Source organism: Paenibacillus sp. J22P218 (assembly GCF_056269195.1).
The window spans coordinates 230,685-288,355 of the sequence record NZ_JBWDNL010000005.1 but is presented as its reverse complement, the minus strand read 5'-3'; the positions used below and the strand labels follow the sequence as shown (position 1 = coordinate 288,355).

The window sequence follows — 57,671 nt, the reverse complement described above, 5'->3', positions numbered from 1 at the left end:
TTTTGGAAACGGGAACGATCGAGAGGCATGTGCAGGATCAGCACTTGACTCCTTTTCCTACGTTGTATAATACGGAGCGGCCGGATGATGTCGTAGGGCATCTAATGGATGGGCGAATCGCCGTACTGGTCGACGGGACTCCGTTTGCGCTGATCGGGCCGATCACTTTTTTTCACTTTTTTCAATCCGTGGAGGACTTTTATCAGCGCGCTGACATTGGCCTGTTAATAAGGGTACTTCGTTATATGGGCTATTTTCTATCGATGCTGCTGCCTGCGCTGTACATAGCGGCGATGACCTTTCATCAGGAGATGATTCCGACGCCGCTGCTTATCTCCCTTGTTGCGCAGCGCGAAGGCGTGCCTTTTCCCGTCATCGTCGAGGCGCTTCTGATGGAGCTAAGCTTCGAGCTGATGCGGGAGGCAGGAGTAAGAATGCCGCGAGCTGTCGGGCAAGCGGTATCCATTGTCGGCGCATTGATATTGGGACAAGCGGCTGTGCAGGCGGGCATCGTATCGGCGGCTATGGTAATCGTCGTCGCTGCGACCGGGATTGCGAGCTTTACGGCTCCAGCGTTCAGTATCGCGATATCGGTGCGTATTTTGCGTTTTGGCTTTATGATGCTGGCTTCGATGTTCGGTTTATTTGGCATCGTAATCGGCTTATTTATTTTGACGGCGCATCTATCGAGTCTTCAGTCACTGGGCAGCCCGTATTTCTCCATTCAAAGGAAGGGAAGGAGCAAGTAGAGCATGTTCAAACGCGCTATACTCCTAACTGCACTAATTGCCTTATGCCTGCCCATGCTAACTGGCTGTTGGAACAGCCGTGAGCCGAAGGAACTCGCTATCGTGATGGCGCTGGGCATCGACAAAGCGGAGAATAATAAGTATAAGGTTACGTTTCAGATTGCGAACTCCGGCGTCGTCGCTCCCGGTATCGTAGCGGGCGGGAGCTCCTACGCGGTGCCGATCATGGTGTACTCCGGCACGGGGAACTCCATTTATGAGGCGATTCGCAAGACGTCGCGCAAAGTGCCACGGCAATTGTTTTTTGCGCATATCAGGCTGATCGTAATCGGCGAGTCGCTGGCGAAGCAAGGAATCGAGGAGCTGTTCGATTTCTTCGATCGTTCGCGAGAGACGAGGCTAACGTCCATGGTGCTCATCTCGCGAGATGTCGATGCGGCTCAGATCGTGCAGACGCTCACGCCGATGGAGAAGCTGCCCGCCAACTCGATTATCGGGACGATGGGCTTCACCTCGAAGCTATGGTCGAATAGCATTACGGTTTACATCGACGATATAATCCGCATGTTGGTGTCAGAAGAGCGAACGCTTCTCGTCAGCGGCATCCGTCTTGTTGGCCTTATCGAGGCGGCGCAGAAGCGCGAGAACGTGGAACAGGTAAAGCCCAAGGCTATCATTACAATCCAAGGCATGGCGGTATTCGAGAAAGGCAAGCTTAAGGAATGGATCGACGGAGAGCTTGCAAGAGGCGTCATCTGGACGCGCAACGAGATGAAAAGCTCTGTTATGCTGATTGCCGCGGGCGATAAGAAAGATGCAATCAGCATCGAGGTGGCGCGCGGCAATACGAAGGTTAAGGCGCGGCTCGTTCAAGGGAAACCGGTCTTCCATGTGAGCATCTGGGCGGAGGGCTTCATTACGGAGAATGAATCGGAGCTTGATCTGAACAAGCCGGAAGTGCTGGATACGCTCGAGCAGGAATGGGAGAACGCCATTAAAGCTGAGGCGGAGACAGCGGTAAAGCATATGCAGACGGACAAGCTTGACGTGCTGGGGTTCAGCCATGTGATGAAGCGTGCCTATCCAAAGAAATGGCGAGAAGGGCTGAAGGACGATTGGAACGAAACGTTCGCAAGCAGCGAGGTTCAAGTAACGGTTCATACCGAGCTTCGAAACCAAGGTCTTAGGGGCAAATCGTATATTAACAGCATTAAGAAATAGCATTAGACAGCAGTTTGGTAGGGCGGGGGGACAGTAGATGGAAGCGGCGAAAATGAGCAAGTTCCAGTTCTTTTGCCTAGTTGTCCTGTTCGAGCTGGGCGGCGTTATTGCGCTTGGCGTCGGTCAGTCGTCGGCGCGGCAGGACGTGTGGCTTGCTGTGCTCCTAGGCATGATCCCGGGCATCGTCATCTATTTTGTGTTCAGCGGTCTCTACAAGCTGTATCCGACTATGCCCTTGACGAGCTATGTTCCGAAGATCATCGGCCCATTCCTGGGCAAGCCCATCGCCTTTCTGTACAGCGTACACTTTGTTTACCAGTGTGTGCGCAACTTCCGCGGCTGTGCCAATACGATACAAGTATCGGTATTTGACGAAACTCCGCTTGTTGCGCTGCTTGCCTTAATGGCTGTGGCGATGATCTATATCGTTTATTTAGGGATCGATGCGATGCTGCGGACGATTGTCACCTTTCTTCTTGTGCTGTTTGCTTTAGGTTTGCTAGGCAATATATTTATTTTCTTCTCCGGAATCATCCGAATCGATTATCTGCTTCCTGTTCTGGAGAACGGATGGAAACCGGTCATTAATACCGTACCTTTGACTTACTTTTTGCCTTTTGGCGAGCTATTTGTATGCACCATGTTCTTTCATTATTTGGGAGTCGACACCCGAAAGTCGGGCATCAAGGTGGGATTTGCCGCAATGATTCTGTCCGGTCTTATTATCAGCTATACGATGGCGCTGAATGCAGCCGTCCTAGGACCGGATTTGCTCAGCCGATCGACTTTTCCGCTGTTCGCCGTTACATCGATGATTAATATCGGCGACTTCATTCAGAAGATGGATGGAATCTCGGTATCCTCGCTCATGATCAGCTATTTCTTCAAGGCGACCATCTATTTCTACGCGGCGGTGCTGGCCGTTACCGATGTATTTAAGCTGAAGAGCATCAAGTCGTTCGCGATTCCGCTTGGAGGCATCGTGATGTTTTCCTCCATTATGGTTGCGGAGAATTCCGTGGAAAATTACATCGAGGGATATATAATTAATCCTTATGTGGCGTTTGGGTTCCAGTCGGCCTTTCCGATTGTTCTGCTTGCTGTGGGCTGGATGAGGCGACAGCGCCGAACCGCTTCTTGAGCGAAGGAGCGGCGCAACTGCCAATGAAAATGACGCCGCTGACGAGTAAGATCAGCCATTCATCGACGGGTATCCGGACGAAATACGTGAATAGGCTGCGCAGCGCCTCTTCGTAAGTCATGCCTTCCAGTAGGTTCATTGTGTAATCGTAAGCCATATTAGAAGCGCAGTATAACAAAAATAATAGGAAAAGCTTCATAGATGGTCATCCTTTCATTGGCTATGATTATAGTTAACTTGCCGCATAGGACAAGCTATTATGCGGTTTTGTCGTATCAACGGCTGAATCCGTTTTTGAATAAATACCATTTTTGTGCTACAGTTTTAATAAGAAACTCTTATGTTGGAGGTTGGACTATTGGCGAAAGTACATAAAGGATTATCGTTTGGCGAGATCCTGAAGCGTTTTATTTTTATTACGATCGGTTCGATCATGATGGGCGTTGCGCTGGAGATGTTCCTCGTGCCGAACCAAGTGATTGACGGCGGGATTGCGGGTATATCGATCATGCTCGCAGCGAAGACGCCACTGCCTATCGGGCTTTATTTATTCGTTGTCAACGTTCCATTCCTAATCCTTGGCTACAAGCAAATCGGCAAGACGTTCGCGATCTCCACGTTATATGGTATCGCGCTCATGTCTGTAACGACGGCAATGCTGCATCATGTTGAAGCGTTCACGGACGAGAAGCTGCTTGCAGTGCTGTTCGGCGGTCTTATTCTCGGTGCAGGCGTCGGTCTCGTTATTCGTTACGGGGGCTCGCTTGACGGGGTGGAGATCGTATCGATTCTGATCTCGAAGAAGATGCGGGTGCCTGTCGGACAGATCATCATGATCTTCAATGTTATCGTGTTCATTATTGCTGGCTTCATATTCGGCTGGGATTCGGCCATGTATTCAATCTTCACCTACTATATCGCGATTAAGGTCATCGATATTGTTGTAGAAGGCCTTGAGGAATCGAAGTCGGTAACGATCATCTCCAGCGAGCATGATGAAATATCGACTGCGATTATGGATCGTCTTGGACGGAGCACGACGCTGATCCAAGCGCGCGGCGGCTACTCCAAGGAAGAGACGCAGATGATTTATTGCGTCGTGACGAGGCTGGAGCTCGCGAAGCTCAAATCAATCGTGCAATCGATTGACGCGAAGGCGTTCATTGCCATCGAGTCTGTATCGGACGTTATGGGCGGCGGCTTCACTAAAGGCAGCATCCACTAAATAGAAAAAAATCCGAACCACGGTCGAGAGACGCGGGTTCGGATTTTTTTGATTTAAGGGACTAAGCCGTCGTCGAGTGCCCAGTCGTTGTTGCATCCCGGGCGAGCCCTTTGTCACTGACGCCGAATAGAAAGGCGAGCGCGATGAGCATGCTGCCGGACGCCACGTAGAACAGGATTTGGTAGCCGAACAGATCGATCAGTCCGCCCATAAGCGGCGGCGAGGCGATCGCGGCAAGCGACGAGAACACATAGTAGATGCCCGTACGTCTGCCAATGCTTTGCTCCTTGCCAAGTCCGATAATGAAAGGATACGAGTTGATGTTAATCATCGCCCAGCATATACCCCCCGCCAGCATAAGCAGCCGCAGCGGAAGCAACGTATCGATGAACGTGATCGCAGCGAATATAATAATGAGGCCGGTAACGCCGATCATGATGATCTTTTTCTTGCCGAACCTGCGGCCTAGCAGTCCGCTCGGGATGGCGGCAAGCACGAGCGCCAGGGAGAAGAAGCCGAGCGAGAAGGCGGACTCCCCTTCCTCTAAGCCGAGATGCTTCTCTCCGTATAAAGTGAACAAGGCTTCAACGCCCTGGTAGGAGAGAAACCAGAAGAAGATGGCGCCAAGCAGGAACACCGTCGGGCGGTTGAGCTCGCTTTTGAACGACAGCTTCTCTCTATGTTCGGCAGGGATATAGGCGATCGTATCGCGTTTTTCCTTAATGACCGCCATAAGGATGAATAAGCATATGATCGTTACGACTGCCGAAGAAATAAACGGCAAGGAATGATCCGCGTCATACAGCTTCGAGCCTACGAAGAAGGCAAGCAGCGCGCCGATGCCGCCCATGAAGTTAATAATTCCGTTCGCCTGCGAGCGCTTGCCGTCCAGCGTAATGTCCGGCATCAGCGCCACAGTCGGCGACCGGTACAGACTCATAGATAAGTTCAAGAGCACCATGAAGGTAACTAACGTTATGAGGCTGACGTGGAACGGAACAAGCGCCGCGAACAAGGCGGCCATCGGCATGCCGATCATAAGGTAAGGCATTCGCTTGCCGAATCTTGTGTATGTCTTGTCGCTTCGATTGCCGATCCATGGCTGCAGGAAGAGCGCAAAGTAGTTGTCTATCGTCATCATGAAGCCAATCAGCGCCACGCTCGACAGGAAATTGTCCAGGAAGAAAGGGACAAATGCGTTGTAAAGCGCCCATGTAAGGCTAATACTAAAAAAACCAAAGCCGAGCAGCCACGTTTTTTTCATGACGGTTACTCTCCTCTCGATTGCAGCACCTGTGCGAGTCGATCCGGATAATCGGTAATGATGCCTGCGACGCCAGCCTCAGCCAAGCTGACCATCTCGGCAGTCTCGTTGACCGTCCATGGGTGATAGGCAATGCCGTTATCGGCCGCCGCTTCTACCCACTCCGGCAATACGGCATATTTACTGGCATGCAGCGCCGACGCCTGCAGCGTCTTCGCATACGCCCACGGTTCATACAGCCCTTCGACATACAAGATGCCGGTACGGATCTCCGGAGCAAGCTGCGAGCATAGGGCAAGCGAATAATGATTGAAGCTGGAAATAATAACACGATCGGTTAATCCGTAGGTACGCACCGTGTCGATGACTTGCTGCTCCATGCCTTCATAAAGAAAGACGCCGTTCTTAAGCTCCAAGTTCACTATAGTATCCGTGTCTTTCACAAGCTCTAGCAATTGCTCCAATAGAGGTACTTTCTCCTCGGCGAAGTCAGGATTGAACCAGCTTCCGGCATCCAGCAGTGCTACATCGTCATAATCGGTATCCTTGACGAATTGGTTCAGACCTGCCGTACGCGCGAGCGATTCGTCATGGATCAGGACGAGTCTTCCGTCCCTTGTTCGTTGTACATCGGTTTCGATCCCTGTCGCGCCAAGCGCAAGTGCTTTGACGAATGCCGCCATCGTATTTTCCGGACAATAGGCGCTCGCCCCGCGGTGGGCAAAGTTAATGAGCTGCGTTGTAATCGTGATTCACCCTTTCTGATTGTTGTGTACGTTTTGTTTCAACTATAACCGACTTTTGTTACCGCAATATTAGAAGTGCTGACGGAACGGAAGAATACGTTTTCACAATAATAGTAACCCAATTGAGGCAAATAGCAAGACTTATGTATCGGTTCTTTTACACCCTATTTTGCGGAAAAGAAATCAGGCTTTACATACCCCCGCAGGGTATGATAAGATGCAATTATCAAATATACCCCATGGAGGTATGTGTATGGCGAAGGAAGAAGCGACAGACGCGAATCATAATCATCAGCATGCGCACGCTACTGACTGCGCCGCGCCGGAAGCGGGAGGCGAGCACTGCGGCTCTAAGACGGAGCGCAAGAGCCACCACTCGGACAAGATGAAGGCGAATCTGACGACCCGGCTGAACCGGATCGAAGGGCAAATCCGTGGCGTTAAGGCGATGATTGATAAGGATACGTATTGCGATGACGTGCTTAATCAGATAGCGGCAGTGCAATCGGCGCTTAACAGCGTCGGCAAGCTCTTGCTTGAAGGACATATGAAGAGCTGCATCGTTGAACGTATTCAGGCGGGCGAGAATGAAGTGATTGACGAGCTTCTGACAACGGTTCAGAAATTAATGAAATAATTTGGGAGGTAATGATAATGACAAACGTAACGTTGAAGGTTGAGGGCATGACTTGCGGACACTGTGTTAGCGCGGTTGAGAAGGCGGTCGGCAACGCCGGAGCTGCAGGCAAGGTCGATCTGGCAAGCAAGAAGGTTTCGGTGGAATACGATGAGGCGAAAGTGTCGCTGGACGCGATCAAAGCGGCTATCGAGGACCAAGGCTACGACGTTGTATAAGAAGAATCAAGACTAGTTCAATAGTATAGACGGAGGCTGCCTAGGCCTCCCTATTTTTACTTTAAAATATACCCCATATGGGTATGTGAAATGGCGGTGCAAACCAATGAGCAAGGTGCAGGAAAGCATTCAAATTACGGGTATGACTTGCGCGGCATGCGCGAATCGGATTGAGAAGGGGCTTAATCGGATGGACGGGGTTGAGGCTACCGTCAATCTGGCGTTAGAGCGCGCTTCCGTCGTTTATGAATCGGGCAAACAGGACAGCGCCAGACTGGAGCAGAAAATAATCGATCTCGGTTATGGCGTCGTGAAGCAGGCGCAGGCTGAGAAAGGTGACTATAAGAAACGCGAAATTCGCAAGCAGCAGCTAAGGCTGGGCGTGTCCATCCTCTTATCGCTGCCGCTATTATGGGCGATGGCCGGTCATTTCGCCATGACGTCGTTCGTACCCGTGCCGGAGCTGTTCATGAACGCATGGTTCCAGCTCGCGCTTGCCGCGCCGGTGCAGTTCATTATCGGCTGGCCTTTCTATGTCGGGGCATACAAGGCTCTACGCAACGGCAGCGCAAATATGGACGTCCTCGTATCGTTAGGGACATCGGCGGCTTTTTTCTACAGCTTATACCGTACGCTTGAGACATTGAATCCGGCGATGGCTGACCACGGAGCGCATAATATCGAGCTTTACTACGAGACGAGCGCGGTTCTGATCACGCTCATCGTGCTTGGCAAGCTTCTGGAAAGCTTGGCGAAGGGCCGGTCTTCAGAGGCGATCAAGACGCTAATGGGGTTGCAGGCGAAAGAAGCAACCGTTATACGCGAAGGTCTTGAGCAGAAAATCGCTATTACCGATGTTGCGTTAGACGATGTACTTGTTATTAAACCGGGCGAGAAAGTGCCGGTTGACGGTATTGTGATATCGGGTGAATCGACAGTCAATGAATCGATGCTGACCGGCGAGAGCATGCCCGTCGAGAAACGCGAAGGCGATGCGCTCATCGGAGCAACGATCAACAATAACGGCGCGCTGCGCATGAAGGCGACGAGAATCGGCAAGGATACTGCGCTTGCTCAGATCATTAGAGTAGTTGAGGAGGCGCAAGGGTCGAAAGCGCCGATACAGCGGGTAGCCGATCGTATATCGGGCATATTCGTCCCGATCGTAGTGGGTCTTGCCGTGCTGACGTTCATCATTTGGTTCGCATTCATTGAACCTGGTAACTTCGCGCATGCGCTGGAGAAGTCGATTGCCGTACTCGTTATTGCTTGCCCATGCGCATTGGGTCTTGCGACGCCTACGTCGATTATGGCCGGCTCCGGCCGCGCCGCCGAGCTTGGCATATTGTTCAAGGGCGGCGAGCATCTAGAGAGCGCCCATCGCATAGACACGGTTGTTCTCGATAAAACGGGAACGATTACGAAGGGCAAGCCCGAGCTGACAGATATTATTATCGCGAGTTCGAGTTCGTATGAAGAGAAAGAACTGCTGCGGCTTGTAGGCGCAGCGGAGCGTCAGTCGGAGCATCCTGTAGCCGAGGCGCTTGTGTCGGGCATTACGTCCCGCGGGATCGAACTTCCGCAAACGGAGCAGTTCGAAGCGATACCCGGTCATGGTATCGCAGCCAGTGTAGATGGGCAACAATTGTTAATAGGAAATCGCAAGCTGATGCAGATGCGGAACATAGATGCGTCAGCGGCATACATGGAGCAAGAGATCCTGGAGGCATCAGGCAAGACCGTCATGCTCATAAGCGTTAACGGCAGCTATTCTGGCATGGTCGCCGTAGCCGATACGGTGAAGGACACTTCGGCTGCGGCTATTGCAAGGCTTAAGCAATTAGGATTGGAAGTATGGATGCTGACCGGAGACAATGAGCGAACAGCGAAGGCGATAGCCGAGCGGGTCGGCATCGACCATGTTAGAGCCGATGTGCTGCCCGAGCAGAAGGCCAAGGCGGTGCAGCGACTGCAGGCCGAGGGCAAGAAGGTTGCCATGGCGGGAGACGGAATTAATGACGCTCCGGCACTCGCAGCGGCAGACATTGGCATGGCGATAGGCGGTGGCACGGACGTTGCGATGGAAGCCGCGGACATTACGTTAATGCGCGGCGACTTGAACAGCATAGCCGATGCGATTAAGATGAGCAGGCTGACGATGGCGAATATTAAGCAGAACCTGTTCTGGGCGCTCGCTTACAACGTGATCGGCATACCGATTGCCGCTGCCGGCTTCCTCGCACCTTGGCTTGCAGGGGCGGCAATGGCGCTTAGCTCGGTATCGGTCGTATTGAATGCGTTAAGACTGCAGCGAATGAATGGAATCGATAGATAGATGAGAGGGAGTACGCGTACGATGAATAATACAGCAGGCATAAGCCTGGCCAAACGGATAGCGTGGACTTCGATATTCAGTGCCAGCCTAATCCTTGCAGGCTGCGGTCAAGCAGAGAACCATGTCGGTCATAATAAGGGCGAACATGAGGAAGCAGGCGCCATGAATGCGGAAGGCGGTGAACAGTCGTCCGGGGGCCATGAAGGTCACGGAGCTTCGAGCGAAGGGGAGCGGCAGACCGAGAGCGAAGCAGCATCAGATGACGCCGCTGTAAAGTGGAACTTCCCGTCAACCGGGATTGCTGCTGGCGAGAAGGTGAAGGCCGAGATATCTGTCATCGACAAAAAGGGGCAGCCGATCGATAGCTTCGACATGAACCATGAGAAGCTGATGCATCTAATCGTCGTAAGCGAAGATCTGTCTTACTTCGACCATGTTCATCCCGAATATAAGGAGAAAGGAAAGTTCGACGTCGAGCTTGTCTTTCCGTCGGGAGGTGCGTATAAGCTGTATGCGGATTTCATACCGGCGGGAGGCTCGGGAGAAGTCATTGCTGCGAATGTGAATGCTGCGGGCGACGAAGCGGCGGCAAGCAAGTTGACGCCAGATGAGCAGCTTACGAAGACGGTGGAAGGGATTGAAGCTTCATTATCGCTATCCTCCCATCAAGCAGGCGAAGAGTCCGAGCTAACCTTCACGTTCAAGGATGAACAGAGCAAAGCGGATATTACCGACCTGCAGCCGTATTTGGGAGCTATCGGTCATGTCGTCATCGTCAGCGAAGATTTGGGACAATACCTGCATGTGCATCCCATCGATGAAGCGGGCAGCGGCCCAGAAGCCTCCTTCCATACGACGTTTCCAGAAGCGGGTATATATAAGGTATGGGGGCAATTCCAACGAAATGGCGACACCTTTGTCGTGCCGTTCACGATTTCGATAGACTAGGGAGATTATGGGGTACTCCAGTACCAAACTTACCCTGTCTGTATTTCATACAGCCTAATCGGTCCCAATTGCCTGTAAAGTTACTTTTGAGTGGAAAACATACAGTCAAACCCGGCATTTTAGCCCTCAATAGCCCTTGTCCGTCCATTTGACTGCACCAAATCCAATCAATCTTTGATATCTTGTCGTTGCTAGCCATTTGAATGTATGAAATCCAATCTAGAAGTTCTGAAAGCGACGACCTGTTTCGTAAAAAAGTTAATCACTATCGAAAAAGGTTAGTTTCAATCGAAACCTCGTCGTTGAACACGGAAAATCAACAGAATAAGCCGCCCACTGGGCGGCTTATTCTGTTTTTATATGACCTTTTTAATACCAATAAACCCAGTAATGGCGCGGACTTAAGGCGATTAATCGCCTTTGGATGGCAAACGCTTACAACTTTTATTTCGAGAATCTGGAATTAGGGGTTGAAAACAGGGAAATTCATGATAGAATAACTTATGTAACAAAATCATTAATCAATTAATATAACAGCTACTTATAGTGGAGGTGAGCTGCGGTGAATGCGATGATTAGTGGGAACATATAGGTCTAATCACGCCTCTTCATACAGTTAATGAAATTATTAATCGGTTCAGAACCACAAAGGGAGTCAATGGGAGTCATCGCGTTTGAAAGACTATAAGCCTTATATTAACCTCTTTATTGCCGGTAGTAAATGAAAACGTTTACTTTATTTGTGGATCGTTAACGTTCTCGCCGGCGCTATTATTTTTGCGTCTATCCAAGCAAGCGGATGTAAACGAATTGACGGAAGAAGACAAGGGAGGAATTTTCTAATGAAAAAGTTTGCAAGCACTTTCATTCTAGTGTTAGCGATTATTATGCTCGTATCGGCATGCTCCAGCGGATCAGGTACGACCAACACGGGCGGCAACAACGCCGGTGAGAAAGCGACGAATGCGCCTAGCAATACGGGCGGCAACGCAGAGGGCAATGCAGAAGGCGAAGGCGGCAACGATGCTGCGGTCGAAGAAGACGGCATCGCCAAGTCGGCTATCGATCCTGCTCTCTCTGGTGAAGTTACGTTCTGGACGTTCCTAGACAACAAAGAGAAGGACGCAGAATTGCAGAAGGCGTTCAACGCCGTGTACCCGAACATCAAGCTGAAAACAATCTTCGTTCCATTCGCCGACCTGCATGATAAGCTGCAAACGACGTTAGCGGCAGGCAATGGCGCGCCTGACGTAGCGCTTGTCGAGCAAGGTCAATTCCCTCGTTACAGCACGGGCGACGTGCTTGAAGACCTGCTTCAACCTCCTTATGACGCTGGCAAATATCAAGACCAAGTATCCGAATATAACTGGAACCGCTGGTCGTCCATCGACGGCAGCAAGCTTCTCGGCATGCCTTGGGATGTTACGCCGGCGGTTACTTACTACCGCGCAGACATTTTCGAAGAGCTGGGCTTGCCTTCCGATCCTGCCGAACTCGGCGAGTACATTCAAGATCCAGACAACTTCTTCACGCTTGCTCAGACGCTTAAAGCTAACGGCAAATATTCAATGGAATGGCGCGATTCACCGGTTCACTGGCTGGGCGATTCCCTTGGTTACTATGACGATGAGATGAACTGGGTTCGTAACACAGATGAATTCGTGAAATTCCTGGATATTTCGAAAAAAGTTAATCAACTGAAGATCGCTCCGCATGACGGCATTTACAGCGACAAGGGCAAGCAACGCGTGAAGAAGGGCGAATCCCCAATGTACGTTGCGGGAACATACGGCGCACGCGACCTGGCAATCAACTTCCCGGAGCAATCGGGCAAATGGAGAGCAACGACAATGCCTTTCGGATTGAACGTCGGCATGGGCGGATCGACATTCGTTATCCCATCGCAAAGCGCGAACAAAGAAGCGGCTTGGGCATTCGTAGAATTCATTACAACGTCCGAAGAAGCATGGAAGCTGTGGATCGAGCAATCGGTACAGCCTGACTGGAAAAACATCACGAGCCAAGAATGGTACATTACGCACACGAATGAATACCTTGGCGGACAAGAAGATATCGCTCTGTACAATGAGCTTGCAAGCAAACTTCCTGTTAGACGTTACACGCGCCTTGACGGCATGGCTTGGCCGCTGTGGGTTGAGAACGTTATCGCTGCACTCGATAAGAACATCGATTCCAAGACGGCAATCCAGCAAGCGCAAGAAAATATCGAGAACAAGCTGAAAGCCGAGAAAGATAAGCTGATCAGCGAGCTTCAAAAATAAGTTTTACGCATGGGAGGCATGCGTGCCTCCCTGCATCGGCTCGACCTATCGCTCGAAACTTTTTGCGGCGCCGCGATATGCGGCGTCTACCGTTTCTTTTGGCGAGGCATGTAGGCAAGAGGCTCATTCGGAACGAAAGCTGCGTCGCGCTGCGACGGCGGCCGTTTACGCTGGTATGCAAGGGGGTGCTCCTTGGTGATTCGTTGGCTGAAAAAGTATAGGGTAACGTTAGTTGTGATTGCCGCATTGGTCTGCTTCGTCATTTGGTGGAACAATTCAAGGGGCTACGATGATAGCGTAATGGCAAGCATTGCGATTGATGAAAGCATTGATGAATCATCGATATTGGAAGGTGAAGACGCGGGCGGTAAGCTCGAGCCGTCTTTTAATAAATATGCGGATAGCTGGAATGAGCAGGGTGCGCAGGATGCGGCCGATTTCAAGCTGTCGATCGAATCCGCGGATTACAGTGCGATCAGCGATTCAGGGACACGGCTGGAGAGCGGGCTTGGAGGCCAGGCGGGCGATTCCGTTGCGCTTATCGAGGAGGACAGCTGGGTCCAATATACGTTTGAAGTGTCGCAGGACGGCTACTATCAAATGGGCATGAGCTACTATGCGCTTGAAGGCAAACGCTCGGCAGTCGTTCGCAGCGTGCAGATTGACGGAGTATTTCCGTTCTACCAAGCGAAGAAGCTGGAGTTCCAGCGGATGTGGAAGGAAGAAGGCGAGCCTTGGTTCGATAACCAGGACAACGAGTTCAACCCGCGCAGGGTGGAGACCGCCGGTTGGCAATATCGCGACTTCGTCGACTCCGAAGGCAAGGTATACGAGCCGTTCCGCTTCTATCTAACCAAGGGCAAGCATACGATGCGCATCCAAGCGGTGCGGGAGCCGGCGGCTATCGGTACGATCGATATTTTCTCGCCGGTGCATGTGCCGACTTATGAAGAGATGCTTGCTACATATGAGAAGCAAGGCTATAAGAAAATGGATAATCAGCTCATTAAAGCGCAGGCTGAGCTCTCGACTCTGCGATCCGATCCGACGCTGAAGCGGATAGAAGACCGTGAGCCGGCAACGGAGCCGTTCAAGAAGGATTCGATCGCGCTTAACTCGTTCGGCGGCGCCAGCTGGCGGACCGGCGGGCAATGGGCCGAATGGGAGATTGAAGTGCCGGAGAGCGGACTGTACGAGCTTGGTGCTCGTTATGGTCAATGGTTCTTGAATGGGATGCCGGTGCAGCGCTCCATCAAGATCGACGGCAAGCTGCCGTTCAAGGAGATGGATGCGATGTCATTTCCGTACAAGGCGGAATGGCAGATCAAGAAGTTCGGCCCTAAGGACGGTGACCCGTACCTGTTCTATCTGGAACAAGGCAAGCACACGATCCGGATGGAGGTCCAGGTAGGAGCGCTCGGACGGATGCTTGAGACGGTAACGGATACGACGCGCAAAATGTCGCTGCTCGGCCGCGAAGTCATACAAGTAACGGGCACGAACCCCGATCCGAACGGGGATTGGCGTCTCGAACAGAACATAACCAACCTCGTTCCAAGGCTGCAGCTGATGGCGAAGCGGCTTGACGATACGATCAAAGGTCTCTATTCGCTTGGCGTTAACGAAGGCAGTTCGGAGGTTAGCACGCTGTATGAGGCGCGCGACGTGCTGCTCAGCATGGCAAGCGATACGAAGTCCATACCGGCGCGTATGCTGCAGTTCAACGACTTGCAGGCGGCGCTCGGCACATGGGTGAACGGTCTAAGCAAGCAAAGCATGGTACTCGACTATCTCATCGTTAAGTCAGCCGACCAAGCATGGCCTAGAGCTGATGCGGGCGCGCTCGCCAGAACGGGAACGATGCTCTACGATTTCGCAAGCTCCTTCACGAAAAATTACGGAGGCATCGGCAACGTCTACGAGGACGAGAAGGTGCTCGAAGTATGGGTCGCGCGCGGACGCGACTGGGTCGACATCATTAAGCAGATGATTGACGAAGACTTTACGACCGAGACCGGCATTAAGGTCAACGTTAATACAATTCCTGCGCAGCAGATGCAAGTGCTCTTGCTGGCGAGCACCTCGGGGCTTGCGCCGGACGTAGCGCTAGGCGTCGAGGGTGAGATCCCGATCGACTATGCGGTGCGGAACGGTCTCGTTAATTTAGAGGAGTTCGGCGACTACCAGGATGTGGCTAGCCGATTCAGGCCGGGTGCGCTCATCCCTTACAAGTATAACGGCGGCAGCTATGCGCTGCCGGAGAATCAGAACTTCAACATGCTGTTCTATCGCAAGGACATTATGGAGCAGCTTGGCATTACAGAGGATCAAATTCCGGATACGTGGCAGGAAGTGATGGATCTCATCCCGCTGCTGCAGCAGAACGGCATGGATTTCTTCTATCCGCATGCGCCGAACAACCCTGCCCTTGCAATCAACGAATTCGCTCCGTTCCTGTTCCAGCAGAACAGCGAATTTTACCGCGAGGACGGCAAATATTCGAACCTCGATTCGCCTGAGGCGATGGAAGCGTTCAAGCTGTGGACGGGATTGTTCACGAACTTCAAAATCTCGAAGCAGGCGGATTTCTATAACCGCTTCCGGTCTGGCGAAATGCCGATCGGCGTAGCGGATTATTCAACCTACGTGCTGCTGTCGACGGCGGCGCCAGAGCTTACCGGCTGGTGGGGCATGAAGCCGATGCCGGGAATCGAGCAAGCTGACGGCAAGATCAACCGTTCCACGGGCGGTCTCGCTCAGACGGGCATGATCTTCAAGGATACGGAAATGAAAGACGAGTCGTGGCAGTTCTTGAAATGGTGGACCAGCGCGGATACGCAGGAGCGTTTTGGCTCGGAGCTAGAATCGCTGCTCGGCGTCGAAGCTCGCTGGAACACGGCTAACATCGAGGCGCTGCAGCGCATGCCTTGGCAATCGTCCGATATTGATGCCATTCTGGAGCAATGGGAGTGGTTCAAGGAGCGCGAGGTCGTTATCGGCGGCTACTACACGACAAGGCATATCGCGAACATTTGGAACCAAATCGTTCTGAACGGCAAAATACCTCGCGAAGCGGTCGAAGAAGGCGTTAAGGAAATCGACAAGGAGCTTCGCAAGAAACGTGAGGAATTCGGCCTCAATACCGAGGATAGCGCGCAAGAGAAAACGGCAGAAGGAGGCGTAAGCCCGTGAGCATAGAGACGAGTACGGCAACTGGGCCAGCGGCCGGCGCCGAGCGCCTTCCGAAGAAGCAGGGAAAGCTCAGCCTGCTATGGCAGGAAATGAAGAGAAACAGGGTATCATACCTGTTTCTCGCCCCTTTCCTCCTTTTGTTTACGCTGTTCACGATCGTTCCGGTCGTCACATCGGTGTTCCTCAGCTTCACGTATTACAACATTCTGGAAGCTCCGAGATTCATCGGGCTGTCGAACTATCGGCTGCTGTTCGTCGATGACGATATCTTCCTGAAGGCAATCGGCATTACGCTCAAATTCGCTTTCATTACCGGCCCTGTCGGTTACGCGATGGCATTCCTGCTCGCTTGGCTCATTAGCCAAATTCCGCAGAAGTACCGGTTTTTCTATACGCTTTGCTATTACACGCCTTCCATTACGAGCGCAACGGCGATGTCCGTCGTCTGGCTCTACCTGTTCGCCGGCGACCGCAAAGGGCTGCTGAATTACTTCGCGACGCAGCTTGGCATTATCGACGAACCATATTTATTTCTGCAAAATATTAATTCGATTGTACCCGTCATTGTCATCGTATCGCTCTGGATGTCTATGGGCGTCGGATTCCTTGCTTTCCTTGCCGGTCTGCAGAACGTTCCGAAGGATCTGTACGAGGCGGGCGGCATTGACGGCATCAAGTACAGATGGCAGCAGCTGTTCTATATTACGATTCCGTCCGTCAAGCCCCAATTGCTGTTCGGAGCCGTCCTTCAGGTCGTATCCTCTCTGACGGTATTCGACGTCAGCGTGCAGCTTGTCGGCTTGCCCAGCCCGCTCTATGCGGGGCATACGATATTGACGCATTTATTCGATTACGCCTTTATCAAATTTGAGATGGGTTATGCGGCAGCGATCGCGGTTGTGCTGTTCTGCATGATGATCGGCCTTAACCGTCTCATTTTCAGATGGCTAGGAAAGGACTGAACCAAGATGACTGGCGCGGTAAAAGGCAGGAGAATCGATTGGGGCGGCATCTTCCTCTATCTATTCCTAACATTGTTCGGTCTTCTGATGCTGGCTCCGCTCGTGTACATGGTATCGACGGCCTTCAAGCCGACGAGCGAGCTATTCCTATTTCCACCGCGGTTTTTCGTGAACAATCCGACCTTGGTCAATTTTCGCGACTTGCTGCTTATAACCGGAACGACCAGCGTTCCATTCTCGCGCTTTATCTTCAACAGCTTGCTGGTCAGCTCCTGCATTGTCGGCTTCGGGATCGTGATCTCCGCGATGGCCGCCTATCCGCTGGCTAAGCACAATATGCCGTTTCGCGGCGCGATCTTTAATATGGTCGTGCTGGCGATTATGTTCTCGCCGATGGTCGTGCAGATCCCGCAATACTTGCTCATTAGCAAGATCGGGCTTATCAATACGTATTGGGCGATGATTCTGCCGTACTTGGCTGCTCCTATCGGCATGTTCCTGATGACGCAATTCCTGCGCCAAATTCCGGATGCGCTGCTCGAAGCGGCGCGGATCGACGGAGCAAGCGAATGGAAGGTGTTCTGGAGCGTCATTATGCCGATGCTGAAGCCGGCTATTGCCACGTTTGCGTTGTTCAGCTTCATCTCGGCCTGGAACGATCCGTATCCGGCGATGGTGTATACGACTGATCAGGATATGAAGTCGCTTCCGCTTGCGATCCAGACGATCAGCGGCGGTTACGGCGTCGTTGCGCGCGTCGGCACGCTGGCTGCGGCCAGCCTGCTGATGATTATTCCGACGATTATCGTCTTTATCGTAACGCAGCGCATGGTGCTGCAGACGATGGCGCATTCAGGTCTGAAAGAGTAGGGGGACAACCGGGATGATCCATTTGACCAAATTCCGATACGTCATCGGTACGGCGCTGGCCGTAGTGATGCTGCTTACCGCATTGCCGCCGGTTCAATCATTTGCGGCTACGCCATATGACGGGTACACGATCAACAATCTAAGGCAAGACGTTCATTCGATTAACGGTTATGTGTACGAGCGCTCAATCGACGGCTATGAGCTGTCATCGGGGCCGTTCGTCGCGCCGGAAGACGTATTCCTTGGCGAAGACGGTACGGTCTACGTCGTTGATACGGGCAACAGCCGTATCGTCCACCTGGATAAGGACAATAACGTCATCAAGATTGTCGGCGATCCGGAAGGCGACGGTATGCTGAATGAACCGAAGGGCGTATTCGTCAAGCCGGACGGCACGATCTTCGTCGCCGACACGAAGAACCAGCGCATCGCTATTTACGACAAAGACGGCAAGTTCATGAAGGCGTACGGCAAGCCGGACAATCCGCTGCTTGGCGCGACATTCTCGTATTCGCCTTCCAAGCTGCTCGTCGACAAGCGGAACTATATGTTCGTCGTCAGCGACGGCAATACGCAAGGTCTCATTCAGATTGATCCGAACGGAAAGTTCAAAGGCTTCTACGGAGCGAATCATATCGGGTTCAGTTGGAAGCGCTTGATCGATAATTTGATCGCGACGGACGAGCAGAAAGCGAAGCTTGCCGTCGTCAAGCCGCTCGAATTCTCGAACGCGGTCCAGGATGCCGAAGGCTTTATTTATACGTCAACGCTCGGTACGGAAACGAATCAGTTGAAGCGGCTCTCGCCTGTAGGCGTGGATACGCTTAATATCGGTGAGCGCCGTTACGGCGGACGCTTCGATGCAGGCCCGTTCTCGGTGCCTTCGTTCCTCGATATCGCCGTCGACAAGGACGGCGTTATGACGGCTCTCGATCTGCAATCAAGCAAAGTGTATCAATACGACAAGTTAGGCAATCTGCTGTTCGTCTTCGGCGGCCTCGGCAATCAGAACGGCTTGTTCATTACGCCGTCGAGCCTTGACCAGTCGGACGACGGGATCGTATACGTCGTGGACAAAGGGCGCAACCGGATCGATCTGTTCCGCACGACGCCGTTCGCCGATCTCGTGCACGATGCGTCGCGTCTGTTCGTCGACGGTCGCTACAAAGAGGCGGAAGGCATGTGGAATGAAGTGCTGCGCTATAACGTCAACTTCGACCTCGCCTACCTTGCTATTGGGAAGTCGCTCTACAAAGCGGAGAACTACAAGGATGCGATGACGTATTTCGAGCTGGCAAGGTCCCGCGGCGATTACTCGCTCGCATTCAAGGAGTATAGGAAAGAGTATATTCGCGAGCACTTCGGGTGGATCTGTCTGATTCTGATCGCGCTGTTCGCCCTGCTGCGGTATTTGATTCCGCTCTTATGGAGAAAGCTGACGGCTTTGCTAGCCGTGCGCCGCACCGCAAGAGTCGGGTTGATTAAGGAAGGGGTGCCCCATGATCGCAACGTTTAGATTGATGCGGCAGGTGCTCGTGCACCCGATCGACTTTTTCCATGACATTCAAGAGCCTGGTCGTATCCGGTGGAGAGATGCGATCATCGTCATGGCGATGACTTATATCGCAAGAATGGCTGCCATTCTCGTTACGGGGTACGCGTTCGAGACGAGAGAGCCTTACGAAATTTCATTCCTGCATGAATTCATTTGGATGATCGCGCCGTGGCTGACCTGGACGGTTGCGAACTGGGCGGTCAGCGCCATTCTCGAAGGAGAGGGCAAGTTCAAAGAGGTGTTCGTAGGCAGCGCGTTCGCGTTCGTGCCTTATGCGATCTTCATTGTGCCGATTACGCTGATGACCAATTTTATCGCGCTGGACGAAAATTCGATTTATAACTTTTTGATCAACTTCACGATCTATTGGGTCGGCTGGCTGCTGCTGCTTAAGGTTAGGATCATTCACGACTTTGAGATCGTCAAGATGCTCTGGATTACGTTCCTTAGCGTCGTCGGCGTCCTAATCATATGGTTCGTCGGCATATTGATGTTCGGCTTAATGAATCAGCTCATTAATTTTGTGGTAGATCTGTTCAAAGAAATCAACTTCCGGAGGTAGGTGAACGAAATGAGGAAACAACGAAAATGGCTCATCATGGCTGCGCTTCTGCTCGTTGTCAGCATCTTCCCTCACTTCGGGGCCGCTGAAGGCGACATCCGGGTACTGGCGGAGCAGGATGCCGGCGACACAGAGGCAAGCGCGGGCGGCGATGAGAGTGCGGCCGCGGAGGAACAGCCGGCTGAAGAGCCCGTGGAAGAGGAGACGCCGGCCGATACGGAAACGGATACACCTGTGGAAGGCGAAGATACAGGCGAGGTGAAGCTGTACCCCGTATCGGCGGTGAAGGAAATCGCATCGAACGATGCGTATACGATGTATATCGACGAGAAGACGGGCAACATTCGTCTTGTCGACAACAAGACGAAGAAGGAATGGCTCGGTACGCCGCAGTTGCCGCGTACTACGATGCCGAACAACAAGAAGTTCATGGACTCTGCCGCCCATGTGAAGTACACCGAAGGGGTCGATACCGTCCAAACGTACTTGGCGAAAGAGAAGGAGAACAAGCTGTCCATCGAGGCAATCGAGGGAGGCGCTCGCGTCACCTTTACGTATACGAAGGAAAAGCTAGAGTTCGCCATGGAATACCGGCTGCTTGAGGACGGCTTCGAGGTGACGATTCCCGAGAGCTCGATTAAGGAAACGGGGGTTGCCCGGTTCGTCAGCATCGAGCCGCTGCCGTTCTGGAACGCCGCGGCGAAGACTGACGAAGGATCGCTGTTCCTGCCTGACGGCTCCGGCGCGCTCATGAATTACAAGGAAACGCACCCGCAATATTTCGCAGGATACTCCGAGATGATCTTCGGTGCCGATCCGGCCTATCTCTCGCGAACGAACGAGAACATCATCGAAGAAATATGGCGGCAAAGCCCGGCGCCTAAGGAGAGTATTGCGTTGCCTGTATTCGGCAATTACCGGAACGGCATCGGCTCGCTCGGCATCGTGACGAAGGGTCAATACGATGCGAAGGTGAATGGGACGCCGTCGGGCATCCGCGCGATCGATTATTACCGCACGTCGACGGAGTTCGTCTATCGCTGGGACGATATTATTTTCATAGGAACATCCGGTCAAATTCCGTTTTTCCAAGGGGATTGGATCAAAGGCGACCGCCAATTGCGCTACATGCTTCTGCAAGACGAGAAGGCTAATTATGTCGGCATGGCGCAGGCGTACGGCGCTTACTTGCAGAACGTGCAAGGCGTGCAGCCGTCAGAGCAAAGCGGAATCGCAGCTCCATTCAAGGTTAAGCTGATGGGCGGCATTCTGCGTGACGAGGTGCTGGGCGACACCTTCATCTCGATGACGACATTCGATGAGGCGCGCGTGATCATCGACGCCTTCGAGCAGAAAGGGATACGCAATCTCGAGCTTACGTTCTCGGGCTGGTCGGAGGACGGTCTGTACGGCGATCAACCCGACCACTTCCCGGTCGAGAAGAAGCTCGGCGGTTCGAAGAACTTGAAGGACCTGGCCGCGTATGCCGCCAACAAAGGCGTGAAGCTGTATCTCGAAGCCAATTACGCCCGTGCTTATTCGGATAGCGACGGCATGAAGAAAAGCAAGGACGCCATTCGCGGCATGGACCGCGAAGCGGCGGAGAGCACCGATTATTACATCGGAAGCAGATGGAACAATGATAGCCGAATGTTCTATTGGATGAAGCCAAAGCGTGTCATTGATAAGCATCTGAACAAGGAGCTGGACAGCTATAAGAAGCTTGGCGTCGCCGGCGTGCACTTCGATTATTGGGGCGATACGCTTTATTCCGATCTCGATCGGAAGTCGCCGTTGTCGCGGGACGAAACGGCTTCCGCTTGGGTCAACGCTATCGATGCGGCGCGAGAGAAGCTTGGCGGCGCGAAGGTCGATTACGGCTTCGGGTATATGCTTGGCCATATCGACAGCATCGATGGAGCGCCGCTCGATTCCAGCCATTTCATCTACAACGATGAGACCGTTCCTTTCTATCAAATCGCGGTTCGCGGCTTGGTATCCTATACGGCGGGTGCGATGAATCTGCGCGACGATTGGAATAACGAGCTGCTGCGCATGGTGGAATACGGCGCGTTGCCGAGTCTGGAGCTGACCTACGAATCGACCTCCAAGCTGCAACGAACGATGGAGGATCGCTTATGGAGCTCCGAATACAAGCAATGGATCGAGGCGGCGGTTCAGGAGTATGAGGCGCTTGCGCCGATCTACTCAGCCATCTCGGGCCAAGCGATCGCGGACCATGAGAAGCTTGCGAAGGATGTCTATCGCACGACGTACGCGAACGGCACGAAAGTCATTGTCAACTACGGCCAAGCGGCTGTGACCATAGACGGCACAGCGGTACCGGCAGCGGGCTACGCGATGCAGAACGGAGGGGAATGAGCATGGGCAAAAAATTTGGGCTCTCGATGAGAGGCCGTCACATCTTGGAAGGCTACTCGTTCATTTCCATATGGATCATCGGGTTTCTGCTGTTCATGCTGTACCCGCTGGGCGTATCGCTCTACTACTCGTTCAATAACCTAGAGGTGACGCAGCATGGCCTTATTGCAACCTATGCAGGCTTCGAGCATTACCGTGCGGCGTTCGCGACGGATATCGATTTCCGTCCATTTCTGCAGAGCACGGTAACGACGATGCTGACGCAAGTGCCGCTGATCCTTATCTTTTCCATGATGAGCGCGCTGCTGCTTAATCGCCAGTTCCGCGGCAGGATGCTGTTTCGCGGCATCTTCTTCCTGCCGGTCATTATAGCTTCCGGCGCTATCTTGCGAGAGCTGCTGGAGCAAGGCGCGGCGCAGTTGCCGATCTTCTATCAATCGGATCTTTATACGAAGCTGAACGCCTTCATCCCCGACGATATTCTCGAGCCGCTGCTTCTGTATGCGGAATCGCTGACGATGGTCATGTGGGATTCCGGCGTTCAGATATTAATCTTCATCGCAGGCTTGCAGACGATTTCTCCATCGCTCTACGAAGCAGCGAAGTGCGATGGCGCAACGAAGTGGGAAAGCTTCTGGAAAATTACGTTCCCGATGATTATGCCGATGCTGTTCGTCAATACGCTGTACAGCATCGTCAACTCGTTCACGAAGCCGGACAACAAAATTATGGACTACATTAACAACATCGCGTTCAAGTCGAACAACTACGCGTACGGTTCGGCGATGGGCTGGATTTATTTCGTAGTCATATCCATTATATTGGCGATAGTCTTCTTTATCTTCCGCAGAAGCTTATCGGCGAGCGAAGGCAGGAGGTAGAGGTGATGAATTCAACTAGCGTAACAAGCAAATATACGGATTTGCAGAGCAAGGCGAAGGATGTCTGGAAAGTAACCTGGATCAAGCGCGGCCGGGGAATTATCGGAACGGTATTTTATTACATGGTCATCTTGAGCTTGGCGTTCGTCTTCATCTATCCGCTGCTCTATATGGTCTCGAAGTCCCTTATGCGGCCGGAGGATGTCGCCGATGCGACGATTCAATGGATTCCTAGACAGTTCAGCTTGCAGAACTATGATATCGCCTTGGAGGCGATCAACTTCTGGCCGGGGCTGCTGAACAGCATCATTATTTCGTTCGGGAGCGCGATTCTTCAGGTGCTTAGCTGCTCGCTCATCGGCTATGGCTTCGCCCGGTATAGGTTCCCCGGTCAGGCGCTGTTCCTAGCGCTAGTCGTCTTCACCTTCCTGGTGCCGCCGCAGACGTTCGTCGTGCCGTTGTTCAAGCTGTTTCTCGATATGGGCTGGGTCAACACGCATCTGCCGTTCATCGTCCCCGCTATTCTGGGACATGGGCTAAAAGGCTCGTTGTTCGTCCTTATCTTTATCCAGTTCTACAGCAGGCTTCCGCATGTATTAGAGGAGGCGGCGCGGATCGACGGCGCTGGCGCATTCCGTACCTATTGGACGATCATGTTCCCGCTCGCTAAGCCGGCGATGCTCGTCGTGTTCCTGTTCTCCGTCGTCTGGCATTGGAATGATCTGTTCGAGCCCAACCTGTATTTGCTCGTGCCGGAGTACTTCAATCTGGCGCAAAATATGGCGTTCTTCAACGGCAATGCGAACCTGAATCTGCAGCAGGCAACGACATCCGTGTCGAGCACAATCGGCCTAGCGCCGACGCTGCAAAATCAGATCATGGCTGGCGTTATGCTTACTATATTACCGGTTCTGCTGCTGTATATGTTCACGCAGCGTTATTTCGTAGAGAGCGTGGAGCGGGCAGGTATTGCAGGCGAATAGCTGCAAGCAAAAGACGGTCTTCAGAGTTGAAGACCGTCCGATAGGAGCATGAGGAGAAATACGGCTTAAGCTGTATTTCTCCTATTCATTTCTTTCGTAATACAGGCGCATAATGATGTCTTGATTGTAGTTGCCGAATCCGGAACCGAACAAGGTAACGCCGCCTACGTTCTCGGCATCCTCTTCTACCGCGATTTTGAACTTCCATTGCTTCCGTGTCACATCAAGCTGATCAAGCGTTACGTCGGATATTTGCTGCCCGTCGATGAAGGTTCCTTGGTTATTGATTTTCAGGCGCTTCAGCAAGCCGTATTGGTTGACGGCATCCCACCACCAATCGGGAGTGAACTTGCCTCGTTTTGTACCGCCGAAGTCGCCGGGGCTTGTCCAAATACCGATCTTAACGTCGTTGAAGTAGAAGCTGATGTCAGACGGCCAATTCTCATTGGCATCCGGCGCTTCCGATGAGATCTCGAATGAAATTTCAAGCTCGTTCGGCTTTTCGCTCTTGAGCAGGAAGTTAGCTGCCTTATATTCGATAAAGCCGCTCGTGAACCATAGTATCTTGGCGTTAATCCGTTCGGCATCGAGGAAGAATCGAGGCTCATCGAACATGCCGATTACTTTCGTCGTTGTCGACAGCCCGCATGTAGGCTCTACCTCGAAATCGGTGTAGTGGCCGATGGATATAATCGTCTCATGGTAAGTACGCATGGCGGCGCGGTTCTTGGATGGAAAATCGATTTCTATGCTGTCCGTAATAAGCTTGCACATCTTCTTCGTGCCGCCGCCGCTCGAGATCATCTCGGAGCTGATTATCCCGGCCTTCTCGAGCTTCTTCACATGCATCGTAATGATCGGGCTGCTAAGCTCCAAGGCTTGCGCCAAATCTTTAATGTTCATCTCCTGCTGCGACAGCAATTGAATAATACGCAGACGAACATCGCTGGCCAGAGCTTCATAGATCGGCAGGTGCGCAGTCGTAACATCGATCTTCATAAACTTCACTCCACTCTAAGATTGGTGAACAGCGATTTATTAATTTGTTCTCGGATTAACATCAGGCGAAAGCGCTTGGAGAAGCAAATGCTAAAAGGCCCAATGGAACGAAAAATAAATGTCGAATCACCGTTGTGACACTTCTTTTATACTTATATTTTATATGTAAATAGGTAAATTGACAAACACATTTTCTTTGATATTATATAAAATATTAATCAATTAATAAAACTATGAATAATTAACTGGATTCGGAATTGGAGGAAATAATAGAGTGGAAACGACACAGGGAATTGAAAATACGCAGAAGGTTTATCGAAATCCGCTAGTCGAGCAGCGCGCCGATCCATGGGTGCTTAAGCATACGGACGGGTATTACTATTTTACGGGTTCCGTGCCCCAGTACGATCGCATTGAATTAAGAAGAGCGACGACGATTGAAGGGCTCGCTGCGGCGCCGGCAACTGATATTTGGCAGAAGCATGACAGCGGTGTGATGAGCAAAAATATTTGGGCACCGGAAATTCATTATATTGCGGGCAAATGGTACATCTACTTCGCTGCCGGAAGAGTCGATGAGCCTTTCGCGCACCGGATGTACGTGCTGGAGAATGATGCGGTCAATCCGCTAGAGGGCCAGTGGGTAGAGAAGGGAGCGATTAAGACAGCATGGGACAGCTTTTCGCTTGATGCGACGAGCTTCGAGCATAATGGCGAGCAGTACTTGGTATGGGCGCAGAAGGACCCGGAGATCGCGGGCAATACGAACTTATATATCGCCGAGATGGACAATCCATGGACGCTAAGGAGCGAACAGGTGCGAATTACGAAGCCGGAATTAGATTGGGAAGTGATCGGCTTCCTCGTTAACGAAGGCGCTGCTGTGCTGAAGCGCAACGGACGGATTTTCTTAACGTATTCAGCGAGCGCAACCGACCATAACTATGCAATGGGGATGCTGACTGCCTCTGAAACAAGCAATCTGCTTGACCCGGCTTCCTGGACGAAGTCAGAAACGCCGGTATTCGCAAGCAATCCGGACGCCAGTCAGTACGGTCCGGGACATAACAGCTTTACCGTCTCGGAGGATGGCATGCAGGATATCTTAATCTATCACGCCCGCAGCTATAAGGAGCTCGACTGCGACCCTTTGTTCGACCCGAACCGCCATGCGCGCGCCAAAGTGATCGAGTGGCGCAGTGACGGTACGCCGGACTTCGGCAAGCCTGAGGCGGATAACGTGTAAGTATACGCTCACAGCCGAAGGAAGTTGAAGCAAGGAAGACCTACCGCATGAGATGCGGTAGGTCTTTTTTTAGTTGTTAGCTCACCTCTAACGAATCCTATGAACCTTATTGTACCTATTAAACCAATTCCGCTCTTATTAAGAATCTAGATATTCTTATTTGTCCTTGGGTTAACGAATTAGACCTCAAAGCTGAAGAATAAGGATATATGGATTCGTTAGATTGTGATTGGAGCACAGAAGTGATGAATAGATAGAGTTACCTAGATTCGTTAGACGGTGCCTGAGTGTTGAGTGTGATCTAGATCGCTTGCAGCCCTGCCCGGTTAAGCAGATTCCATGGCTTGTTGTAATGCGGCTGGAAGAAGAAGTCGACGAAGCTTAGCTCATCCATCGTCATCTCGTTCTGGATACATACCGACAGCGTATTGATCGCTTGAGTCAAATCGACCTTCGAGAGAATTTGCGCGCCTAAGATTCTGCCGCCGTCTGTCTCATAAACAACCTTGAGCAATACTTTCTCATGAGTCGGCATGAACACTGGGCGATAGTCGTCTTCGATTGTGACACTTTTCACATTCAATTCCGCAGCAATAGCCGCCGCTTCCGTCATGCCTGTCGACGCAATATTGTTATCGTAGATCTTAATGCCCGACGTTCCTTGCGTCCCCAAGTACCTAACCGTAGGTTTCACCAAATTTCTCGCGACGAGCGTTCCCATTCTAACAGCGTTTGTAGCAAGCGGAATGTAAGCGTGCTGTCCAGTCGGATTATAATGAACGGCGCAGCTGTCGCCAGCGGCGAAAATATCCGGCTTGCTTGTGTGCATGTAGCTGTCCACGATAATGGCTCCATTCGGCAGCATGTCGACCTGCCCCTTCAATAGCTCGGTGTTCGGACGGAAACCGATGCAGAGTACGACGAGATCGGCTTCATATTCGCCTGCCGTTGTATTCACTTTCGTTACGCGCCCGTCCTCCCCGGTAAACGATGTAACCATTTGGCCGAGCGCGAGCGTAACGCCTTTGTCCGCGAATTGCTGCTCAACGACCGTAGTGAACGACTCATCCAAATATTTGAACAATACACGATCCATATTATCGATTAGCGTTACTTGCTTGCCGAGCTCCTCGAATGCTTCCACGAGCTCGATACCGATGTAGCCTGCGCCAATGACGGCTATACGTTTCGCATGTTTCGCTTTCTCGATAATCGTTTGCGAATGATTGTAGTTTTTGCATAAGACGATATTATCAAGATCGATACCTTCCATCTGTGGAATGATCGGCCACGAGCCCGTTGTCATGACAAGCTTATCGAACGTATCGACGAATGCTTCACCGGTAGTGAGGTTGCGAACCTCAATCGTCTTAGCGTCGGTATCGATGGCGAGCACATCATGCTTCATATGGGTTGTTACGCCAACTGCTGCAAGCTGGTCCGGCGAAGCGTAGAACAGCTGGTTAGCGTCCTTCACGATACCGGCAACATTCAGAGCGATTCCGCACGACAGGAAGGAGATGTTGTCATTTCTTTCATAAACGGTAATAGCAGCCTCCGGATAAAGGCGGGCCATCTCAGTAATAGCAGCAGTTCCGGCATGTGTACATCCAACAACAACAATTTTCATCATCTTCAAACGCCTCCTTGTATGGGTGCAGACTTCCCGATAGGGAAGACTCCTAACATCGTGAATTAATTCACAACCAACTATACAATGTGAAAACATTCACAACCACTTCTTGCTATTATCATATTCCTTTCGCGACGAAATGACAATGAATAAATTGTGACAAAATTCACAAACATATTTTTCTTCATAAGTTTTGGCGGCGATGGCGCTTTGGCGGTTGAATTGTATGAGAAAACCTCTATCGAGGATACTCGAAGATGAGCGACCGCGTTCAGAGGAAGGTTTTATCGCCAATAAGAATTTGTTCTTCCGCAATGCTCGGAAACTTATAAATTCTTATGTGGTAAAATAAGAAGAGAATGCAACGAATCGTATTTGAGAGGGGGAGGGTCCAATTTGGAATATGCGTTCACGGGTAAGGTTGTGCTAATTACTGGCGCAGGTGGCGGTATTGGACGCGTTGTCGCACTAGCCTATGCGCAGCAGGGCGCTGTCGTAGTGATTACGGATAAGCTGGAGGACAAGCTTGAAGAAACCGCGAGTCTGCTTCAGGAGAAGGGCTTCGATTCACACCGATACGGGGCCGATATGAGCAAGCCGGAGCAGATTGTTGCCTTGATTGATCAGATCGGCGAGCTGCTCGGAACCATTGATATCGTCATTAATAACGCGGGATTCGGCATTTGGAAGTCGCCTTACGATCTAGAGCTTGATGAATGGGATGATGTTATAAATACGAATCTTCGCGGCACATTCGTATGCGCGAGGGAAGCTGCTAAGCTGATGCGTGCTAGCGGAGGCGGCTCGATCGTCAATATTTCATCGACTAGAGCGATGATGTCCGAGCCGAATTCGGAGGCGTATGCCGCTTCCAAAGGAGGTATTCTGTCGCTGAGCCATTCGCTGGCCGTATCGCTTGGGCCCGATCGCATCACGGTGAATGCGATATGTCCAGGCTGGATCGAGAACGGCGATTACAGCCAGCTTCGTTCCGAGGACCATACGCAGCACCCAGCTCAGCGTGTTGGTCGGCCTAGCGATATTGCGCGGGCATGCCTCTACTTGACGAACCCTCAGAACGATTTTATAACAGGTACAAGCTTAACCATCGACGGTGGCATGACGCGAAAAATGATCTATGAGGAATAGCTCATCAAGCTAGCGGCTATGTGAAGCATTTGGCATAGGGGCTGCATGCGGCGAACATAATAGAACATATCGTACTTATGAAGAGTTAGGAGCATACCTTTATGTATAATGAAGCGTTGTCGATATTGGATCATAAGATTAAGGCGATCGAGAGCGATACGGGCATGATTTATTTGGTCGGACCGATTCGACTGCCGGTTCACCTTGGCGAAGGAGAAGCGATCTTTCAGTGGTATTGCTGGCTGAGCTGCGAAGAGAAGCTGGAGGACGAGGAGCAGATCATTAAGAAGCTGTCGTCCGTAAACCTTGCCGAGATGCAGCAGTCCAGCGTGCTCGTGTATGGCGACTTCGAAGAAGCGGACGAGGCATGGATTCGGATGCACAGCATCTGCCATACCGGCGATATATTCGGCAGCATGCGCTGCGACTGCGGGTTCCAATTGCATGAGTCGATGCGCAGAATCGTCCAAAAGGGTGCAGGTGCTCTCTTCTACTTGGCTAATCACGAGGGGCGAGGCATCGGACTGTTCAGCAAAGCGATGGCCTATCTGCTGCAAGAGAAGGGTTATGATACAGTCGATGCGAATCTCAAGCTTGGTTTTGCCGATGATGTACGCAATTACGGCGACGCGATTAGGGTGTTGAAAGCGCTCCGTTCCAAGCCCGTTTCACTCATAACGAATAACCCGCGCAAGCGCGATGCGATGCAGGAAGCAGGCATGGCGGTAACGGAGCTTATTCCGTTATGGGGCGACAGATCCGAATATAACGAACGTTATCTGGATACAAAGGTCAATCGGTCGGGACATCTAACTACGGTATCGGCTTGTCCGAATGATTAGCAGCGTATAAATTGGACAGGGCTGCCCTGCCAGCAGTAAATCTGCTAGCGGGACAGCCCTTAATTATTGCTTATATTTAACCGGACCTATGCGTGAGTGACAGGTCGTATGGAATCCCCATGTTAACAGCAAACAGCAAATGTACTCTTAGTTGCTTAACTACGCATCCTAATACAACGAAAGCCCTACCTCTCTTCCGTCCTTGCGGCTCCGATGACCGCGCCAGTGTGAATGAGAAAAACTCCAATCGGAGTAACTCAAGGATGTGCGACCGCGTTTAAGCAGTTGTTTTTGTCGCCATTCAGAATGTTTTCCTTTACATATAGATCTCAGTTAGGCAATTTTTCATTCTGATGTGGACAGAAATAGCACGAAAATTGGTTTGAGAATTAACAGCACAGAAATCAAAATCTGAGGAAAACATTGAATCCTACTAGGGGATATGCTGAGGGTTAAATATAACACATTCACTAAAGTATACACGGTTAATTGGGCAAAAGCAATATATTTTTCAAAAATTGCAAAAAAAGAATGACAATAGTCATTTTGGACACGATAGGAGGGAAGGGGGGAGGCGATAAATATGCCTGATTGGTTGGAGATTGTGCTGCGTACACTCGTTTCCGTCGTTATTTTATTTACGCTGACTAAGGTTTTGGGCAAGAGACAAATTTCCCAACTGTCGCTGTTCGAATACATAACGGGAATATCCATCGGTAACATCGCAGCTTATGTATCGCTTGATTTGGACAATCTGTGGTATTTGGGCATCGTATCGTTGGTTGTCTGGGTAAGCGTCTCTGTCGGTATGGAGTATATAACGATGAAGAGCCGCGTTATACGCGACTTTGTAGACGGCAAAGGCACTGTGCTTATTAAGGATGGCCAGCTGGATAAGAAGCATTTGCAAAAAGAGCGGCTTACACTGGATGAACTGTTGGAGCAGCTGCGCAAAAAGGATGTGTACCGGGTAGCCGATGTAGAGTTCGCCGTTATGGAGTCAAGCGGTGAAATCAATGTGCTGCTGAAGAAGGAGCATCAACCGCTTACGGCGGACATGCTCGGCTGGAAGCTTAGTCAGGAGAAGGAAGCGAAGACGGTCATTATCGATGGACAGGTGCTGGCTGATATGGTCGACGAGAGCGGCTACAGCTTGGAATGGCTGCATCACGAGCTGAAGAAAAAGAAGCTGACGCCGGAAAGTATTTTTCTCGCCCAGATCGACAGCGACGGACAATTGAACATCCAGACTGGCGACGGAAGGTCGAACCGGGAAAATGCCGGCAAGAAGCCGAAGGATCGGATCGATGCCTTGTCCAAACAATTCGAATCGGAGCTTAAACGCCTTGGCGAGCTCGCGCGTAACGAGGGCGATCGCCGCGCCTATCAGTCGGCGCTTGATCGGTTCCAGGCGGGGTACAGCCCATCCATGCCTGAGCAGGACCCTAATCCATAGCAGAAAAATAAGCCTGACGATCCTACTATTATAGTAGAGAAGGATCGTCAGGCTTTAATCGTTTACTCAGTCCATCTGGCTGCCCAAAGCTTCATTTCTTTTAAAATATGCGTTAGATCCTCGCCCTTTGGCGTCAGCGTATATTCTACCGTTACAGGGACAGTCGGAAATACTTTGCGTTCAAGTACACCCTTTTCTTCCAAATGGCGCAGCGTAGTTGTTAACGCTCTCGGACTAACCGACGGGATAAGTCTTTGCAATTCACCGAATCGCCTCGTTCCGCAAAATAACTCCCTCAGCACGAGAAAGGCCCATTTGCCCCCGATTACATCCAATGTTTTCTCAATATTGCATTCGATCTGAACAGGCTCTTTAGGTACATAATTATGCGCGCTCACTAAGCCAGCTCCCTTCCTACCATCAGTTACTATTAGTATAGTATATATACCGTAGTTAATAAAATGAATAAACATTCACTACTTTATTAATCGCTAGAACTGCTATACACTACTAGTGAGACGAGGAACGATTAGAAGGAGTGAATCCATTTGAATTACAGAAGAGTTGGCAAAAGCGGGCTTAAAGTGAGTGAAATCGGACTCGGCAGCTGGCTTACATACGGTACGGCAACAGCTGAGGAAACCGCGCAGGCTTGCATTCATAAAGCATACGATCTGGGCATTAATTTCTTCGATACGGCTAACGCCTACAATAACGGGGCTGCGGAAGAAGTGATGGGCAGTGCTTTGAAAGCGTATTCGCGCAGCAGCTATGTGCTTGCGACGAAGCTGTTCTTCCCGATGGGTGCGGGACCGAATGATAGGGGCTTGTCACGCAAGCATATTATGGAGCAATGCGATGCGAGCTTGAAGCGTCTGGGTACCGATTACATCGACCTGTACCAATGCCATCGCTTCGATAATGATACGCCGGTGGAAGAAACGCTCCGTGCGCTTGACGATCTAACGGCTCAAGGCAAAATATTGTACGCGGGCGTTAGCGAGTGGACAGCGGGACAAATTGCAGATGCAGCATCGATTGGCAAAAACTTGAATCTGCGTCCGCTGATCTCGAATCAGCCGATCTACAATATGTTCGAGCGCTATATCGAGAAGGAGAACGTCATTCAGCAATGCGAGTGGGAGGGAATGGGTCAGGTTGTATTCTCACCGCTTGCGCAAGGCGTTCTGACTGGTAAGTACAAGCCGGGACAAGCAATTCCGCAGGACAGCAGAGCGGCTAACGACATGACGAACGGTGTCATTAACAGCTATTTGCGCGAGGATGTGCTCGCTTGCGCGGCTAAGCTGGAGGCGCTGGCCGCAGAGCTTGACGCTACGTTATCGCAATTCGCGCTCGCTTGGGTGCTGCGCCAGTCGAATGTGAGCTCGGCCATTATCGGTTCGAGCCGTCCTTCTCAGATCGAGGAGAATATTAAAGCGATCGATCTGGACTTAACCGATGAGGTGCTTGCGCGTACGGAAGATATATTGTCGGAGATCAGCGGCTTCGCGCCAATGAGATAGGCAAGCTGAATACGAACAAGGCTCTCCAGCAAGGCTGCAATAAGCCTGTCTGAGAGCCTTGTTTTATTTTTCGCTTCCATTTAAGTGTGCGATTTTTTGTCTTATATATAGGAAGAGATTTTTTTCGAAAAGCTATCGTTCACCCCTATTGCGTTGTTGGCGATGCGGAATGACGATGGGATCGGAGATCGACCTCGGCATGATCGTACCGCCTGCGAAATGATATTTGACCAGGTTGTTGAACTCGTCGAGCGACGGCATAAGCGAGCGTCCGCCCCAGGCTATTTTCGCATATTCATTAAAGTGATTGATGAGCTCCATGTTGGCTGAGATATGGACTTCCTGCACAGCAGGGGCCATCTTCCGTATCTTCAGCGCGATCGTCTGCTTTAGCTCGTCGGACAAGTTATTGTAATCGTTGACGGTGAAATACGAGTTGTACGGACCTGCCAGCCTTCGGCTATTCGTGTAGTTGCTGCCTGTTGCGTGATTGTAGACGCCTTCCGTCGTACCCGTATTGTCCTGCTCCACCGTTCCGCCGGAGCTGCGAGTGCCGACAGCCGACCAGTCGAGCATAATACCGACGTAGGCGTTCTTATCTGTAAGGAACACAAGCCCCGAGGCTATGCCGTTAAGGCTGGATACTTGATTCGATATTTTGGAGCTGTATTCGAAAAAGGCATTGTCATGCTGATATGGATTGGTCGACATCGTGCCGAATGCTTTGTTCCCAATCATCTTCGGATCACCGGCTTCTCTGCTGCCGTAATCGGAATCGCTGTTCTGCGATAGTTGCTCGTAGTTGCAGCCGGTTGCGACAGCCGACAGAACGGCAGCGGACAATAATAAAGCGGCAATTCGTTTCATCATAATAGGACGCCCCCCATTCATACGATATTGGCTTTAGCTTCTGCCGGGAGCATTTAAATATACGTTTCGGCGTGCATACATAATTGACCATGGGTTTGGTGCACAATGTAGGGTAGGAAGACTGATCCGAGACAGCCTGTTGGCAACGTTCGCAATAGCTCAAAAACGCCTGTATATCGCGTTTTTGACAGCTTTGAGAACAATTTGTGAACTCTCTGTGGAACATTGACAAATAGGTGCTTCAACTTTATATTTAATAAAGTGATTTAAGTTGCAGGAGTTGTAATAACATCTGTGAGAACACGCAGTTAGCCGCTTGCCACGCGAAATTAGGTAGCTGCGAAAACGTCAAAAGTGGGGTTGATTAATGATGAAACGGTGGCAATTTGTAAAACGGCTTGCGCCGCTCATGGCCATGATGGTGCTAGTGTTAGCGGCATGCGGACGGGAAGATTTGTCGACGCTGAATCCCCAGGGACCTGTAGCGGAAGAGCAATTCGGACTGATGAAGCTGGCGATTTCAATCATGTTGATCGTGATTGTAATCGTATTTGCGATTTCTTTGTATGTAATTATTCGTTTCCGCAGACGTAAGGGAGACAACACGATTCCGAAGCAGGTTGAAGGAAACCATAAGCTGGAGATTATCTGGACAGTAATCCCGATCATCATGCTTATTATCCTAGGCGTTCCGACTGTACAATCGGTATTCAACTTGTCTAAGGACTACAGCAAAGACCCAGAGGCTGTTAAGGTAATCGTTACTTCGCACCAATACTGGTGGGAATTCGAATATCCGGAGCTGGGCATTAAGACAGCGCAAGAACTTATTATTCCGACAGGCAAGACGATCGCGATCGAAGCGAAATCGGCAGACGTGCTTCACTCGTTCTGGATTCCTTCGCTTGCAGGCAAGATCGATACGAACCCTGGCGCGAACGTGAACAAAATGTATTTCTCGGCGCCAAAAGAAGGCGTTTACCTCGGCAAGTGCGCCGAGCTGTGCGGACCTTCCCACGGCTTGATGGACTTCAAGGTTAAAGCGGTAGACGAGTCCTCGTTCGACCGTTGGACGGCTGCTATTCAAGAACCGGTAGCTTTGCCTAGCGATCCGGCTATTGCTGAAGCATTCCAAAGCAAGTGTCTTTCTTGCCACGCAGTTGGCGATCTAGGCGGACCGGCCTTCCCTAACTTAACGGGTATCGGCAGCCGCGAGAGCGTCGGAGGTATACTTGTTAATACCGATGATCCGCAATATAGCAATGAGGGTTCCGTATACGATAACCTGTATCGTTGGATCAAAGATCCGAATGCCGTGAAACCGGGCAACCAAATGTCGGGAGCATACGATCTAACGGATCAGGAGCTCGAAGGCATTGCAGATTACTTATCGAAACTAACTCTCGACTACGAACAATAAATCATCGGTGATTGAAGGAGGTACCTACTTTGGCTCATGCTCATGCTCATACGCATGCGGTCAAACGTCACAGCGGTTTAATGGACTGGCTGACAACGGTTGACCACAAAAAAATCGGAATTTTGTATTTGCTCGCGGGAGGATTTTTCTTCCTAGTCGGCGGCTTGGAAGCCTTATTGATTCGGATTCAACTATGGAAGCCGATGAATGACTTCGTAAGCGCTGATACGTTCAATGAATTGCTGACGATGCACGGAACGACGATGATCTTCCTTGCAGCGATGCCGATTCTGTTCGCGCTTATGAACGCGATCGTGCCTTTGCAAATCGGCGCGCGCGACGTTGCATTCCCTTTCTTGAACTCGCTTGGCTTCTGGACATTCTTGTTCGGCGGCGTTCTACTTAACGTAAGCTGGTTTACCGGCGGCGCGCCGGATGCAGGCTGGACAGCCTATGCACCGCTCGCCGGCACGACATACAATGGCGATCATGGCGTCGACTATTATGTTCTAGGCTTACAGGTTGCAGGTATTGGTACTTTGATCGGGGGCATTAACTTCCTCGTTACGATTATCAACATGCGTGCGCCAGGCATGACATTCATGCGTATGCCGATGTTTACTTGGACGATCTTCATTACTTCTGCTCTAATCTTGTTCGCATTCCCAGCTCTTACGGTTGGTCTTGCGGCACTGATGTTCGATCGATTGTTCGACGCGAACTTCTTCGACCCATCAGGCGGCGGTAATGCCGTACTATGGGAGCATATTTTCTGGATATTCGGGCATCCTGAGGTTTATATCCTCATCCTGCCGGCCTTCGGCGTTATTTCCGAGGTAATAAGCACATTCTCGCGTAAGCGTTTGTTCGGTTACAGCTCGATGGTATTCGCTACAATCCTGATTGGATTCTTGGGCTTCATGGTTTGGGCGCATCACATGTTCACGACAGGTCTTGGACCGGTTGCGAATGCGCTGTTCTCCATCGCAACGATGCTGATCGCGGTACCGACAGGTATCAAAATTTTCAACTGGCTGTTCACGATGTGGGGCGGTTCGATTATATTCAACACGGCTAACCTGTTCGCGGTAGGCTTCGTACCTACCTTCGTAATGGGCGGTGTTACCGGCGTCATGCTGGCTGCAGCACCTGCCGACTTCCAATATCATGACTCCTACTTCGTCGTAGCGCATTTCCACTACGTTATCGTCGGCGGTCTGATCTTGGGTATCTTCTCGGGTCTTCACTATTGGTGGCCGAAGATGTTCGGCCGCGCGCTGAACGAAACAATTGGTAAGTTGACGTTCTGGACGTTCTTTATCGGCTTCCACTTGACGTTCTTCGTACAGCATTTCCTTGGTCTTCTTGGTATGCCGCGTCGTATTTGGACGTACCTTGACGGTCTTGGCTTCAATGAAATGAACTTGATTAGTACGATCGGCGCGTTCCTGATGGCTCTAGGCACAATCTTCTTCCTCTTGAACATTGTTACGACAGCGTTCAAACCGAAGAACGCACCTGCTGACCCATGGGGTGACGGACGTACGCTCGAGTGGACGATTCCATCGCCGGCTCCAGAGTACAACTTCGCTCAAACGCCGCTTGTTCGCGGTTACGATGCTTACTGGAAAGAGAAGATGGATGGCCACAAAGGTATGACGCCTGCTGAGCCGCTTGGCCCGATTCATATGCCATCGCCATCGATTCTTCCGTTCTTTATGGGACTTGGATTGTTTATTGCAGCACTAGGCTTTATGTATGCACCGGATTGGGGCAACCTGTTCGATGGATTCAAAGCAGGCTACGGCGTTGGTATTCTCGGCCTTCTCATCTTGTTCGGATGCATGTTCTTGCGTTCGGTCATCGATGATCACGGCTTCCATATCGAAGAAGAAGAAATCCTCAAAGACAAGGGGGGGAAAGCATGAGCGCACACTCGCATGTAGAGGGGCAATTGCCTCATGAGCCCGAAAAGGCGACCCTCGAGGGACGCAATAAGGTATTAGGCTTCTGGTTATTCCTTGGCGGCGAAACAGTCTTGTTCGGAACGTTGTTCTCAGCGTTCCTGGCTCTTCGCCACCAAGTACTGAGCGGGCCTCCTGCAGAGGAGCTGTTCAAGCTCGGTCTCGTAGCAGCAGCTACGTTGATCTTGCTGACATCCAGCTTGACGAGCGTGTTCGCCGTTCAAGCGCTGCATAACAACCAAGTGAAATCTTTGATGACGTGGTTAGCGATTACAGTTGTTCTAGGCGCAGGTTTCCTTGGCCTCGAAATTTACGAGTTCGTTCATTACGTTCATGAAGGTCACGGCTTTACAACGAGCGCATTCAGCTCCTCGTTCTATACGCTCGTCGGCTTCCACGGCGCGCACGTTGCATTCGGTATCTTGTGGATTACCCTTCTAATCATTCAATTAGGGAAGAAGGGGCTTAACACAACGACGGCTCCTAAAGTGTATATTGCCAGCATGTACTGGCACTTTATCGACGTCGTATGGGTATTTATCTTCACCGTCGTGTACTTGATGGGAAAGGTGGGCTAATCGATGGCAAGCAATCATTCAGCCACAGAGGAAAGCACCAAACGTCATAAGGTCGAAGGACCGAAGAAACACGTCATCGCCTTTATTTTCTCCCTCGCGCTTACACTTGTCGCATTCGCGGCAGTAATCGGCGGAGAAATCAACAAAGACTTCATCTACATCATCTTGATGGGAACGGCTTTCTTGCAAGTGTTCGTACAGATGGCGTTCTGGATGCATATGAAGGATCGTGGACATACGTTCGCGCTTATCGGAATATTGGGCGGAATATTCATCGTCTTTACTTGCGTCATCATGGCGGAGTATTGGGCTTGGTGGTAAACCGCAGTTGAATTTCATCGGAGGAGGGTCCCAAGGCTTGGGTCCCTCCTCTTTTCTAGACATATAGGAAAGCATAAGTGTCACTCTTATTCATGCGCCTATATTTCTCCGCGAAACGAATGCTACACGCCATCAGAGGTCGGCGTTAGCCGTTTACGCTTGACATGCAGCTAAAGCTCGAAATAGTAAGTGAAAGAAAGGAGTATCCACGATGCTAGGCTTAGAGTATTTCACATTCGAAGAGTTGTGGACCCCGTTTTTTTTGTTCGGAATGGCTGCGATTGTCATTCTCTATTTCTATCTAATCGGCCCTTGGCGGCTTAAGCATATGCCCGGCGAACCACCGGCAACGGCATTGCAGAAGACGATGTTCGTTACGTCTGCTGTGCTTCTCTATTTGTCGCACGGCGGCCCGCTTAGTCTCTTAGGCCATATGATGTTCACGTTCCATATGGTCAATATGTCTATATCCTACTTGATCGTTCCTCCGATGTTCCTGCTGGCTATACCGGCTTTCCTATGGCGCAGAGCGTTCGCTGCTGCCTTCTGGAACAAGTTCAGCAAGCTGATGCATCCTATTATTACGTTAGTTTTGTTCAATATGTTGTTCTCTATCTATCATGTACCGATGATTCATGACTATGTCATGACGCATTTCACCATTCATCGCCTTTATTATTTGATTCTGTTCATTACTTCATGCATGATGTGGTGGCAGATTACAAGTCCGGTACCGGAATGGAGCCGTCTAACGGATTTGAAGAAGATGGCTTACGTGTTCGCTAACGGCGTATTGCTTACGCCTGCGTGCGCTCTTATTATTTTTGCCAAAAGCTCTATGTATGCAATCTACAGCGATCCGAGCGTATGGGTAACGGCTATGGGCTATTGCGTATCCGGCGACCCTAGCAGACTTCTTGATCTGGGCGGCATAGGTGGGGGACCGACGTTCTTCAACCTGATGGACGTTGTTGAGGATCAACAGCTTGGCGGTATCGTGATGAAGCTTGTTCAGGAGCTAATGTACGGTATAATCCTTGCGTATATTTTCAAGCAATGGTTCAAGAAAGAGCATACCGAGGATGAAATGCCTAATCCAGGCACCGCTTAATGAATAGATAAGGCATGTGCCGAACCAATATTATTATGATTACAATAGGTGGGGTATTAATGGATAAGTTTACGATTGTGCCTTCAATTAGCACTTTCTTTATCGTTCTAAGCGGCATACTTGTCGCAATAGGATGGCGTCTGGCGATTAAGCGCAAGCTGGAGCAACATCAGAAGGTTATGTTCGCTGCTGCTGTCTCGGCGCTGCTGTTCTTCATTATTTATGTATCGCGTTCGGTGTTCCAGGGGAATACGGAGTGGGGCGGACCGGATGAATTGAAGCCTTATTACCTCGTCTTCTTGCTGTTCCATATCGTGACGGCGACCGTCGGCGGGGTATTCGGCATCACGACGCTGACGCTGGGCTACCGCAAGAAGTTCGCGAAGCATCGTAAGTGGGGCAGAGTAACTTCGGTAGTATGGTTCGTAACCTCGATTACGGGCACGGCGGTATATGTATTGTTGTACCTTATGTATCCGGGCGGCCATACGAAGCCGGTTTTTGACGCTATTTTCGGCTAATATAGGTGTAAGTGAACCAGGCATGTCAGGCGGTTAATCCGTCTGATGTGCCTTTTTTTTGCTGTAAAATAATTAAAAGGAAGTCATTGACAACTGTGTATATCGTGAGTATACTGTGTATAAAGATATATACAGTATACTTACTGAACACATCGAGGGGAGCCAATAAGGTGAGCAAATGGAAAGGCGCATGGTTTCTTGCCAAGCAAGAGTTAGTGAGGGATCGATGGAGAAGCATTATCATGGTGGCGTTGATCGGATACATCCTTTTGTTCACCCTTCCGGTATTCATTGATTCACTGACTGAGAGTGAAGAGGACTCTATGTCATGGTTCACAGACTTCATTTACTTATCGTTGCTGCCTTGTCTGGGCTTCGTCCTTAATAACACGATGATGAATTACTTCAAGAAGGATACCTACTCGAAAAAGCTCGCATACTTGCGAACATTGCCTATCACACCGCAGCAGATTGCATTAGGCAGACTCATTCAATTAACCATTGTTTTATTCGCAGCACAGTTCATATATTTCGTAGCGCAATATGTCATTATCCATTTCGCTTCTTCCGTAGTTATCGATTTTGGCGACTTCGCCTTGTATGCATTGTTCTGGTTCGGATATTCGCTTACGATTGCAACCTCTTATGTGTACTGGGAGATGGGGTACAGCGGTAAAATTTATATGGTTGTTTGCACCTTGGTAGCGATTCTCTTCCTAGGTATTGCAATAACGATAACTTGGCTAGGTCAAGGCAATATCGTCATTGGCATATTGGAAGCGATCGAAGAGGGCAAATGGTGGATTGCGCTTATTACCCCGGCAATATCTGCAATAACGATTCCTCTCGGTTACCGTGTGCTTTCGAATCGAATTGCCAAGCGCAACTATATCGTCTAGATGAATTGAAACTAAGAAGAAGGTGAAGCCATGCGGTTGCCCATACAAATTAACGAGCAAAGCGCCGAGCCGCTCTATCATCAAATAGAAGTTCAACTGCGGGCTTTGATCGTAAGCGGACAATTGCAAGAGGGCACGCTGCTCCCATCGATTCGAGAATTGGCACAAACGGTGAAGTGCAGCGTAATAACGGTTAAGCGAGTATACAGCGACTTGGAGACAGAAGGATTGCTGAGAACAAGACAAGGAACTGGGACTTATGTAGCCTTGGTTGGCGAGCAGGAGCGTGATCGACACCGGTTATCGGCCGTGACCGAGGCGATGGAGCAAGCAATTATCGCCGGCAAGCGAGTTCAATGTACGCAAGAGGAGCTTCAGTCGCTGTTTAAGGAAGCGATGAATAAGCATTTTGATTAGGGCAGGAGGCTATTGCGATGACAGAAGAGTTAGCGGTTAAGATGAAGGGCGTCGTACAGAAACGCTCGAACTTTCATCTAGGACCGATGGATCTAATGATTCCAAAAGGCTATATTACCGCGATTGTCGGACCGAACGGCAGCGGCAAGAGCTCGACCTTCAGACTGCTGCTCGACTTGGTCAAGCCGGACGAAGGCAGCATTGAGCTTCTGGGACAGCAGGTAGGCAATGGCGTGGATATCGAGCTGAACAAGAGGATCGGTTACTTGCCGGAAGAGTCTTGGACGCATGAAGAGAAGATGAAAGCAACCGAGAAGGCGGAATTCCAGCGGTTCTGGTACGACAATTGGGATGTGAATCGTTATCAGGAGCTGCTAAGAGTTCTAGAGGTTGATCCGAATCAAATGCTTGGCAAAATGTCCAAAGGCAGTCGGCGCAAGTTCGAATTCACCTTGGCCCTTGCACATGGACCGGAGCTTCTGCTTCTCGACGAGCCATCCTCCGGACTTGATCCGCTCGCTTGGAAGACGATGATCGATGTGCTGCACCGGTATATGGATCGCGGCGATCGAACGATTCTGATGACTTCGCATATCGTCGAAGAAGTGAAGCGCCTTGCCGATTATATTGTCATCATGTCGCAAGGACATGTGCTCGGCATGTATGAGAAGGATGAGCTGTTCAGCAGCTGGTTCATTTACTTCCTTAGCGGAGATGGGCTCACGGCTGGAGTGGCAGCGAAGATGCCGGGGCAATGCGGTGTAGAGCATGCAGGGGGAACAACCTACCGCATTACGACGAATCAAGCCGGGCAAGCCGAGCAATGGTGTTCCGAGCAAGGACTTACGTTAGTTAGCAGGCAAGCGATGGAGCTGGATGAAATTATGGCCGCTCTATTAATGAAAGATAGATTGAACGCGAGATCCAACTAAATGAGGGGAGCAATAACATGAATCCATTAAAGGTTGAGCAGATCGTCAAGCAGTATGGGGAGAAAACAGCTGTAAACGGCATTAGCTTCGAGGTAAGCGAAGGGGAAATTTACGGGTTGTTAGGCGCCAACGGTGCGGGCAAGACAACGACAATGCGAATGGTATTAGGACTTATTTATCCCGATGAGGGCAATATCTATTATCATGGCAAGCCATATAGCAACGAGCAATTAAAAGGACTTGGTTATCTGCCTGAAGAGAGAGGTCTTTATCCAAAGGTTCGCGTAAGCGATCAAATCATATACTTAGCGCAATTGCGCGGCATGTCGAAGAAGGACGCGGACGCCAACCTGAAGCGCTGGCTCGATCGGTTCGAAGTGCCCGAGTACTACAACAAGAAGGTTGAAGAGCTGTCTAAGGGCAATCAGCAGAAGATTCAATTCATCGCATCCGTTATCCATAACCCGAAGATCATCATTCTTGACGAAGCTTTCAGCGGACTCGATCCGGTTAACGTGGAGCTGCTGAAGTCGACGGTTAAGGAGCTGCGGGATTCCGGCACAAGCATTCTGTTCTCGACTCACCGTATGGAGCATGTCGAGGAGTTATGCCGCAACATTACGATTCTTCACCGTTCGAACGCCGTTCTTAAGGGCAGCTTGAAGGAAATTAAGAAGCAATTCCCGAAAGAACGCGTCATCCTGAGCACGGAGAGCGAAGTGACGGGACTGGAACAAATTCCAGGTGTAACTGGCGTTACGCGTCATGAGTATGGTTATGAGATTGGTATAACGAATGAAGCGACAGGCGGACTTATTTTGCACCATGCGATCGGTCAAACGACGATTACGCGCTTCGAGATCAAAGAACCGACGTTAAACGAGATTTTCATCAAAACAGTAGGCGGTGACGGCCATGAATAACTTCTGGACAGTAGTTGGCTTTACGATTAAAAACAAATTCAGAGGCAAGGCATTCCTGATCACAACTTTGATTATTGCTGTCATTATATCCATAGTTGTTAACCTTCCGTATATATTCTCGTTATTCGGAGGCGGTAACAAAGTAACGAACATCGGTTATGTGCAGTCGTCCCAGTCGGAGCTTGCGGCAGGCTCTGCTATCGGCGATCAATTGAAGGCTTATTATGAGGCTCAAGAAGACGCGTCAATTAAGTTGATTCCTTTCGAGGACAAAGGAGACGCTGCTGCCAACGAAGCCGAGCTTAAGAAAGCTATCACGGATAAAGACATAAAAGGTTACTTGGAATTCGGTGAAGTTACGGCAGAGAGCGGCTTGCCAAGCATGACCTACAAGTCGGAGAAGCTGATGGAAATGGAGCTTACAAGCTCGCTTCAAAGTACCTTGCAAGCAATTCGTATGGAAGCGGCGCTGCAAAGCGCAGGCCTGACCGACGAGCAGAAAACGCAATTGTTCACGCCGGTTGATATTGAAACGGTTCAAATCTCTGCAACAGAGGGTGCAGGCAGTATTGGAGAAGGCAAGACACCTGCCGAGCAAGGCATGAATATGGGATTCATCTATGTGCTCGTTATTCTGCTCTTTATGACAATCATGATCACGGGTCAATTGATTGCTTCGGAGATTACGGCCGAGAAAAGCTCGCGCGTCATGGAGCTGCTCATTACGAGCGTCGCACCTCTTAAGCAAATGTTCGGTAAAATATTAGGTATGTTCATCGTTGGTTTGATTCAAATCGTTGCTTATGTGGCGGTCATCCTTATTAACGTCAGCCTTCCGCATAACAGTAAGACGTTGAAGGATCTGGACATCGACTTCAGCTTGATCGATCCATCGCTGATTGTGTATGCGCTGATCTTCTACGTGACCGGTTACTTCCTGTTCGCAACGTTGTTCGCAGCGGTCGGTTCGATCGTAAGCCGGACGGAGGATCTTGGCCAGGCGGTTCTGCCGATCACGATGATCTCGCTCGCCGGCTTCTATATTACGATCTTCAGCATCGCTAGCCCTGACAGCATGCTCGTGAAAGTCACATCGTACATTCCGTTCTTCTCGCCATACGTGATGATGCTTCGTCTTGGCTTGGCTGATCCTCCAATGTGGCAAGTACTGACTTCCATCGGTATCCTGCTCGTATCGATCTACGTATCGGTATGGATCTCGGCTAAGATCTACCGTACGGGCGTGCTCATGTACGGCAAGCGTCCGAGCTGGAAAGAGATTCGCAAGGCTATGAAGGCTTATAAGATTTAATGGGTGTCGCTTCTTTTGTGAGTAACGGTTATAACTGAGACAGATTTATGTAATAACTGAGACTTTTTACACTACATGTTTGAGATAAAAAAGAAACCCTTGATTCGTCAATAACGTTAAAGAGTAGACGGTTGATATTAAGCTGACGGGACACATTAGCTGTATTCAATCAATTAAGCTGCCGGGACACCACGGCAGCTTTGTTATGTTTACGGATAGTCGGGATTCTGAGGGATAATGGTTATAAATATAATTTACTTTGATCGGGTGAAGGAAGTCGACATTGGCAGCTTCGGCCTCATCCACGGCAGTTTTGAAGCTCTCGGACAATACGACTTTTAGTGTAACTGGATCTGAGATCCTCACAATTGGAACTATTATCAAACGAAAGGATTTTAAGCTTTCCAAGGTTGTCTTGTTGAACTAGTCTTTGTTCTTATAATCCGTCGGGCTGTATCCGGTATGCTGTTTAAATACTTTGCTGAAATAAAGAGGATCCGTATACCCTACATGTTCAGCGATTTCTTTAATTAACACGAAAGGATATGTTTTGATGAAACGACATGCCTCTTCTATTCTCAAATTAATTAGGTAATCTGGAATCGATATTTGATAAGTCCGTTTGAATACTCGATTCAAGTAAGCCGGGTTAAGCTGGAATACGTCTGCTATGCTTGTTAGAGAGATGTACTCACGGAAATGATCCTGAATATAGTGGCGGGCTTCCTTCGCCCAATCACGTTGAGAGGCTTGATCCTGATCGGATCGAAAAAAATAGGAGCCCCAAATTTCCTTGACTTGCGAAAGCAGATCTGAGAGTTTCCTCGCTCTCCATATTTCATAGCTTAATTCCGTTTCCATTGCGTGTTTAAGATCGAAGGAGCTCGTGAAGCTCTCCTTGCTCATTGTATGCAACGAATGTGAAGAATGAAGTAATAGAAGTTCCCAGCCTCTTCTGGTGACTGGGAAAGTGTAATTTGATTCTCCATTAAAAAGCGAATCCATCTCTTTATTGAATAACTGTTTTTGATTTTTTGTGATAAATTGACCAAGACGTAACAAAACGGGTTGCAACGCATCCGTCAAATAGTTAATTTCTTCCGCAGCGGTTTCATCGATCCAGAAACACGTTGCTTCGAAACGGCTTCTCGCACGTGCTTGTTTCTTGCAATCGGCAAGCAGGACTGGGATTGGCTGAAGTCCTTTCTTCGACAAGGCTAAAGCGACCGATACTCCATCCGCCGCATCCACACGCTTTTTTAAAGACTGAGTCCATTCCATGTATCGTTCGTTCGACCAGCCGTGTATGCCGAATAAGAAAATGGTCTCATTTCCTGTGGTGGTTGGCATTAGGGTGAATTTCTCTTCTACGCGGAGTAAATCAATGAACTTCTCTTCCATGCCGACCGGAATATCTCCGTTCGGTGACCAAGCGTAAACTAATACGTAATTTCCATGGAAGAACAGTTCCTTAGCAATATGCTCCCATTCAGAGGGAACATAATCCGCGGAATCAGAAGCCTCTACGATCTGCTTAGTGACTTCATGCTCCAGTAAAGCCCGATTATGCAGGAGCTTATCTTTGATCTTGTCAAGTAGTTCACCAATTTCTTCGTCAGTTGCCGGCTTGAGTAAGTAGTCAGTCACTCCAAGATTGATTGATTCTCTAAGGTAAGCAAAGTCGTCATAACCGCTAAGAACAGCACAAGCGATGTCTGGATGCCTTTCCTTTACTTTGCTGATTAACTCGAGACCGTTCATGACAGGCATACGAATGTCTGTTAGGATGGCGTGGGGCTGCGTCCAGTGAAGTTCGACGAGTGCGTCTTCCCCATTATTATAGGCGCCAATCACCTTGAATTCTGATCTTAGTGAACCGATCTTCTCTTTTAAGTGCCGAAGAATGCGTGGTTCGTCTTCAACAAGGATCAGTCGAAACATCTTCGATCGCCCTCCTTATCTCGATTGTAAATTCCATGCCTTTCTGCAAGTTGCGAAGGGAAAAGCTGACTTCATCGTTCCAAAACAATCGGCAGCGGGTCAACGTGTTGATGATGCCCATATGTCCGAGACCATGGCCGGACAAGTTTTCCAACTCTCGAATTTGTCCGTTGTTTAATTCAACAATAAGATCCTGGGTTTCGGCAAAAGAGGTTTCGCTAAATCCGGAACCATTATCGCGAATACGAATTTCCCAAGCAGAAGTTTCATACAAGGATCTAGCGGATACTTCGATGACCCAAGGCGGACGAGTCTGTTGAAAACCATGTGTGAACGAGTTTTCCACAAGCGGTTGCAGCAAAAATTTGGGAACCGGCATGTCATGGAGCAGCGGATCAAGTTGTACAGCAAACGTGAATTGTCCTTCATACCGAAACTCCATCAGTTCCATGTATTGGACGGTATATTGAACTTCCTTCTTTAGCGTCACCGTATTCGACATCGAACTTGTTGAGTACCGAAGCATGCCGCTCAACTGTTGTGAAATACGGGCATATTCGGGGAATCCTGATTCTTCCGCGTACGAGGCCATTGCCGTTAATGTATTAAAGAGAAAATGGGGATTCATTTGCGCGTACATCGCCTGTAAGTGAGCTACGTTCTCCCTTTTCTGGGCTTGAATGACCTCATTCAAAGAGTGATTAAGCCGTATTGTCATATCTACGAAAGTAGAATAGAGCATCGCGATTTCTTTGGTATTCTGAAGCTTCTTAACGTTCAATGGCATGATATTGTCGATCGTTACCTTTTTCAATCGTTTTTGCAAGTATCGGATAGGGTATGTGATACTGACTGAAAGGAAATAAGAAATGACCAAAGATACAATCTCGCCCAAGATACCCAAAGTCAGCGTGATGCGGCGAAGGTCGGCAATCGGCTGCAGCGCTTCCGATTTGGGCTGCTGAATCAAGATGGTCAGTCCGCTGAAATCTGAACGAAGCTGGCTCCAAAGATCTGTGTCTTTGCCATCTACGTTCTTAATCTCCATAGTACCTTCGTTCCACTTGGGGATCATAGGCTGATCAGCGGTGGAAGAAATGTAGGGATAAAAGAGTTCACCTTTATCATTAATGACATAAACCTTCGCAAAGGATGCTTCATTACGGCCTGTCTCCATCGTTTCGGCGAGAAGTTCGTAAGGCTGTTGAATCTCGACCGCTGCAGGAGGGAACGCGGCAGGAAAGTTTACGCTGCGAACTAGAGAGAAATAAAGCGGCCGGTCTTGTTGCCACTCGCTCTCATGAGGTTTGACAAGAAACTTATCACCATCCATTTGTATTGCTTCTTGCAGCCAAGCGGATTGACGGATACGCCAGTCCAAGTCTGAGACCGTTTCCATATTCTTTCCATAAGTTAGAAAAAAACCGTCCATCGTCATTAAATTGATTTGTTCAGCAATGAACCATGGACCATTAAACGAAGCCAGCATATCTTCAAATTTTTTACGCAGGGCAAAACTCTGATAGCTTGAAGCTTCTTCATTGACCCTACCAATCAAATAATTTTTAATCTCGGAGTTGTAAATGACTTGAGCTGAAATTCTGTCCATATCCTCAATCACATTGTCTAGTGCTTCTTGATAGCGATATAACTGTTGACGATTTGTCTCTTCAATGCGAATCATTAAACCTTTGGAGGATTCAGAAAAATAGAGGTAACTACTACTTAAGACCAATATCGTGCTCAATAATGTATAACTAAAAAAAAGCCTTGTTTGTATTTTTAATTGCATTGGCTACACCTCAATTATATTGTATCATGTCAAAAGTAAACGGACAGATAGGTTCGAAAATCACATGCGTCAGGTGCAGTATTTCCATTCCTCAATATCTCGTCATTCATTATGATAGAGAAGCAATCCGATGATAATAGCATCATAATAATGGAGGGGTTTAGTTTGGTAAAGAGTAAATTGATTGTCATCCTACTTGTCTTTGGTCTAGTGTTGGCAGCATGCAGCAAGGGCGGGGACAACAACAATGCTGGAACAAATGCCGGACAAAATGAGGGATCTTCACAGACAGAGGAGAACAAACCAGTTACCCTTAAGATTCTGGTGGCTAGCGATTGGTTGAAGGAAAAGAAGTGGCAAACCATATTTGATGCGTACGAGGAGAAAACAGGCAACAAGCTCGACGTTCAAAGCGCTCCTGTTAACAATTACATGGATCTAGTGAATACACGACTTGCTACGAAGGATGCTCCGGACCTTCTTTTCTACTGGGGGCAAGAAGGGAAAATTAAACAGCTTCAACCAGAAAAAAACTTGATGGATTTGTCTAACGAAGAGTTCGTTTCTCGTATCACGCCATCCGTCAAAAATTACTTTCTTAGCACAGGCGGCAAGCTTTACGGAATTCCTGTAACCGGTCTCAATGTTTCAGGAGTTATCTATAACAAGCAAGTATTCTCGGATCTAGGGCTTGAAATTCCAAAGACTTACGAACAATTTTTGGCCGTTTGCGAGAAAATCAAAGCCGCAGGTATTACACCTGTATATGAAGCCGGCAAAGAAGGGTGGCCTCTGCAGCTCTATACTTTTAGCGCTATGGCCAGCGTTATTAACAAGCAGCCTGATTTAATGGAAAAGATTAATACGCACCAGGTCACCTTCGACAAGGTGCCTGAGTATGTAGAAACACTTCAAAAACAAAAAGATCTACTTGAGTTGGGTTATTTAAACAAAGATTTGTTCTCGGCTACCCTTGACATGTCCATGGAAGCAGTAGCTACTGGTAAGGCGGCAATGATTTTCCAAGCAGACTGGCAGATCGATCCTATTCTCACGAAATTCCCAGATGCTCAAATTGGAATGTTCCCTCAGCCTTTGGGAGACGATGCTTTCGCCGGTATATCCGATCCAATTGGTCTTTATGCTCTTAAGAATTCCGATAAAACGGATGCTGCTCAGGACTTCCTTAATTTCTTTGCTAGTGAAGAAGTATTGACCGATTATTTTAACACCGTTAAATCTATTCCAACATGGACAGGGCTTACTGTAACCCTGAATCCTGGTACATCGGATATGAATGCCTACGTGGAAGAGGGCAAAGCGGTACCGTTCTTCAACGCCCTGAGCGTTGTTGAGATCGGAGATTATCAAAGTTTGTTGCAACAAATGTATGGTGGGACGATGTCCCCCGAGCAAGTAGCTCAAAGTTTGCAATCCAATATCGATAAAGCGGCAAAAGCCGCAGGAGTAGAAGGGTTCTAAAGAGAGAATCTACGGAAGGAACGTGGAGAGAACTATGTTGCACAGAAGAATGTACCCCGTATGGTTTATCTTTCCAGCACTCGTTATTTTTACAGTGCTTTACGTGTTCCCTACGGTTTCTGGTTTTTACTATTCACTAACGGATTGGTCACCTTACAAGGATGAGATTCGGTTTATTGGCTTCGGCCAATATGCCGATCTTTTCAAGACCAACGAGCTGTACCACGCATTAAAGAATACAGTAATTTACGCGTTAATTGTTACCATATTTCAAAATGGATTGGGAATTATCTTGGCCTTATTCCTTAACTCTAAGGTCTTCGGACGAAATATATTCCGTAGTGTATTCTTCTTACCTTGTATTTTGAGCGCTCTTGTTGTTGGTTATATGTTTTCAACCGTTCTTCATCCTGACGGAATTTTCAATCAGCTCCTTGATTTACTTGGCTTAACTAACCTCGCGAAGGATTGGTTAGGTGATCCCAAAATAGCCCTCTTCGCTGTCGCGGCGGTTAATGTTTGGCAGTGGACAGGATCATCTATGGCCTTGTATCTAGCTGGGTTGCAAGGAATATCGAAAGATCTGCTAGAGGCTGCCGTTATTGATGGCACTACCTATAAGCAGAGATTGCGTTATATAGTAATGCCAATTCTGATGCCTGTTGTGACGGTAAGCGTCGTTCTCGGCTTAATCGGATCAATGAAGACGTTTGAGCTGATTTATGCTACGACGGGAGGCGGTCCAGGGGGCGCTACTATCGTCATGAATATCTTTATCTTCAAGCAATTTGGCCAAGGCTTGTATGCTTATGGAACAGCTGCGAACGTCATTTTGTTCTTGTCCATCGGTATCATTTCCATTCTCTTGCTCAAGTTTATGGGAAGAGGAGGGGACGAAGCATGACCAAGCGATCCGGTATTTGGCTAAGAACAATTTTGGCGGTCGTCGGAAGTTTTATTATATTGATTCCGCTCTTATTGGTTTTCTTAGGCTCTTTGAAGAGTCCAGCAGAAGTGGTGAGGTTGGATCTTAGTCTTCCAAAAGAGTGGATGTGGTCCAATTATAAAACCGTTTTTGTGGAAGGTAAGTTGTTGAATGGTTTTAAAAACAGCCTTTTAGTAACAGGATCAACAGTCTTGTTGACTGTGATTGCAGGCTCTATGACTGCTTATTTCTTAACTCGGCGCCATGGACGTTGGGTAAAAGCATTATTCTTTATGTTTTTCGCAGGACTTATCGCACCACCTTCAATGATTCCAGCGATTAGGTTGCTTCAAACGCTTCATATTGCAGGGGAGTATCTCGGGTTAATTCTGTTTTTAACAGCCCTCTATCTTCCACTTGCCATTTTCATAATGAGTGGATTCGTACGAGCGTTGCCTAGAGAATTGGACGAAGCCGCAACGATTGACGGTGCAGGGAGTTTCTATCTATTTGCAAGAGTGATCTTTCCATTATTGAAGCCATCCATTGCGACCATAACCGTCTTTGTTTCCATTTATGCATGGAATGACTTTCTGAACACACTGTATATTATCAGTGACAGCAGCAAATGGACACTACCATTCTCTGTCTACAACTTCGTATCCCAATATGGAACGGATTGGCAGTATGTGTTCGCAGACTTGCTAGCAGTCATGCTGCCCATATTAATCGTCTATTTGTTCCTTCAACGCTACATCATCGAAGGAATGACGGCTGGATCGGTTAAAGGTTAATTTGTTAAACTATATAGCAGCAGAACTCCGATTTATTTGTTGGAGATCTGCTGTTGTATTAATCATCAAATTGTAAGGGCTTTCATTTATGATAAAAAAAAGGGTGATATAGAATGAAAAATCCAGAAAAGCGAAACGCGAGCAGAGAGGGAAGATTAAATAGATTTGTCGGTCGACTCGTTGCTTGGATGATGATAATAAGCATGACTTCCATGCAAATGCCCCTTATAGCTCATGCTGAATCGGATGCAATGCCTGTAACGACGAGTTCTCCAATTCTGGATGCACCAATCATGGGTTGGAACTCTTTTGATTCTTTCTATGACAGTGCTGACCTGAATGAAATCAATGTAAAGGCGATTGTAGACTACATGGCCGAAAACATGAAGGACAGCGGATATCTGTATATTAATTTGGATGGAGGCTGGTGGAATAATCAAGGCGGGAGTGGAGTGATACTTATTGATGAATATGGTCGACCGCTACCGGGAGCTGCAAGGTTTCCGTCTTCCGGCGTCGATGCGGATGGCGACGGCAAGAAGGATGGGCTGAAGCCGCTTGCGGACTATGTTCACAGCAAGGGATTGAAGCTTGGCATCTATGCGATTCGGGGTATTCCAAGAGCGGCGAATAATGCGAATGTTCAAATAGAACCTGCCGCAATCGAAGCCGTTGCTTCGGCCACAGGACAGCAGGTTACTCCGCTTACAGGGACGCAGATTACAAATATATATGATATTTGCGCCTGGACAAACGACAATTACGGATTGAATTGGGATACTTATTCGAATGAAAGCTTGGCGTACTACGTTTCCCTATTTCAATTGTGGGAGGAATGGGGAGTTGATTTAGTTAAGATCGACGATCTGAACGATAGTCCAAACGCCAAGTATACCGCATATCCGAACGGTACTCCTCCCTACCGGCAGGCGGATATTGAGGGGTATGTCAAAGCAAGAGAGATTGCTGGAAGCGATATCGTCATAAGCGGATCTCCGGGAAGAGGACTGACCGGAGAACGCGTGGATAACATCTTGGGGCAAATGGACACCATGCGTGTCAGCGCGGACGTATGGGACAGTTGGGCCGACGTGAACAAACTGTTTGCTCCGGCGAAGGAGTATACGCAGTATGCCGATGCAAAGCCGGGAAAATACATTGATCTTGACATGCTGCCGTTCGGCACATTGAAAGACAAAACAAACAATCCATATCGATCAAGCAAACTTACGAAAGACGAGACCATAACTTCTATGACCTTGCACGTAATAGCCCGTTCACCGATTATTATGGGCGGAGTGCTGTATAAACTGGATATGAACAATGAAACGGATAAATTTACTTTTGATTTGCTCACCAATAAGGAAGCGATAGCGGTGAATCAGGAAGGATCGAATCAGAAAAATTTTTATGATTCCGGAAATATTACTAAATGGGTATCGGATGCGGCGGACGGCTCAAAGTATGTGGCCTTATTCAATCGCAACGGCAGCGCTGCTAATATTTCATTCGATTTTTCCGACCCGAACATCGGTCTGTCTCCTGCAGAAACGTACAACATTAGAGATTTGTGGGCGAAAGAGTATGTAGGTTCTTTTACAAGCAGCTATTCGGTCAACGTTCCGGCTCACGGCGCAGCGCTATATAAGGTAATACCAGCATCGAAGGAAAACGCGGTTCCTACCTTGAGCGTTTCCACTCCGAGTACGTCGGTAAATGCGGGAGAGAGCAATACGATCGCGACGACGGTGACGAATAACGGATTAAAGGATGTCAGCCATGTAGCGGTAAATCTCGAACTTCCGAGCGGTTGGTCAGCGGCTCCCGTTGCCGGAAATACCAGTACGATTGCGTCTTTGGCAGTGAGTCAATCGCAGACAATACAATGGCAGCTTCATGTGCCGGAAACTGCGATCGTTACGGACAACATGATAACAACTAGAGTTTCATTCGATGAGGGAGATTCATCTTACTATAAGCAGATTAGCACTCAGATGACTGTCATTCCTGCGGTCATTCCGGAAGGATTCTTTGATGATTTTTCAAACGGCAAAACAAGCTGGACGGACGCCGGTGTAGGAACATGGACCGTAGTTGACGAGGCCGGTAATAAAGTATTAAAGCAAACCGCATCCACGGCGGGAACTTCTTCGACAAGAAGCGAGTATCGCACTACGGTTACAGGACGAACCTGGATGGACGCAATCTATGAGGTTGACGTCAGATACGACGGCGTTTCCCGTAGCAATGACTTAACGAATTGGTTCACTTTCATGTTCAAAAAAAGCGAGCAAGATAACAATTTTCGTCAGGATACCTATTTCTTGTATTGGAGGATAAACGGGCAGCTTACGTTGGCAAAAGGCGCTTCTGGCGCTGCGCTAGGAACCTACCAAGCATCTGCCTTGAGCACTGCAACGGTTCCAAGCGGTTGGCACAGCCTGAAGGTTGCCAATGTAGGAAACCGAATCCAAGTTTACGTTGACAACGATAGTACGCCGGTAATAGATGTTCTGGATTCTTCTACGCTATTGAAAATCGGATACGCCGGCTTGGGAGCCAGTGCCAGCGCATGGAGCTTTGACAATTTTACCGTAAGGGTGGACGGGGATTTGGTGCAGTCGTCAGGCACTTATGACCTGAATTTGGAGAAGGCTTCCCAACCGGACAATGCAATAGAAATTCCCGTCGTATTGTTCAACAAGACGGTATGGAATACTTATCTAATCGACAGCGAAGGAAAGCTAACCGAGCTTGGTTTAAACGATGGCGACGATTATGAAAAAGTGAATTCGAACTATGTAACGACCTATAAATTAACCCGCAATCTCTTGAACAGCTTGGAAGCAGGCACCTATACCTTTCATATCGCTTTATCAGATGGAACTACGGCGAATTATGCTCTCACGATAGTAGATACGACATCTCGAACTCCGGTCACTAACGCTGCAGGCAGCTCGGCGATTACCTATGACGGCAGCATCATTGATCTATCGGAACTCAGCGGCCTGTTCCTCGTGGACAGCAACGCAGGGGAGCGTACTTACAGCATTGAAAACGATGGAGCTTCAACAGGAGAAGGCACGATTGCCGCAGACCATAAAACATTGTCGGTTGCGAAGGCAGGTACCTTGAAGATCGGACTGGCGACGGCTAAGACGCCTACCCATGAGGCGGGAGAAAAAGTAACCGCCATACTGACTGTGAATGAGGGAAATGCGTTTGCGCTGACCTATGACATTCCAATCTCAGCCGCGGATACCAGCGATAAAACCTTGGATGTAAGTACCATTACCGGCAAACCGGAAAGCGTTTCCAATGCGTCGTATGAGCTTGGAGCATTTATGGATTCTGACGGCGTACTGGAAGGAAAACCTTCGCTCTCCGGAACCGTTCTGACTTATCAAGGAACGGCCAAGGCATCCGGTATCGCAACGCAAGAAATTACGATGAAGAGCGACAACTATGCCGATTCGACCATTACGATTACGTTTACAGCAACAGCAACAGGCGACCTGAACGGCAAAGCCGTGCTGAAGGGACCGACCGAAGCCTTTGTAGGCAAGCCGCTTGATCTGACCGTTGGACTTGCCAGTCTGACGGACAGCTTTACTACGCTTGATATGGTTGTGAATTACGACCCGGAGAAATTCGCTTTCAATTTGGCGGAGCACGAAGGCAAGACCAGATTGGCGGAAGACGCTTTGACATTGCACGTTGATTCATTGCAGGTGCTTGGCAGCGCCGTGAAGCCGGAAGAAGGACAGCTGCGCATTCTGTTGGCTTCAACCGGAGCGCCTGTAGCCGAGGCGGGAGATTTGCTCACGCTTCATGGGCGGATTGCGGAGAATGCCAACGCCGGAATAACGAATGCATTTCTCTCGGATTTCGAAGTGTCCCTCGGAGCGGAGAGCGCTTTAATCGATGTATCTGATGCTAAGCTGGATATTCAAATAATGCTGGCCGACAAGGCGGCGCTCAAGGAAAAAATCAGCCAGGCGCAGCAGTTGTACAACAGTACGTCTGGCGGAAACGCGCCGGGTCAATATCCGGCTTCCGCGAGAGAGTTGTTCAACACGGCAATCCAAACGGCGAGAGCGGTGGAAGCAAATGTCAACGCTGCGCAAGCAGAGGTGGATGCGGCAGCATTGACGCTCGCGAGCGCTGTAGCAGACTATCAGAAATCGGTTAATCCCGGAAAGCCGGTCGACAAAACCACTTTGCAATCGGCCGTTACGTTAGCGGAAGCAAAGCTTGAACGCGCGAAGGAGGGAGACAAGATCGGTCAATACCCGCAGACGGCAATAGACCATTTCAGGGCAGCCATACAAACGGCGATTTTGGTGCGCGATAATGGTTTGGCGAGCCAGTCACAAGCGGACCAGGCTGCGTCCGCTCTAAACGAGGCAGCGCGAGTCTTTACGGCACAGTTGGTTACCCTAGTTCCGGGCGCGGGCAAAATTACGATCAGGGATTTGTCCATCATTGCGCAATATTACAATGTGACCGATCAGGATGCGAGCTGGAGCGAAATCGCGAAAGCAGACATCATCGGCGCGGGACGAATTGACATCGTCGTCTTGGCCGCGGTCGCTCAAATGATTCTGGACGAGTGGCTATTGGAGTAGCTAAGGATGCTCGTAGACACTTAACAGTTTGATGGAGGCAGGCGTGAGGACGACGCCTCCTCCAGCTTTGCTAGAGGAGGGAGCTATGAATTTGAAAATCAAGGGGATTGGACTAGTTATATCTCTGTTGTTGTTTATATCCGTATTGCCTGCATCCGTCGCGCATGCAGAAGAGCAGCAGGCAACGGCTGCCGTGGAAGCCGTCTTCGAGATGACGATCGCCGAATCGGCCGAAGTGCTTACTGTGACTATACTTGGCAAGCAATTGGTGGATTTATATGCTTTCGAGCTGCAATTCGAATATGACCCGCTGCGCTTCCAGTTGACTGGAGCAAGCACAGCAAGGAGCGGATTCACACCTAAGCCTATTGTGAAGGGAAACCGTATTCTGTTCGCTCATACGCAAGTCGGCAGTGCAGCAGGAGTGACCGGTGAGACGGAATTGGCCGAACTGACCTTCAAGCGGATTCGGGGCGGGAATGCATCCGTCATTCTTAGCGAAGTGAAGCTTGTCGATTCATTGCTTGCGACAGTCGGCTCTCAACCGCAGGACAGAGTTCGGTCGATAGACAGCCAGACGCACGTTCAGTTGACGGATATATCCGGACATTGGGCAGAACAGAACATTCACACGGCGGTGGAACTGGGCTTCGTATCGGGATATGAGAACGGCGCATTCCGCACCAATCATTCCATTACCCGCGCGGAGTTCACGACGATGCTGTCGCGTGCGTTACGGCTGTCAGTCAAGGAGGAGCCGAGCTTCTTCGACGGGCGTCAAATTCCTGCTTGGGCAGCAAAGCATGTGGCGGCCGCTGTCAAGTCCGGCCTCGTCAGAGGTTATGAAGACGGCAATTTTAGGCCGAACCGCCTTATAAACAGAGCGGAGCTGGCGGCGATGACGGTCCGTGGATTAGGCGTCCAGCCCTCTGCCGGCGCGATGCCAGACTTTGCGGATTCGGAACAGATCCCGGAGTGGGCGAGAGCTTCGGTCAAGCTGGCAGTAGACGAAGGAATACTGCAAGGGCGAAGCGGAAATCTATTCGATCCGCTTGCTCAAGCTACTAGAGCGGAAGCGGTTACTCTTATTCTTAATTTGCTTCACAAACAGGCTGGCCTAAATCTCAAATGAACCGCATGGAGTTGCCGTGCCCCGAATAACGGTGCGGCAGCTCTATTCCGTTCTATAGCTTTTGGGACTTACCCCTATGATCTTGCGGAATACCTCCCGAAAATACGCAACATCCTGGTAACCGACGTTCTTGGCGATAGAGACAATGTTGAGGTCCGATTCCCGCAATAAGCGGCAGGCTATTTCTATCCTTTTGACCTGTATATACTGCGAGAACCCTGATCCAGTCTGTTTACGAAATAAGCGGATGAAGTTCCGGGTACTCATCCCGGCTTCGGCAGCCAAGTTTTCCGCCGTCAGGGGATCTGCAACCCGCAGATGGAGGGTATCCAGCAGCCTCAGCATCTCGGCTCTGCCGCGCTTGTGTACGGCAAAGGCGCCACCGAATTCTTCTTTCGCTTGAGAGAGTCTGTATATTCGGACAGCAAGGTGTAGCATGCCAGCATAGAGGTTCATTTCATAGCCCTCTTGTTTTTCTGTAAACTCCCTAAGAAGAGATTCAAACACCGATCCCAGTGCCATTTCTTTGTCCACGAAAGTGAGAAAAGTTCCTGCATTGCCATCGAAGAGAGAAAAAGCGTCTACGCTTCCATACCTCATAAGCCCGGACTTAAGGTCGGCTATAAAGTCGGGATGAATGCAGAGATTATAGACGACAAGTTTATTTTGGCTTGACGTGCTGTTAGGGCGGAACAGATGCGAGGT

General features: G+C 49.7%; 48 protein-coding genes (2 of these 48 cut by a window edge). 38 read left to right on the top strand and 10 right to left on the bottom strand.

Annotated elements, in window-relative coordinates:
* The 3 genes in view from AC0YN0_RS22305 to AC0YN0_RS22295 are tightly spaced (at most 37 nt apart) and all read left to right on the top strand, a layout consistent with a single transcriptional unit that may run on beyond the window.
* Positions 1–749 carry the 3' portion of a spore germination protein gene (locus tag AC0YN0_RS22305; protein WP_475823227.1) on the top strand. The gene continues 670 nt to the left of window position 1, outside the view, so the window shows 749 of its 1,419 coding nt (coding positions 671–1,419); the start codon falls outside the window, past its left edge; its stop codon occupies positions 747–749.
* Positions 750–752: 3 nt separating this feature from the next.
* The gene (locus AC0YN0_RS22300; protein ID WP_475823226.1) at positions 753–1,970 is read left to right on the top strand and encodes a Ger(x)C family spore germination protein; all 1,218 of its coding nucleotides are present in this window, start codon (positions 753–755) and stop codon (positions 1,968–1,970) included.
* Between the two features lie 37 nt (positions 1,971–2,007).
* Complete coding sequence (locus tag AC0YN0_RS22295; RefSeq protein ID WP_475823225.1) at positions 2,008–3,111, top strand: GerAB/ArcD/ProY family transporter; 1,104 nt, start codon at positions 2,008–2,010, stop codon at positions 3,109–3,111.
* On the opposite strand, the gene AC0YN0_RS22290 is transcribed toward AC0YN0_RS22295, so the two are convergent.
* Positions 3,017–3,250, bottom strand: a complete 234-nt coding sequence (locus tag AC0YN0_RS22290; RefSeq protein WP_475823480.1) for a hypothetical protein — start codon at positions 3,248–3,250, stop codon at positions 3,017–3,019. The genes AC0YN0_RS22295 and AC0YN0_RS22290 overlap by 95 nt on opposite strands.
* Positions 3,251–3,469: 219 nt before the next feature.
* Here AC0YN0_RS22290 and AC0YN0_RS22285 point away from each other — a divergent pair, with 219 nt between their 5' ends.
* The gene (locus AC0YN0_RS22285; protein ID WP_475823224.1) at positions 3,470–4,336 is read left to right on the top strand and encodes a YitT family protein; all 867 of its coding nucleotides are present in this window, start codon (positions 3,470–3,472) and stop codon (positions 4,334–4,336) included.
* A 61-nt stretch (positions 4,337–4,397) separates the two neighbouring features.
* Here AC0YN0_RS22285 and AC0YN0_RS22280 read toward each other — a convergent pair whose 3' ends face one another.
* Positions 4,398–5,600, bottom strand: a complete 1,203-nt coding sequence (locus tag AC0YN0_RS22280) for an SLC45 family MFS transporter (RefSeq protein ID WP_475823223.1) — start codon at positions 5,598–5,600, stop codon at positions 4,398–4,400.
* Positions 5,601–5,605: 5 nt separating this feature from the next.
* A complete protein-coding gene (locus tag AC0YN0_RS22275; protein ID WP_475823479.1) occupies positions 5,606–6,352 on the bottom strand; it encodes a glycerophosphodiester phosphodiesterase in 747 nt (248 codons plus the stop codon).
* Positions 6,353–6,599: 247 nt separating this feature from the next.
* On the opposite strand from AC0YN0_RS22275, the gene AC0YN0_RS22270 reads away from it, so the two are divergent.
* The 13 genes from AC0YN0_RS22270 (at position 6,600) to AC0YN0_RS22210 (ending at position 24,153) form a co-directional block, all read left to right on the top strand.
* Positions 6,600–6,983, top strand: coding sequence for a metal-sensitive transcriptional regulator (locus AC0YN0_RS22270; RefSeq protein ID WP_442050206.1), 384 nt, complete (start codon positions 6,600–6,602; stop codon positions 6,981–6,983).
* 17 nt (positions 6,984–7,000) lie between these two features.
* Entirely contained in the window at positions 7,001–7,201 is a 201-nt protein-coding gene (locus AC0YN0_RS22265; protein WP_475823222.1) for a copper ion binding protein, read from the top strand.
* A gap of 106 nt (positions 7,202–7,307) precedes the next feature.
* Complete coding sequence (locus tag AC0YN0_RS22260; protein ID WP_475823221.1) at positions 7,308–9,536, top strand: heavy metal translocating P-type ATPase; 2,229 nt, start codon at positions 7,308–7,310, stop codon at positions 9,534–9,536.
* A 21-nt stretch (positions 9,537–9,557) separates the two neighbouring features.
* The gene (locus AC0YN0_RS22255) at positions 9,558–10,484 is read left to right on the top strand and encodes a hypothetical protein (RefSeq protein WP_475823220.1); all 927 of its coding nucleotides are present in this window, start codon (positions 9,558–9,560) and stop codon (positions 10,482–10,484) included.
* Between the two features lie 842 nt (positions 10,485–11,326).
* Entirely contained in the window at positions 11,327–12,766 is a 1,440-nt protein-coding gene (locus AC0YN0_RS22250) for an ABC transporter substrate-binding protein (protein WP_475823219.1), read from the top strand.
* 195 nt (positions 12,767–12,961) lie between these two features.
* Positions 12,962–15,958 carry an extracellular solute-binding protein gene (locus AC0YN0_RS22245; RefSeq protein ID WP_475823218.1) on the top strand — a complete coding sequence of 999 codons (2,997 nt, stop codon included), beginning with the start codon at positions 12,962–12,964 and terminating at the stop codon, positions 15,956–15,958.
* Complete coding sequence (locus AC0YN0_RS22240; protein ID WP_475823217.1) at positions 15,955–16,920, top strand: carbohydrate ABC transporter permease; 966 nt, start codon at positions 15,955–15,957, stop codon at positions 16,918–16,920. The genes AC0YN0_RS22245 and AC0YN0_RS22240 overlap by 4 nt, the downstream gene beginning before the upstream one ends.
* Before the next feature lie 6 nt (positions 16,921–16,926).
* Complete coding sequence (locus tag AC0YN0_RS22235; RefSeq protein WP_475823216.1) at positions 16,927–17,790, top strand: carbohydrate ABC transporter permease; 864 nt, start codon at positions 16,927–16,929, stop codon at positions 17,788–17,790.
* 13 nt (positions 17,791–17,803) lie between these two features.
* Positions 17,804–19,306 (top strand): hypothetical protein, encoded by a 1,503-nt coding sequence (locus AC0YN0_RS22230; RefSeq protein WP_475823215.1) that lies wholly within the window; start codon positions 17,804–17,806, stop codon positions 19,304–19,306.
* Positions 19,290–19,907, top strand: a complete 618-nt coding sequence (locus AC0YN0_RS22225) for a YIP1 family protein (protein WP_442050215.1) — start codon at positions 19,290–19,292, stop codon at positions 19,905–19,907. The genes AC0YN0_RS22230 and AC0YN0_RS22225 overlap by 17 nt, the downstream gene beginning before the upstream one ends.
* A 9-nt stretch (positions 19,908–19,916) precedes the next feature.
* Positions 19,917–22,289: a DUF5696 domain-containing protein gene (locus AC0YN0_RS22220; protein ID WP_475823214.1), complete on the top strand. Its 2,373-nt coding sequence runs from the start codon at positions 19,917–19,919 to the stop codon at positions 22,287–22,289.
* 2 nt (positions 22,290–22,291) lie between these two features.
* On the top strand, positions 22,292–23,170 hold the full coding sequence (locus AC0YN0_RS22215; protein WP_475823213.1) for a carbohydrate ABC transporter permease: 879 nt from the start codon (positions 22,292–22,294) through the stop codon (positions 23,168–23,170).
* 5 nt (positions 23,171–23,175) lie between these two features.
* Positions 23,176–24,153 (top strand): carbohydrate ABC transporter permease, encoded by a 978-nt coding sequence (locus tag AC0YN0_RS22210; RefSeq protein ID WP_475823212.1) that lies wholly within the window; start codon positions 23,176–23,178, stop codon positions 24,151–24,153.
* Between the two features lie 81 nt (positions 24,154–24,234).
* On the opposite strand, the gene AC0YN0_RS22205 is transcribed toward AC0YN0_RS22210, so the two are convergent.
* Positions 24,235–25,152 (bottom strand): ArsR/SmtB family transcription factor, encoded by a 918-nt coding sequence (locus AC0YN0_RS22205; RefSeq protein ID WP_442050219.1) that lies wholly within the window; start codon positions 25,150–25,152, stop codon positions 24,235–24,237.
* A 274-nt stretch (positions 25,153–25,426) separates the two neighbouring features.
* On the opposite strand from AC0YN0_RS22205, the gene AC0YN0_RS22200 reads away from it, so the two are divergent.
* Positions 25,427–26,398: a glycoside hydrolase family 43 protein gene (locus AC0YN0_RS22200; protein WP_475823211.1), complete on the top strand. Its 972-nt coding sequence runs from the start codon at positions 25,427–25,429 to the stop codon at positions 26,396–26,398.
* A 301-nt stretch (positions 26,399–26,699) separates the two neighbouring features.
* Here the strand turns inward: AC0YN0_RS22200 and AC0YN0_RS22195 are convergent, their stop codons facing one another.
* A complete protein-coding gene (locus tag AC0YN0_RS22195; protein ID WP_475823478.1) occupies positions 26,700–28,028 on the bottom strand; it encodes an FAD-dependent oxidoreductase in 1,329 nt (442 codons plus the stop codon).
* A 399-nt stretch (positions 28,029–28,427) separates the two neighbouring features.
* Between AC0YN0_RS22195 and AC0YN0_RS22190 the strand changes: the two genes are divergently transcribed.
* The 3 genes from AC0YN0_RS22190 (at position 28,428) to AC0YN0_RS22180 (ending at position 31,478) form a co-directional block, all read left to right on the top strand.
* Complete coding sequence (locus tag AC0YN0_RS22190) at positions 28,428–29,180, top strand: SDR family NAD(P)-dependent oxidoreductase (protein WP_475823210.1); 753 nt, start codon at positions 28,428–28,430, stop codon at positions 29,178–29,180.
* Between the two features lie 101 nt (positions 29,181–29,281).
* Positions 29,282–30,022: a GTP cyclohydrolase II gene (locus AC0YN0_RS22185; protein WP_475823209.1), complete on the top strand. Its 741-nt coding sequence runs from the start codon at positions 29,282–29,284 to the stop codon at positions 30,020–30,022.
* 583 nt (positions 30,023–30,605) lie between these two features.
* Positions 30,606–31,478 carry a DUF421 domain-containing protein gene (locus AC0YN0_RS22180; RefSeq protein ID WP_475823208.1) on the top strand — a complete coding sequence of 291 codons (873 nt, stop codon included), beginning with the start codon at positions 30,606–30,608 and terminating at the stop codon, positions 31,476–31,478.
* Between the two features lie 62 nt (positions 31,479–31,540).
* Here the strand turns inward: AC0YN0_RS22180 and AC0YN0_RS22175 are convergent, their stop codons facing one another.
* A complete protein-coding gene (locus AC0YN0_RS22175) occupies positions 31,541–31,876 on the bottom strand; it encodes a winged helix-turn-helix transcriptional regulator (RefSeq protein WP_337099971.1) in 336 nt (111 codons plus the stop codon).
* Positions 31,877–32,026: 150 nt separating this feature from the next.
* Between AC0YN0_RS22175 and AC0YN0_RS22170 the strand changes: the two genes are divergently transcribed.
* Positions 32,027–33,004, top strand: coding sequence for an aldo/keto reductase family protein (locus AC0YN0_RS22170; RefSeq protein ID WP_475823207.1), 978 nt, complete (start codon positions 32,027–32,029; stop codon positions 33,002–33,004).
* 132 nt (positions 33,005–33,136) lie between these two features.
* On the opposite strand, the gene AC0YN0_RS22165 is transcribed toward AC0YN0_RS22170, so the two are convergent.
* Entirely contained in the window at positions 33,137–33,874 is a 738-nt protein-coding gene (locus AC0YN0_RS22165; RefSeq protein WP_475823206.1) for a hypothetical protein, read from the bottom strand.
* 367 nt (positions 33,875–34,241) lie between these two features.
* Here AC0YN0_RS22165 and coxB point away from each other — a divergent pair, with 367 nt between their 5' ends.
* The 11 genes from coxB (at position 34,242) to AC0YN0_RS22110 (ending at position 44,272) form a co-directional block, all read left to right on the top strand.
* On the top strand, positions 34,242–35,294 hold the full coding sequence (gene coxB, locus AC0YN0_RS22160; protein ID WP_442050226.1) for a cytochrome c oxidase subunit II: 1,053 nt from the start codon (positions 34,242–34,244) through the stop codon (positions 35,292–35,294).
* Positions 35,295–35,374: 80 nt separating this feature from the next.
* Positions 35,375–37,222 carry a cytochrome c oxidase subunit I gene (gene ctaD, locus AC0YN0_RS22155; RefSeq protein WP_475823477.1) on the top strand — a complete coding sequence of 616 codons (1,848 nt, stop codon included), beginning with the start codon at positions 35,375–35,377 and terminating at the stop codon, positions 37,220–37,222.
* Entirely contained in the window at positions 37,219–37,836 is a 618-nt protein-coding gene (locus AC0YN0_RS22150; RefSeq protein WP_475823205.1) for a cytochrome (ubi)quinol oxidase subunit III, read from the top strand. Before ctaD ends, AC0YN0_RS22150 begins: the two co-directional genes overlap by 4 nt.
* A gap of 3 nt (positions 37,837–37,839) precedes the next feature.
* On the top strand, positions 37,840–38,157 hold the full coding sequence (locus AC0YN0_RS22145; RefSeq protein WP_442050228.1) for a cytochrome C oxidase subunit IV family protein: 318 nt from the start codon (positions 37,840–37,842) through the stop codon (positions 38,155–38,157).
* Between the two features lie 211 nt (positions 38,158–38,368).
* Positions 38,369–39,268, top strand: coding sequence for a cytochrome c oxidase assembly factor CtaG (gene ctaG / locus AC0YN0_RS22140; protein ID WP_475823204.1), 900 nt, complete (start codon positions 38,369–38,371; stop codon positions 39,266–39,268).
* Between the two features lie 59 nt (positions 39,269–39,327).
* Positions 39,328–39,789, top strand: coding sequence for a DUF420 domain-containing protein (locus tag AC0YN0_RS22135; RefSeq protein ID WP_337099964.1), 462 nt, complete (start codon positions 39,328–39,330; stop codon positions 39,787–39,789).
* Between the two features lie 170 nt (positions 39,790–39,959).
* Positions 39,960–40,688 carry a hypothetical protein gene (locus AC0YN0_RS22130; RefSeq protein ID WP_475823203.1) on the top strand — a complete coding sequence of 243 codons (729 nt, stop codon included), beginning with the start codon at positions 39,960–39,962 and terminating at the stop codon, positions 40,686–40,688.
* Positions 40,689–40,718: 30 nt separating this feature from the next.
* Positions 40,719–41,105, top strand: a complete 387-nt coding sequence (locus AC0YN0_RS22125; RefSeq protein WP_475823202.1) for a GntR family transcriptional regulator — start codon at positions 40,719–40,721, stop codon at positions 41,103–41,105.
* A gap of 17 nt (positions 41,106–41,122) precedes the next feature.
* A complete protein-coding gene (locus AC0YN0_RS22120) occupies positions 41,123–42,037 on the top strand; it encodes an ABC transporter ATP-binding protein (RefSeq protein ID WP_475823201.1) in 915 nt (304 codons plus the stop codon).
* 17 nt (positions 42,038–42,054) lie between these two features.
* On the top strand, positions 42,055–42,960 hold the full coding sequence (locus AC0YN0_RS22115; protein ID WP_442050233.1) for an ABC transporter ATP-binding protein: 906 nt from the start codon (positions 42,055–42,057) through the stop codon (positions 42,958–42,960).
* The gene (locus AC0YN0_RS22110; protein WP_475823200.1) at positions 42,953–44,272 is read left to right on the top strand and encodes an ABC transporter permease; all 1,320 of its coding nucleotides are present in this window, start codon (positions 42,953–42,955) and stop codon (positions 44,270–44,272) included. The genes AC0YN0_RS22115 and AC0YN0_RS22110 overlap by 8 nt, the downstream gene beginning before the upstream one ends.
* A 423-nt stretch (positions 44,273–44,695) precedes the next feature.
* Here AC0YN0_RS22110 and AC0YN0_RS22105 read toward each other — a convergent pair whose 3' ends face one another.
* A complete protein-coding gene (locus AC0YN0_RS22105; RefSeq protein WP_475823199.1) occupies positions 44,696–46,213 on the bottom strand; it encodes a response regulator transcription factor in 1,518 nt (505 codons plus the stop codon).
* Complete coding sequence (locus AC0YN0_RS22100) at positions 46,191–48,005, bottom strand: histidine kinase (protein ID WP_475823198.1); 1,815 nt, start codon at positions 48,003–48,005, stop codon at positions 46,191–46,193. Before AC0YN0_RS22100 ends, AC0YN0_RS22105 begins: the two co-directional genes overlap by 23 nt.
* Before the next feature lie 165 nt (positions 48,006–48,170).
* Between AC0YN0_RS22100 and AC0YN0_RS22095 the strand changes: the two genes are divergently transcribed.
* The 5 genes from AC0YN0_RS22095 (at position 48,171) to AC0YN0_RS22075 (ending at position 56,966) form a co-directional block, all read left to right on the top strand.
* Complete coding sequence (locus AC0YN0_RS22095) at positions 48,171–49,487, top strand: ABC transporter substrate-binding protein (protein ID WP_475823197.1); 1,317 nt, start codon at positions 48,171–48,173, stop codon at positions 49,485–49,487.
* Positions 49,488–49,521: 34 nt separating this feature from the next.
* Positions 49,522–50,391: a carbohydrate ABC transporter permease gene (locus tag AC0YN0_RS22090; protein WP_475823196.1), complete on the top strand. Its 870-nt coding sequence runs from the start codon at positions 49,522–49,524 to the stop codon at positions 50,389–50,391.
* Entirely contained in the window at positions 50,388–51,206 is an 819-nt protein-coding gene (locus AC0YN0_RS22085; protein ID WP_475823195.1) for a carbohydrate ABC transporter permease, read from the top strand. Before AC0YN0_RS22090 ends, AC0YN0_RS22085 begins: the two co-directional genes overlap by 4 nt.
* Positions 51,207–51,499: 293 nt before the next feature.
* Positions 51,500–55,834, top strand: a complete 4,335-nt coding sequence (locus AC0YN0_RS22080) for an NEW3 domain-containing protein (protein ID WP_475823194.1) — start codon at positions 51,500–51,502, stop codon at positions 55,832–55,834.
* Positions 55,835–55,919: 85 nt separating this feature from the next.
* A complete protein-coding gene (locus AC0YN0_RS22075; RefSeq protein ID WP_475823193.1) occupies positions 55,920–56,966 on the top strand; it encodes an S-layer homology domain-containing protein in 1,047 nt (348 codons plus the stop codon).
* A gap of 42 nt (positions 56,967–57,008) precedes the next feature.
* Here the strand turns inward: AC0YN0_RS22075 and AC0YN0_RS22070 are convergent, their stop codons facing one another.
* On the bottom strand, positions 57,009–57,671 hold the 3' portion of the coding sequence (locus tag AC0YN0_RS22070) for a helix-turn-helix domain-containing protein (RefSeq protein WP_475823192.1). It continues 261 nt past the right edge of the window; only the last 663 of its 924 coding nucleotides appear in the window; its start codon lies off the right edge, out of view; its stop codon occupies positions 57,009–57,011.

Excerpts from the sequence above, each read along its gene's own strand:
- AC0YN0_RS22300 (WP_475823226.1), top strand. The coding sequence starts at position 753 with ATGTTCAAACGCGCTATACTCCTAACTGCACTAATTGCCTTATGCCTG.
- AC0YN0_RS22295 (WP_475823225.1), top strand. The coding sequence starts at position 2,008 with ATGGAAGCGGCGAAAATGAGCAAGTTCCAGTTCTTTTGCCTAGTTGTC.
- AC0YN0_RS22290 (WP_475823480.1), bottom strand. The coding sequence starts at position 3,250 with ATGAACCTACTGGAAGGCATGACTTACGAAGAGGCGCTGCGCAGCCTA.
- AC0YN0_RS22280 (WP_475823223.1), bottom strand. The coding sequence starts at position 5,600 with ATGAAAAAAACGTGGCTGCTCGGCTTTGGTTTTTTTAGTATTAGCCTT.
- AC0YN0_RS22270 (WP_442050206.1), top strand. The coding sequence starts at position 6,600 with ATGGCGAAGGAAGAAGCGACAGACGCGAATCATAATCATCAGCATGCG.
- AC0YN0_RS22265 (WP_475823222.1), top strand. The coding sequence starts at position 7,001 with ATGACAAACGTAACGTTGAAGGTTGAGGGCATGACTTGCGGACACTGT.
- AC0YN0_RS22260 (WP_475823221.1), top strand. The coding sequence starts at position 7,308 with ATGAGCAAGGTGCAGGAAAGCATTCAAATTACGGGTATGACTTGCGCG.
- AC0YN0_RS22255 (WP_475823220.1), top strand. The coding sequence starts at position 9,558 with ATGAATAATACAGCAGGCATAAGCCTGGCCAAACGGATAGCGTGGACT.
- AC0YN0_RS22250 (WP_475823219.1), top strand. The coding sequence starts at position 11,327 with ATGAAAAAGTTTGCAAGCACTTTCATTCTAGTGTTAGCGATTATTATG.
- AC0YN0_RS22235 (WP_475823216.1), top strand. The coding sequence starts at position 16,927 with ATGACTGGCGCGGTAAAAGGCAGGAGAATCGATTGGGGCGGCATCTTC.
- AC0YN0_RS22230 (WP_475823215.1), top strand. The coding sequence starts at position 17,804 with ATGATCCATTTGACCAAATTCCGATACGTCATCGGTACGGCGCTGGCC.
- AC0YN0_RS22225 (WP_442050215.1), top strand. The coding sequence starts at position 19,290 with ATGATCGCAACGTTTAGATTGATGCGGCAGGTGCTCGTGCACCCGATC.
- AC0YN0_RS22220 (WP_475823214.1), top strand. The coding sequence starts at position 19,917 with ATGAGGAAACAACGAAAATGGCTCATCATGGCTGCGCTTCTGCTCGTT.
- AC0YN0_RS22215 (WP_475823213.1), top strand. The coding sequence starts at position 22,292 with ATGGGCAAAAAATTTGGGCTCTCGATGAGAGGCCGTCACATCTTGGAA.
- AC0YN0_RS22210 (WP_475823212.1), top strand. The coding sequence starts at position 23,176 with ATGAATTCAACTAGCGTAACAAGCAAATATACGGATTTGCAGAGCAAG.
- AC0YN0_RS22205 (WP_442050219.1), bottom strand. The coding sequence starts at position 25,152 with ATGAAGATCGATGTTACGACTGCGCACCTGCCGATCTATGAAGCTCTG.
- AC0YN0_RS22195 (WP_475823478.1), bottom strand. The coding sequence starts at position 28,028 with ATGAAAATTGTTGTTGTTGGATGTACACATGCCGGAACTGCTGCTATT.
- AC0YN0_RS22185 (WP_475823209.1), top strand. The coding sequence starts at position 29,282 with ATGTATAATGAAGCGTTGTCGATATTGGATCATAAGATTAAGGCGATC.
- AC0YN0_RS22180 (WP_475823208.1), top strand. The coding sequence starts at position 30,606 with ATGCCTGATTGGTTGGAGATTGTGCTGCGTACACTCGTTTCCGTCGTT.
- AC0YN0_RS22165 (WP_475823206.1), bottom strand. The coding sequence starts at position 33,874 with ATGATGAAACGAATTGCCGCTTTATTATTGTCCGCTGCCGTTCTGTCG.
- coxB (WP_442050226.1), top strand. The coding sequence starts at position 34,242 with ATGATGAAACGGTGGCAATTTGTAAAACGGCTTGCGCCGCTCATGGCC.
- ctaD (WP_475823477.1), top strand. The coding sequence starts at position 35,375 with ATGGACTGGCTGACAACGGTTGACCACAAAAAAATCGGAATTTTGTAT.
- AC0YN0_RS22150 (WP_475823205.1), top strand. The coding sequence starts at position 37,219 with ATGAGCGCACACTCGCATGTAGAGGGGCAATTGCCTCATGAGCCCGAA.
- AC0YN0_RS22145 (WP_442050228.1), top strand. The coding sequence starts at position 37,840 with ATGGCAAGCAATCATTCAGCCACAGAGGAAAGCACCAAACGTCATAAG.
- ctaG (WP_475823204.1), top strand. The coding sequence starts at position 38,369 with ATGCTAGGCTTAGAGTATTTCACATTCGAAGAGTTGTGGACCCCGTTT.
- AC0YN0_RS22135 (WP_337099964.1), top strand. The coding sequence starts at position 39,328 with ATGGATAAGTTTACGATTGTGCCTTCAATTAGCACTTTCTTTATCGTT.
- AC0YN0_RS22125 (WP_475823202.1), top strand. The coding sequence starts at position 40,719 with ATGCGGTTGCCCATACAAATTAACGAGCAAAGCGCCGAGCCGCTCTAT.
- AC0YN0_RS22120 (WP_475823201.1), top strand. The coding sequence starts at position 41,123 with ATGACAGAAGAGTTAGCGGTTAAGATGAAGGGCGTCGTACAGAAACGC.
- AC0YN0_RS22115 (WP_442050233.1), top strand. The coding sequence starts at position 42,055 with ATGAATCCATTAAAGGTTGAGCAGATCGTCAAGCAGTATGGGGAGAAA.
- AC0YN0_RS22110 (WP_475823200.1), top strand. The coding sequence starts at position 42,953 with ATGAATAACTTCTGGACAGTAGTTGGCTTTACGATTAAAAACAAATTC.
- AC0YN0_RS22105 (WP_475823199.1), bottom strand. The coding sequence starts at position 46,213 with ATGTTTCGACTGATCCTTGTTGAAGACGAACCACGCATTCTTCGGCAC.
- AC0YN0_RS22100 (WP_475823198.1), bottom strand. The coding sequence starts at position 48,005 with ATGCAATTAAAAATACAAACAAGGCTTTTTTTTAGTTATACATTATTG.
- AC0YN0_RS22090 (WP_475823196.1), top strand. The coding sequence starts at position 49,522 with ATGTTGCACAGAAGAATGTACCCCGTATGGTTTATCTTTCCAGCACTC.
- AC0YN0_RS22085 (WP_475823195.1), top strand. The coding sequence starts at position 50,388 with ATGACCAAGCGATCCGGTATTTGGCTAAGAACAATTTTGGCGGTCGTC.
- AC0YN0_RS22080 (WP_475823194.1), top strand. The coding sequence starts at position 51,500 with ATGGGTTGGAACTCTTTTGATTCTTTCTATGACAGTGCTGACCTGAAT.
- AC0YN0_RS22075 (WP_475823193.1), top strand. The coding sequence starts at position 55,920 with ATGAATTTGAAAATCAAGGGGATTGGACTAGTTATATCTCTGTTGTTG.